Genomic DNA, 57671 nt, shown 5'->3' on the forward strand with positions numbered 1-57671 from the left:
GCCGCGAGCACCGCGGCGGCTGCCCGCCACAGCGCGCCGGCGGCGGCCCGTTGCGCCTTCGTCGGGGCCGCGCTCCGGCTGCCACCACCGGCCGCGCCAGCCGCCTTCCCGGTACGCCCGGTCCGGCCGGCAGCCGCGCCGGCACTGTCCGGGGTGGCCGGCCTGGCGGTGGCGGACGCCGGATCGGGGTGGGTGGCCGGGTCGGCGACCGGGCAGGCGAGCAGAACCGCCGTGCGGTGCAGGCAGCGGGGCGTCAGCAGGCAGCTGCACCGCGCCTGGTGCGGGTCGGTGACCGCGCCGGTCGGCCCGGGCGTCAGGGTGACCAGCGCCTCCGGCCCGCAGTCGACCGACACGCCCCCGTCGACCCGGCCGACCGGTACGGCGGCCAGCCGTTCGACGGTGGCGTCCAGCCGCCTGTGCAGCCGGGGCGGCAGGGCCGCCACCGCCGCGGCGGCGACTCCCGGCAGCACCGGCGGCAACCGGTCGGTGTCTGCGGCGGTGGCTGTGCGGTCCGTCAACGTGATCCTCCGCGAATGCGGTCGCCCACCCAGCGGGCGAGTTCGAGCGGGCTGAGAGCGGCGACCGGCATCCCGGCCGCGACGAGCTGCTCGGCGACCGGCACCGAGTAGCAGGGCACTCCCCTGTCGTTCAGCGCGGCGCAGCCGAGCAGGTGCACGCCGGAGCCGGCCAGCGTGCGGACCTCGCCGAGCAGCCCGGCCAGCGGGTAGCCCTCCTCGAAGTCGCTGACCACCGCGACGATGGTCCGGCTCGGCACGGTCACCAGCGAGCGGGCGGCGGCCAGCCCCGCGGCGATGTGCGTACCGCCGCCGACGCGCACCTCCAGCAGCAGCGACAGCGGGTCGTCGACCCGGTCGGTCAGGTCGACCACCTCGGTGGAGAACGCGAGGAAGTGGGTGGACAGGGTGGGCACCCCGCCCAGCACGGCGGCGGTCAACGCCGACCACACCACCGACGCCTCCATCGAGCCGGACACGTCAACCACCAGCACCAGCCGCCAGTCGGCCTCCCTGCGGGTGCGGGTGTTGAAGACGGGGCGCTCCGGCACCACCACCGTCCGGCCGTCGCCGAGCCGCTGGGTGTGCGCCAGGTTCGCCCGCAGCGTACGGGCGAGGTTGATCCGGCCGCCGGGACGGCTGGTCGGGCGCGGGTTGGTCAGCCCGGTCAGCGCCGGACGCACCTGGGTGGCCAGCTGCTTCGTCAGCTCCTCGACCAGCCGCCGGACCAGTGGCCGCAGCTTGGTCAGCTGCCCCTCCGGCAGGCCGCCGGCCAGCGACAGCACCGAGGTCAGCAGCTCCATCGAGGGGCGCACCGCCGCCGGGTCCAACTCGGTGAGCACGTCCGTACGGCCGCTCTCGGCCGCCCGGGCGATGACCTCCTCGCGTACCGCGGTGCCGAAGAGCGCCTCGAGTTCGTCGGCCCACTCGCGGGCGGTCGGGAAGGAGGCGTCCTGGCCGCCGCCGGCCCCCTGGCCGAGGTCGGTGGCGCCCTCGCCCTGGCCCGCCCCGTACAACTCGTCCAGGGCGCGGGCGTAGCGGCGGGCGTCGGCCGGCAACCGGTCGGGTTGGCGGCCGAGCAGCAGCCGCCACCGGTCGGTGGGGGTGAGCCGGGCGTCCGGCGTGTCTGGCCCCGGCGCCCCGTCAGCGTCGCTGGTGGCGTCGGTGGAGCCGGCCGGCGTGCCCGGGACGGGGATGTCGCGGGCGAGCAGGGCGGCCCGGCCGGCCGCGTCGGCGGCGGCCCAGCGGGCCAGCAGCTCGGGCGGGGCGGACAGGGTCAGGTCGAGGCGGTCGCCCAGCCGTTCGGTGACGGTGTGCAGCAGCCGGTCGCGCGCCGCCGGGGTGAGCACGTCGAACCCGCCACGCAGCGCCGGCAGCCGGTCCAGGAAGTCGGCGTCGGGGAGCCGCTCGATCCGCTCCAGCAGCGGGTCCAGCGCGGCCGGGGCGGACTGCAGCAGCGGGTGCGCGCCGGTGAGCAGGCCACCGAGCGTCCGGTGCAGCTGCCGCCGGGTGTCCGGTCCGGTCGCCGCGTCGATCCAGCCGGCCACCCGGGTGCCCAGGGTCTCCAGGTCGGTCAGGTCGAGCAGCACCCGGGCGGCCAGGGCGGCGCCCTGGATCAGGGGCGAACCCGTCCGGGCCAGGTGGCCGAGGGCCTCGTCCAGGCGCAGGCCGATCCGGTCCTCGCCGGCCCGGACCGCGAGGTCGACCAGCGCGGCGGCGTCGGGGGCGGCGTCGCTGCCGGCCAAGCCGGGTAGCCCGCGCACCGCCGCGTCCAGCAGCACGACGGCCAGCTCGGCCGCCCGGGCCCGGCCGTCGGCGGTGGTGCCGGGCAGGTGTTCGCGGCGCAGCGCCTCCAGCAGGTCCAGTGCGGCCAGCAGCTCGGGCAGCGTGCCGGTGCCGGGCAGCACCACGGCGGCCAGCTCGAGCCGGTCGGTGACCAGCTCCGGCAGGTCACACCGGGCGGCGTCGCGCAGCCCGGTGAGCAGCTGCGCGGCGGTGGGTCCGCCGTCGGCGGCCTCGCGGCGGAACCGCTCCCGCAGGGTGCCGGCCGCGGCCAGCGCCGCGGTCACCCCGCGTACGCCGACCAGGTCCAGCCGGGCCGCCACGGACGGCGTCCAGGCCAGCTGCCAACGCGTGGTCAGGGCGGCGCCGTCGCCGGTGCCGGACACCGCGATCGCCTCGCCGTAACCGACGCCGCAGACCTCGAGGCGTTGCAGCAGGATCTCCCGCCGCCCGTCCAGCTCGGTGCGCAGCGGGTCCAGCCGGACCTCGCGGGGCTTCGGGCTGTCCGGGTTGGGCAGCCGCAGTGCGGTGAGTTCCGCCTCGACCGCCGGGCCGAGCCCGGAGCGCGGCGTGCCGGGGGCGACGCGGCCCCGGTCGGCGCCGACGAGCACGGTCTCCAGGGCCTTGGCCAGCGCCCGGCCACGGCCGAGCAGTTCACCCTGGCCGAGCACCGTGGTCACCGCCTCCAGCACCTCGCCCCGGCCGGGGGCGGGCAGGTCCCGCAGCCGGGCCAGGTCGCCGGCGAGCCGTACCGTCTCGGCGGCCTCACCGGTACCGGCGGTGTGACCGGCCGCGCGGAGCTCCCGGCACAGGTCGGTGACCGCCCGCGCGGCGGCGGCGCGGATCCGTTCCGGGTCGCCGGCCGCGGTGTAGACGGACTGCTGCCAGCGCGGGTCGCGGATCCCGGCCGGGTAGCCGGACCGGGAGTCGAGCAGGTCGAACGCGTACGGCACCAGCGAGGTGACCGCCGTGCCGCCGCCGTCGGCGCCGGCCGGTGCGGGCGGGGCCGTCACGGACCGGACCGGGTCGGCCGGTGCGGTGCCGGGCCGGGTGGGCGCGGCGGTGGCATCGACGTCGGCGGTCGGCGCGGTGGCGAGCAGGGCCGGGGCGTGGAAGGCGCCGACGACGGCGGCGACCCGCCGGCCGTCGGCGCCGGCCTCAGCCAGCACCCGGCGCATGTGCCGCTCGCGGGCCAGGTCCCGCGCCGGCACGCCGTCGCGGTTGGCGCTGTCGGTACGCATCGCCCAGCCGACGCCGAGTGCGGCCCGGCGGACCGCCTCGGGCGGGCAGCCGGGGGCACGCACCTCGACCACCCGGTCCCACAGGTCGTCGCCGTCGCGGCCGGTGCCGCTGGCGCTGAGCGCGGCGGCGTAGGACCGGCGCAGGCCGGGCACCGGCTCACCGGCGGTCGGGTCGGGATCGCCACCGGCGGCAGGGGCGGAGTCGGTGGTGTCGGCGGTCCAGCCGGGGTCGGCCAGCGGCAGGTCGCAGCAGACCACCTCGACGCCGTGCTGCCGGGCCCAGCGGATCGCGGCCAGCTCCGGGGAGAAGTCGGCGAACGGGTAGAAGCCCATCGGCCCGTCCGCGCCGTGGCTGCCGACCAGGGCCAGCGGGGCCCGGGCGGCCGGATCGGACAGGTAGGGCAGCCAGCGCTGGAAGTCGGCCGGCAGTTCGATGCAGACCACCTCGGCCCCGGCGGCGTCCAGCAGCGCCGGGACCGCCGCGGCCAGGGCCGGGCTGTGATGCCGCACCCCGATCAGGTACGGCCGGACGGAGCCGGCGAGGGCGTCGACCACGGCGCGCGGATCGACCGCCGTCGCATCGACCGCCTTCGGGTCGACGGTCGGCGGGGCCGCACCGGGCGTACGGGAGAGGGTCGTCACCGCAAGTTCTCCCGCAGGTCCCAGAGCCGGCGCCACATCGCCGAGCCGTCCTCGGCACGGCGGCGCACCGGGCCGTCCCAGTAGCCGAGCAGCCGGGCGTGGTCGTTCTGGTCGTCCTTGCGGACCACGCCGAGCAGGTGCCCGGGCACCAGGTCGAGCGCGTCCCCACCGGGCAGGTACGCGGCGGCCAGGCCGAGCGACACCGCCACCTGCACCGCCTCGGCGGTGGACATCACCGTGCCGGGCCGCTCCACGTCCCACCCCTCACCCGACCGGCCGGAGCGCAGGTCGCGGAACACGGTGACCAGGGCGTCCAGCACCGCGTCGTCCACGGTGTACGCCGCGCCGGCGCGCTGCACGGCGGCGGTGGCCTGCTGGCGGACCAGGTCGGTCTCGACGTCCGCGTCGGAGATCGGGTGGATCGTCTCGAAGTTGAACCGGCGCTTGAGGGCCGAGGACATCTCCGACACGCCCCGGTCCCGCAGGTTGGCGGTGGCGATCACGGTGAACCCGGGCGTGGCGCGGATCAGGCCGTCCTCGGTGCCGGAGAGCTCCGGCACGTTCATCCGCCGGTCGGACAGGATCGACACCAGCGCGTCCTGCACCTCGGGCAGGCAGCGGGTGACCTCCTCGATCCGGACCACCCGCCCGGTGCGCATCGCGGTCAGCACCGGCGAGTCGACAAGCGCCTGCGGGGTCGGGCCCTGGGCGAGCAGCAGGGCGTAGTTCCAGCCGTACCGGAAGGCGTCCTCGGTGGTGCCGGCGGTGCCCTGCACGGTCAGCGCGCTGGTGCCGCAGACCGCGGCGGCCAGCAGCTCGGACAGCATCGACTTGGCGGTACCGGGCTCGCCGACCAGCAGCAGTCCCCGCTCGCCGGCAAGGGTGACCACGCACCGCTCGACCAGGCTCCGCTCACCGACGAACTTCGCCGGGATGGTCATGCTGGCCGACAGTTCGGTGCCGTCCGGGCCGGTACGCCGGTCGGCGGGCAGCTGCAACGCCTCGCCGTCGCTGCCCTGGATGAAGGTGACCACGGCGCGCGGGGTCAACGCCCAGCCCGGCGGCCGGGCCCCGTCGTCGTACGCGGCCAGGAAGGCCAGCTCGGCGGCGTACCGCTGCTCGGCGGAGAGGACCTGGGCGGCGGTCTCCGGCGCCACGGTGGGGCGGACGTGTTCCGTCACGGTCACGGGTGTTCCTCGATCTTTCTCTGGTGCGGATGGGGTGTTCGGGTCGGGGGGTCAGCGGTGGGTGCCGCGGGTGGGCAGGTTGTCGAACCGGGGCCGGTCGCCGTCGCGCAGGCGTTGCCAGGCCCGCCGGTAGAGCTCGGCGGCCGGCTCGAACGGCACGGTCACGCCGAGCCCGGCCGTACCGTCGGGTGCGAGGTCGAACAGGGCGACCTTCCAGCCCTCGATCGGCGCCTGCCCGCTGCCGCGTTCCAGCCACGGCCCGGGCAGGAACAGCGACCGGCCGGACCGGGACCGGCTGGCCTCGACGACCAGGTCGGTGCCGGCCAGTTCGGCGCGCGCCGCCTTCAGCCGGGCCGGCTTCCAGCCGGTCCACTTCGCCGTGTTGCGGTCGGTCGGGTCCGGCATGGCCAGCAGCATCAGGTACACCGCCGCCGCGTCGGCGCCCAGGCCGTGTTCCCCGGCCACCTCGGCGACCAGGTCGGGCACCGACCGGGTCGGGTCCTGCGGCCACCAGGTCCCGTCGGCCTCCCGCGCGCCGCCGTCGGGCCCACCCGGCTCGCCGAGCAGCGCCGCGAAGCGCGGGTCGCGGACCAGGCGCAGCGCCACCTCCGTCGGGTACGGCTTGGCCGCGTCCTGGCGCAGCGCCGGCAGGTACGGGTCGGTCCCGTCGGCGTCGAGCAGGTCCGGCCGCAGCGCGGGCGACGGTTGGCTGTCGTGGGTGGCCAGGACGATGGCGCCGTACCGTTCCCAGCCCGGGCCGGTCTCCGACGGGGTGCCCGCCACCTGCCGGAACGCGGGCAGCGAGACCCACTGGTCGAGGTCGAGCAGCAGGCCGGGGTTGGCCAGCCGGTCCCGGAGCACGGCCAGCGCGGCCGGCAGCGCGGCCCGGCACGGGTCGCCGGCCGGCGTGTGGTGGGCGACCCAGGCCGCCAGGGCGACCGTGGAGCGCAGCACCTCACCGGTGAAGCCCGCCATCCGGCTCTCGACCGGCCGGACCCGGTCGCCCCTGACCTCGAAGGCCAGGTCGGTGCTCAGCTCGGCCGAACGGGACGGGTCGAGCAGCGCCGGCAACGCCTTCGCCGGATCCCAGCCGGTGCGCACGGCGCGCACCGCTTCGGCGAGCAGTTGTTCGGGCACCACCACCCGGCGCCCCAGGGCGGCGTTCCACACCGCCGCGGCGGCGGCCACGTCCGGACCGTCGGTCCACAGCCGGGCCGGCTCGTCCGGCAGCAGCGCCGAGACCACGGCCCGCCGCAGCGTCGGCCTGGCCTCGCGCAGCAGCCCGAACGCCAGCTTGACCTCGCCGACCTGCCTGATCCCGAGCGCCTTGCGCAGCTCCGGGGGCACGGTGTTCGCCGAGTCCGTGTACGGCAGGCCGGCCAGCACCAGCTTCGCGGCCGTGGGGGTGACGCCGGTCAGCTCGGCAAACTGCTCGGCCGCCTCCGGCCGCCAGGGCAGCGGGCCGCGCGCGGCCCCCTCGGCGAGGAAACCCGCCAGCCAGCCGGCCGGTCGTTCGTCGCCGACGGGCTCCGAGGAATGCGCCGTGTACGGCTCGGGCACGGCGAACACGCCGGCCGGGTCGTGGTGCAGCGCGTCGAAGTAGTAGCCGGTGGCCGTGCCACGGGAGTTGAGGACGGCGAGAAACGCCCCGTCGGGCAGCGGCAGGACACCCGGCCTGGGGTAGCGGCGCGAACCGTCGGGGTTCTTCAGGACGTCGTCGAGCAGGTGCAGCCTGCACCGGCGCCACCGTCCCGGCTCGGCCGCCGCGCTCAGGTCGAGCCGGTCCAGCTCCGCGAGCAGGGCGCGCAGCGTCTCCCGGTGCTCCTGCGGGGTGACCGCCGCGACGGCCCGGTAGGCGACGGCGGCGGCACCGCCGAGCAGCGACCACCAGTCGAGGCTGGACGGCAGCGGCGGCCCGTCGAGGTGCAGCCGCACGGTGGGCTCGCTCCCGCCGCTGGCGGACCGCCGGGCGGCGAACGCCTGGAACTGGGTGAAGGCGTGGGTCCCGTCGTTCGCCCCGTGCACCGAGCCACGCAGACCGTCCAGCGCCGCGCTGAGCTGCCTGTCGGTGGGCCCGGTCACGGTGGCCGCCGGCGCCACGGCCGCCGGGGCGGACAACGACCTGGTGAGCCGTTCGGTCACCGCGTCCAGGTCGGTGCGCACCCGGGCGGCCAGCCGCAGCACCCCGACCACCGCGGCCAGCACCGCGTGGTGGCTGACCGCCGGCAACGTCGAGCGGACCAGCTCGGCCAGCGCGTCGGCGTCGTCCTCGTCGGTGGTGGCGGCGGGTCCGGAGCCGGCGGCGCCGACCATGGAAGCCGGGACGGCGACGGGCAGGCCGGTGATGGCCTGCGTGGCCGCGGTCAACCCGGACCGGGTCGCCGCGCGGGCCCGCGCGGCCTCTTCGGCCAGGGCGGCGCGGCGTTCGTCGATGGCGACCTTGAGCAGCGCGGCGACGGTCTCCCGGTCCATCCCGCGCAGGGCGGTGGAGCCGGCCGGATCCCGGGGCAGCAGGTTGCCGAGGAACTCCCAGGACGGCAGCGGGACGGCGTCCGGGTTGTAGTCCCGGCCGGACGGCGGGCCGGCGGCGGCCGACACCAGCCCGTCCGGGTCGACCAGGACGGGACCCTTGAGGACGGCCCGCGGCCGGTCGTCGCCGGGCAGCACCAGCGCCGCGATCGGCTCCTGTCCGGCGGCCACGGTGACGGTACGACCGGCCAGGTCCTCACCGCGTACCGAGCCGTCCGGCAGCGTGACGACGCGCCAGCCGAGCAGACCGTCCACCGGTACGGCGGCGGGGGTGGCCCGGTCGGACAGGGCCGGCCGCAGCCAGCTGGCCCCCTCCCGCAGGTCGCTTCCGTCGACCGGGAGGTCGGCCAGGAACCGGGGCAGGCTGCGCCGGCCGTGGGTGTTGGTGACCGGGTCGTACTCGCGCCAGCCGAGCGTGTCGTCCTCCTGTCCGTGCCGGTAGACCCAGTGGGAGGTGCCGTCGGTGATGACCGGCAGCTCGGACGGGACCGCGGTGTCACCGGCGTGCAGCACGCCACCGCCGGTGGTCCGCCCGCCGCCCGCCAGCGGCAGGGTGATGCCCTTCCCGCGTGGCTGCTTACTGCGGTATTCGCCCTGGATGGGCTGCGGTTCGCCGGGCGACGAGTGCCAGTAGCCGCGCAGGTCGTAGTCGAGCGCCTTGGAACGCCAGTAGACCAGCAGTTCGCCGTCGACGTAGTGGTAGCCGGGCTGACCCCACATGTCGCCGGCCGGGATGCGCAGGTCGTGGCGGAGCACGATGCCCTCGGCGCCGAGCACGCGCACCGTGGTCGGCCCGCCCAGGATCACGTACGGCCAGGCTTCCAGCCGGACCACCTCGACCCGGCGGTCGCCGCCGGTCACCTCCTGCCAGGCCAGCTCCCAGTCCGGCCAGCCCAGCTCGTCGATGAGCCCGCCGCGCAGGCTGCGGGCGACGCGCTCGGCCAGGTCGACGCCGAGCGCCTGCCCGAGGTCGCCGACCCGAGCGGGGTCACCGGCGCCGTCGAGCTCGTCGGAGACCAGGCGCAGCGCCTCCACCGGGATCCTGCCCAGCCAGTCCACCGACGCCGGCAGGTACGGCAGCCCGGCGGCGAACCGGCCGCGGATCCGGGCCCGCAGCCAGCCGGTCAGCAACGGTCGGACGCCCGGCGTCTCCACCATCCGGCGCAGGGCGGGCGGCTGGTCGTCGAGCTGGTCGAGACCCCGGCGCAGGGCCGCGGCGAACCGGTCGTCGCCGGCCACCGCGAGCAGGTCCCGCTCTCCCCCCGTTTTGACCCAGCCCGCCAGGTCCAGGGCTTCGCGCTCCTTCGGCGCGGGCACCGGCAGGTCGAGGGCGAGCAGCAGGTCGAGCAGTTCCAGGTCCCCGTCGGCGGCGAGGGTCTCGCCGCGATCGGCCAGTTCGACGCGCAGCCGGTCGGCCATCCGCTCCACGAGCGGGTACAGCTGCGGCAGCCGGCGGCGGTGGTGGTGGTGGCCGGAGTTGACCCGGTTCGCGAAGCGGCGCAGCCAGCCGACGGAGCCGTCCTGCGGGCGGGCCGGGTCCGGCGCCTCCGCGTCGGACAGCCCGGCGAGCGCACCGGTGTCGGTCAACAGCGCCAGCCAGGGGACCAGGTCGTCCCGGTCGGTGGGCATCAGGTCGAGCAGGCTGCCGCGGATCGCCGGGTCACGGCCGGCCAACGCCGTCACCGCCGGCAGGTGCGCCTTCCACCAGCCGGCCGGCGCCTCGGCGGCCACCGGCAACCGGAGCAGCTCGGTCAGGTAGGCCGCCTCCCGGTCGGCCACGGCGGCGGCGCCGGCCTTACCGGCGGCCTTGGTGGCGGCCCGGACCAGCCGGTTCACCGCGCTGGCCGACTGCGTGGACGGCACCACGCCGGCGGCCGCGGCCCGCAGCGCCAGCCGGCAGAACCGCTCCAGCGCCTCGTCGGCCGGCAACTGGGCGGACAGCTCCTTCGCGTAGCCGGCCAACGCGGTCGCGGACACCACCTTGGCCGACGCGAACTCCACGTAGACCTCGTCCAGCCGGTTCAGGTCGACCGGCAGACCGTGCTGTGCCTCCGCCTTGCGCGCCTTGTTGAACAGCTGCGTCGCGTACGCGTCCTGCCCGGCGGCCAGGAACACCCGGGCCGCCTGCTCGAAGAACGTCGGCAGGAAGTGCGGCAGCGTACGGGCGAGCCGGTCGGCGATGGCCTGGTGCCCGTCCAGGGCCGCCTTCGGCCGCGACCGGACCTGCTTGGTCAGCTTCTGCAACTCCGGCACCACCGCCAACGCGTGCCGGCCGTCCGCCGGGTGGTGCACCAGCACCCACTCGGGGAAGGCCAACGGGCGGCGGGGGCCCAGCCCGACGACGGTGGGCTCGGCACCCGGCGTCAGGCCGAGGAACCCGACGGCGATGTCCTCGCCCTCGCCCAGGGCCGCGTCGACCAGGCGGACCACCGGCCGGTCGTCGAGGGCCGGGTGCCGGTAGGTGCGGGCGGTGAGGGGCACCGCCAGGTCGCCGGCCACGGCGGTGTCGGCCGGCAGCACCGCGCCGGCGGTCAGCAGACTCTCGACCGAGTGCTCGCCAGCCGTCGTCGTCATCCCGGTCACGCCTTCTTCCCCGTTCCGGTCGCGGCGCCGGAGAGGGCCGTCGCCATTCGCATTCCTTCCGACCAGGCCACCGGCCCGACCTCGGTCAACCGCAGCGTCGCGCCGTCCACGATTGACCAGGAGAGGGTGCCCAGGGTCGCCTCGGAGTCCCAGTAGTCCTCGTCGAACCGCAGGGCGGCCTCGATCGTGCGGCCGGCTTCCCAGACCCGGCACTTGACCTGCGAGCCGGAGACCCGGAAGCCGAGCGTGGCGGCCCGGGCGGCCAGCCGGTTGGGGACCGTGGTGCCGCGGAAGTCGGTGATCGTCGTGTCACGCTGCTTCAGGTCGTCGGGTCTTCCCCAGGTGCCCCGGTGCAGTTGCTCGATCCGCTGGGTGACGTCCAGTTCGTCGGCGAACTCGCGCAGGTCGGCCAGGTCGGGCAGGCGCACCGGGTGGGGCAGCGTGGCGCTGACCGGCGAGAGCCGGACGGTCTCCCCGTCGAGGTTGACCACGCGCAGGTCGCCGGTGTCGGTGACGTCCCGCAGGAATCCCGACTCGGTCGGGTCGTCCCCGAGCACCACGAGGTCGCGCAGCGCGTCCCGCCAGGCCGGGTCCGGCCAGACCCGGGCCAGCAGCCCGGTCGGCACCGGCAGCGAGGACACCACCCAGGCGTCGACCCGGGCCAGGCACTCGGCGGAGTGCCGGTCCAACCACTGGGCGAGCTGACGCAACCGGTCCACCTCGGGGTCGTCCCGCAGCGCCTTCGGCAGCGTCTTCAGTGGACGGCCACCGGCCCGCGGGCCGCTGGACCGGGCCGCCACCTTTCCGTCCACGAGAGAGATCTCGTACGAGTCTCCCACCGGTAGCCAGCCCATCAGGAATACCCTCCGCAGTGGCAAAACAGGCAGATTTCGTCAGGAATCGGCCGTGATCGACAACGAGGGCACGCTAACAGTAGTGACCGACACGACCGCGACCCATCGGCCGAGTAGCCGAGCCCGGGGGCCGCGCGGCGCGACCGTGCGGGCCCACGGAAGGCGCAGGTCCAGCCGGCCGGAGCGCACGGCACGCGGCCGTCCGCCGCCTCGGCGTGAGACAACGGCAATGACCTAGGTCACACCAGGGCGGCAGACGTACGACGTGATCAGCAGCGGGACCGCTGGCGGTCCGGGGTCCTGGGTCGGGGACACGGCCGACGATCCACACGACGGAGTCGCGCTGCCGCCCCGTGACGACACCGGTTCCGTCGACCGCGCACTGGTCAGTTGCGGGGCCAGACCCGGACCGGCACCCGGGGGAACGCCGCCGTCAGGACGTGCTCGGTGAGGCGGTCCCGCAGGAAGCAGTCCGGCCAGGCGTCCAGCACCTCGGGCAGGGTGCGGTTGCCGAGGGCGAGCTGGAGCAGAGCGCCCGGCGGGATGGCGGCGTGGGTCGCCGGGTCGGTGGTCGGGCTGACCGTGCCGCGCGTTGCCGTCACTGCTGTCAGCTCGCCGTCGGTGAACATCAGCCGGGCGGCGCGGCCGTACATGTCGATGGTCAGTCCCGCTTCATGCCAGCGCAGGTCCGCCGCACGCCAACGAGCGCGCAGCAGCGGTGCCAACCGGGCGAGCAGGTCGATCGGATCGCCGGTTCGGACGTACCAGCCTCTGGGCCGCCTCGGTACACCAGGTGGGCCGAGGCGCGCCAGCGGGTGATCGTGGTCGAGGGCGCGGCGGACCGCGACGAACGGCCGACCCGCCGCCGACCCGTACCCTTGGCCAACGCGGGCCAGGTGTGCGTGCATGACCACGGCGGCCTGCGGCCAGTCGGCCGTACGCCTGCAGGCCGCCGCGAACACGGCCAGCTCGCCGGCGGCGTCGAGCCGGGCGCCGTGCACCAGATATCCACAAACCTCGGCGCCTCGCGTCAGGACGGCGACGATGCGCCGGGCGAGGTCCGCCTGACGGCGTCCGGCGATCTCGTACCGCCACACCACGGCGTCCCTCGGGCAGACCAGGGCGTCGCCGTCAGCGAGCCGCCGGTCGATGTCGGCGAGGACACCCGCGTCTGCGGCGGTCGCTGGGCGGAGCATCAGGCCGTCGGAGGGATCGTCCGGGCGGCCCTGACCAGTGGCCGGCAGTTCGGTGGCGGGCACCGTCGGCGCGCCACCGCTCGCGAGGGCGTAGTCGTAGCCGAGCCGACGGTAGAAGTAGGGGATTCCCTCGATGACCTGGACGGCCACGCCGCGGGACGCGTACCGCTCGTGCAGCGCGGCGAACAGCCGCTCGGTGAGCCGGTTCCCGCGGTGTTCCGGCGCCGTGCCGACCAGCTCGACCTGGGCCACCGGCAGGCGCACCCCGGCCACGCTCCAGTCCTGCCGGAGTCCTACGAGGCTCGCCACCGGGCGCCCGGTGGCCAGGTCCACGGCGACCAGGAAGTCGTCGGGCGCGACCGAGGGATGGCCGGTCAGCAGGCCCTCGACCCAGGCGGCGATTCCGGGGTGCGGTTTCCCGCCGGTCGCCCACTGCAGCTGAACCGACGCGTGCAGGGCGGCGAGCTCGGATGCGTCGGAGGGTCGGCCGGCCCGGATCACGTAACCATCGCGCTCCCTTGTCATGCCTTACCTTCGCACAGCAGCTCCCACAGCGTCCGTGGGTGGCGTGCCGGAGCGAGCTGCGCTGGAACCAGCCGCGGCGCCGCCCTCGATCGGGTCGGCGCCGCGGTGGCGTTCGGTGCCCTGCCTCAGCGGTTCCCGGCCGTCACCGTGCGCCGGGACGGCAGCGCTCGGCGGCCGTCCCGGTTGAGGTGCGGGTTCAGCAGGTGGTGTTGCGGGCCGGGACCCAACCGTCCACGGACGGGTACTCGGCGCCGTGGCCGTAGATCCAGACGTCGTCGTCGACAGCCGAGACCTGACCGTGCCAGCGGAACCCGCGCCCGGCAGTCAGGGTGAGCAGCACGTGGCCGTGCGGCTCGGCACGCAGCCAGGTGTTCTCCCGAAGGTTGCAGACGATGCCCCACGCGTCGCTCGCCGAGGCCGGCGCGGCTGCCACAGCCGAGCCGGCGAGAACGACGGTCGCGACCGTCAGGGCGTGCAGAAGTCGGCGTTTCACTCGTGTCCTTTCGACTGTGGACGGTGACGGCCCCCGATTGTGGTCGATGTGGTCCCCCACCGCCACGGCGGGCCCGCACCGGGTGCAGGGAGGTTGGCTGAGGGTGCCAACCAGGCGGCCCGCAACGCCGTCATGCGGCTCACCCCGCCGCGGCTGGCGCTGCGCTCGACGGCCCGCTGTGCCGACTGGCGTCCGCCACCGCTCGGCCAGGCCGCCTCTCGGAGTCGTACCGTGCCGAGTCTGTCTCAACGACGTCGTCGGCGTGTCTCGAGGTAGGCGTCCAGTGCGGCGGCGCCGGTGAGCATGGTGCGGCTCCTGGCCGAGAGGCGGGCGCGCCAGTCGTGCAGCGCCGACTCCAGCGGCGCGACGCCTCCGGCGGCGCGGACCTGGGCGATCAGCGCAGCGATCTGCTCCAGCAGGTAGCCGCCCCGCCTGAGCTGGTGGGCCAGCCGGGCGTCGCGCACGTCGGCCGCGCCGTAGACCCGGTAGCCGGTCTGCGGGTCGCGGTGCGGCTGGACCAGGCCGGCGCGTTCCCATTTGCGGAGGGTGGCCGGGCGGACGCCGAGCCTCCTCGCCAGGGGACCGACGAACGTGTCGCCGCGTTCCTGCGGCACCGGTTCGAGGTCACCGACAGCGGCTTCGACGGCCTGGAGGGTGCGGCGGTCGTCGAGAAGCTGGGCGTGGCTCTCGTCGATGAGCCGGAGCGCGTCCTCGGTCTCGTCCCGGTTGATCGCCCGCATGATCGCCGTGGCCGTCTGGTGCCCGTGCCCGGGCACGAGGGCCAGGAACGCGTGCAGTGCCTGCGCGTGCAGCGGCGTGTAGGTGCGGTAGCCGTGCGGGGTGCGTTCGGCGGGCGGAAGGATGCCGGCCGCCTCGTAGTTCCTGATCGCCTGGGTGGACAGCCCGTGCGCCCGTGCCAGGTCGATCGGCCTGAGCCGCCCGCCGTCTTGAAGGTTTCGCCCCACTGTCCTGCCAATGTCGCCGAGAAGTTTCCACCGAAGGTTCAACGATACCGTTGAGGCAATGACCACCGGCATCAGAGACATCACCCACCCCGTCGAGGCCCCGACCGTCATGCGGCTCCTCCCGACCCGGCCGCGACTGCTCGCCCTGGGCGAGCCCACCCACGGCGAGGACCTCCTGCTCGACGTACGCAACGAGCTCTTCCGGCAGCTAGTCGAGCAGGAGGGCTACCGGACGATCGCCATCGAGAGCGACTGCGTGATGGGGCTGGTCGTGGACGACTACGTCACGTCCGGCACGGGCGCCCTCGACGAGGTGATGGAGCGCGGCTTCAGCCACGAGTGGGGCGCCTTCCCGGCCAACCGCGAGCTGGTGCGCTGGATGCGCGCGTACAACGACGGCCGGCCCGCCTCCGAGCGGCTGCGCTTCGCCGGTTTCGACGGCCCGCTGGAGATCACCGGCGCTGCGAGCCCCCGGCAGGCCCTCACCGCACTCCACGCCTACCTCGCCGCCCGGGCCGACGCGGACCTGCTCCCCTGCGACGCCGACACGCTCGACCGGCTGCTCGGCGCCGACGACCGCTGGACCGACCCCGCCGCGATGACGGACCCCTCCCGGTCCGTGGGGCAGACACCCGAGGCCAGGCAGCTGCGGCTGCTCGCCGACGACCTGGTGACGCTGCTCGACGCGCAGACGCCGCAGCTGGTCGCGGCGTCCGCGCCGGACGACTGGGACCGGGCACGCCTGTACGGGCGCACCGCCACCGGCCTGCTGCGCTACCACCACTGGATGGCCGACACGTCACCCGGTCGCCTGGCGCGGCTGCTGGCCCTGCGGGACTCGATGATGGCCGCCAACCTGCTCGCCATCGCCGAGCGGGGCCCGGCGCTGGTGAACGCACACAACGGCCACCTCCAGCGGAACAAGAGCACGATGCGGATGGGCGGCCTGCCGCTGGAATGGTGGAGCGCCGGCGCGATCGTCAGCGCCCACCTGGGCGAGGGATACGCCTTCCTCGCCACGGCCCTCGGCACGATCCCCCACCGGGGTGTGGACGTCCCGCCTCCGGACACCGTCGAGGGGCTGCTGTACGCGCTCCCGCAGGAGCGTTGCGTCGTCGACGCCCGCCGACTGGCCACTGCCCTCGCCGACGTGACGCCCGCCGCCCGGGTGTCCCCCTGGTTCGGATACTCCCCGCTCGAACCGGCCGACCTGGCCAGCACCGACGGGATCGTCTTCGTCAGGGACGCCCGGCGGGCGTACGGCCCACGTCCGACCGCGCGGCTTTCGTCGGCTTGACGCGAACTTCCGCCATCTGACATCACCCGCCGAAGACGGCTGTATCTACTCGCATCGATCGCGCTCCGTAAGGACGTCCACCCGCCCACGCCACCACCTCGGGGCGAACGGCGATCCCCCATCATCGGGAGGAAATGTGTCCACCAGTCTCGCGGGAAGAGCGCGTCGTTCGACGCTCGCCCTGCTCACCGGCGCGGCGCTGGCGACGCTGTTGTCCGTCACCGCAGCCGGCGCCGCACCACTGGCCGGCCCGGCGGAGAGCCGCGGCGGCACCACCGCCGCCGCCGTCGACGTGTACATGCAGGACACGTCCGCCGATGTCGGGCTCCAGCCGCACGCGCTCAACCCGCTCTGGCAGAGCCCGGACATCAAGGTCTGCCACACCGCCGTCGAGTGCCCGACCAGCCAGAACCCGATCGTCGGGCAGCGGAACTACATCTTCATCAAGCTGCGCAACCCCGGCCCGTACGGCAACAGCGTCATGGAGGAGGGCACGATCTGGGTCTACCGGACCACGCCCGGCGGCGGCGCGGCCTGGCCGGGCGCGTGGACGCAGATCGGGGCGATGGCCGTGCCGGTCTACCCGGGCGTCACCTCGGTGACCATCCCGTGGGACAACGTGCCCGGCCCGGGTCACTTCTGCCTGCTGGCCCGTTGGATCTCCCCGAACGACCCGATGACCTTCGAGGGCCCGGACATCGGCGTCAACACCCGCAACAACAACAACATCGCCTGGCGCAACGTCGACTCGGTGGCGCTGACCGCCGGCGGCCAGGGGCAGACCCGGCCGTTCGCCATCGGCAACACCCTGACCCGGGCGGCCCGCAGCAGCGTGGTGTTCAGCCAGACCGGGACCCCGTTCCAGGCCGCCGGGGGCCGCCTCGTCGCCGACCTCGGACCGACCCTGTTCGAGCGCTGGGTCAAGGGCGGCAAGGCCGGCAAGGGTGTGCGTGAGGTGGGCCGAAACCAGGTCGAGATCGTCGACATCGGCCAGGCCAGCCTGGACAACCTGGAGCTCGGTCCCGGTGAGCGGATCGCCTTCTCGCTGACCTTCGCGGCAGCCGTGCCGACCCGGGAGAAGATGGCCGTCAACGTGACCCAGGTCGGCCCGGACACCACCGGCGCCGCCCGGGCAGACCTCGGCGGCGTGCGGTACGACATCACGGTGGCCCAGCAGACCAGGTAGCACTCCTGCAGGGGTGTGGACGGAGGTCGCGGAGGGAGCCCCGCGACCTCCGTTCCGCCTGTCCGGCCGGCGCCACCGGTGGGCCTCCGTCGCCAGGTGGGTGTCGCGTTCAGCGCAGGCTGACCCAGGCGGTCGCCACCGCGTACCCGTCGGTGTGGGCGCAGAGCTGGACCGGGCCGGCGGGCGGTGCCCCCATCGAGAAGTAGCCCACCGCGTCCACCGGCACCTCCTCGTACTGGCCGGCGCAGCTCCGGGCGCTGACCCGCCCGCCCCGGGCCGGTGAGAGCTGCCCGACGACGCCGGTGGGGGTCACCTCGATCTCGACCACGACCGCACCCGTGCGGAACGTCAGCGTGCGGGCCGAACCGGTGGACCGGGTGAGCCCGGCCGGCTGCGGGTCGCAGGCCGAGTCGAAGGTCAGCTCGGCGAGGGCCAGTTCGGCGTCGACGCTCCGCCAGCTGAACGCCGCCCGGGCCGCGGCCAGGAACTCCTCCGGCACCGGGTCGGAGTCCCGCAGGGCGGCCCTCAACTCGGCCAGCAGGGCGTGGTCAGCGGCTGGCGGCCACGGCTCCATCCCGGTCACCTCCGCTCCCGTCGTCACCCGCGCACGCCCTGACGAAGGGGGCGAGCGCCGGACAGTTCCGCAGCTTGTGCAGGCACCGGGCCTGGGTCGGACCGACGCTGCCCACCGGCATGCCCAGCCGCGTACCGATCTCGCGGTAGCTGACCGGCGGATCGGCCATCAGCAGGGTGAGCAGGTCCCGGCAGCGCGGCGGCAACTGCGCGAACGCCTCCCGCAGCGCCTGCTGCCGCTCGGCGCGCAGCAGGTCCTCGTCCGGGGTGGCCGGATCCACCAGCAGGGAGGCGCCGACGTGCCCGTCGACGGAGTCGTCGTACGGGTCGAACGGCTGGGTCCGCCGGCCGAGGCGCAGCAGCCGGAAACACTCGCGTCGGGTGGTGGTGATCAGCCAGGCGGGCAGCGCGTTCGACTCCCGCAGCCGTCCCAGGTGCTCCACCGCACGCAGCCAGACGGTCTGGTTCACGTCCGCCGTGTCGACCCGGTCGAGTCCGTAGGACCGGATCACCGTGAGCACCAGTGGGGTGTAGCGGCGGACCAGCTCGCCCCACGCGAGTTCGTCACCGGAACAGGCGGCGGCGACCAGCCCGGCCGTGCCGCGCTCGCTCACCGGGACACCACCCCGCGCGCCGGTCTCACGCGACGAGTACGCCGTAGTCGGGATGCCAGCGAGGGCCGGCGACCAGCGCGGCGCGGGCCGCCTCGGCGCCGAGCCCGGCGCTGGTCATCAGCGCGGCCAGCCGGCCGGCGACGTGGCCGGTGGCGAACGAGGTGCCCGCCCAGGCGGCGAAGCCGTCGAAGTACCGGGTCGGCTGGCCCGGCAACTCCAGCCGGCCCCTGACGTAGGTGCTGCTCCGCTCCCCCACGGCACAGGCGTCCACCCACGACCCGTGGTTGCTGTACGGCGCCGGGCTCGGGCCGGTGGGCCCGGCAGTCACCGCGCCCACCGCCAGGACGCGGTCCAGGGCGGCCGGCCAGGCCCGCCGGCTGGTGCCGGCGTTGCCCGCCGACGCCACCACGGCCCTGCCGGGCAGCCCGGCCAGCGCGTTGACCAGCGGCAGCGGAGGTTGGTCGTCCTGGGTGAAGTAGCCCAGGGAGAGGTTGACGACCGACACCTGCGGGCCGAGCCGGCCGAGCGCGGCGACCAGCATCTCCTCGTCGCCGACACCGGTGGCGTTCAGCGCGGCCTCGGGATCGAAACGTACGCCCGGCGCCGCCTGCCGGACCACGCCGGCGACGAAGGTGCCGTGGCCGCCCTGCAGCGCCAGCACGTCGGTGCCGACGTAGACCGTGTCCTCGTCGTCGACCTCGGGAAGATAGCTGCCGCCCAGCCACTGCGGATGCCGGGCACCGGCCTGCCGCCAGATGCCGGTGTCGCAGATCCCCACCGTCACTCCCGCGCCCTCACCCGCGCGCGCCGGATCCGGCGCCGGCAGAGCACCCGCGACCCGGGGCGGACCGCCCGGGTTGCCCATGATGTTGCCGAAGCCGAGCAGCGCGTGGTGCGGCTGGACCAGGGGAGCCTGCTGCTCGGGCCACTGCTGCGGATCGCGGAGCTTGGTCACCACCGACGGGATGTCGGTCTCGGCGGCGAAGCGGAGCCGGGCGACCCCGCCGAAGCCGAGGCCCTCGGTGACGGAGTGGCCGTAGCTGCGCAGCCGAGTCGTCACCCGCTGCACGTCGGGGCGGGCCACCAGGAGTTGCCGCGGCCGGTAGAGGAACTCCCGGCCGGCGACGGCGTACCGGCGCAGGTCGGGGTCGGCGGCCAGGGCCTCCAGGAAGACCCGCTGGTAGGTCGCGTCGGGCGACTCGCTGGCGACGGCAGGGCCCCCTCCCCCGACGAGACCGAGCGGCGCCGCCGCGGCGGCCAGGGCGGACCAGGCCACGACCTGCCGGCGGGACAACCCGGCCGGCGGGCGCGACGCGAAGGAGTCGTCAGACGGCACCGGTCCTCCAGGCGGTCGAAGATGCATGGGCGGCGACGGGCCGGAGCAGCCACGGAAGCGCTCTCCGAGGCACCGGACGATTATTTCAAAGGATAGTCGAGTGTCAATTGATCGTCGGTCAGGTGACTGATGTCCGATACACCTCGACGCGATTGACCGGGGAGCGTGACTGCGGGATTCTGCTTGGCATGGCCGACAGCGCCGTTTCCGGTGCCGTCACGGCCCAGAGCGCGCTCGACGCCGTGCAACGCTACCCCCGCGAGGCGATCGCGATCGGTCGGCAGGTCCTCACCGCGGGCCGCCCCGACGCGGACGAGCGGTCCACCGCCGAACGCGCCGTCGGGCTGGCCCTGCGGGAACTCAACGACCTGCCGGGTGCCCTGCGGCACCTGCGCCGGGCGGTGCGGGTCGCCGACTCACCCCGGGTGCGGGCGCTGGCCCGGATGAGCCTCGGGTACGTCCTGGCCAACGCCGGGCGCACCGGCCCGGCACTGCGCGCCGTGACCCTGGCCCTCCCCCGGCTGACCGGCGCCGACGCCGGCCGGGCCCGCATGCAGCGGGGCGTCGTGCTGCACTACCGGGGGCGCTTCGACGAGGCGGTCCGGGACTACGGCATCGCGGTGGAGATCGCCCAGCGCGAGGGCGACCTGCTGCTGGAGGCGCGGGCGCGCAACAACCGTGGGCTGCTCAACGCCCACCGGGGCACCAGTCGCAACGCCGACGACGACCTCGTCCGCTCCGCGGCGATCTTCAGTCAGCTCGGACTCGACCTGGCCGCCGCCGACGCCCGCTGGAACATGGGCATCGCCGCCGGCCAGCGCGGCGACGTCGCGGGCGCCCTGCGTAGCTTCGCCACCGTCGACGACGAGTACCGCCGGCTGTCGGTGCCCCGGCCGGCGCTGCTGCTGGACCGGTTCGAACTGCTGCTCTCGGTGCCGTTGATCGACGAGGCAGTCGAGGTGGCCACCTCCGCCGTGACGGAGCTGCGGCGGCGGGGCATGGCCTCGGATCTCGCCGAGGCGTTGCTGGCCCGAGCCCGGGCGGCGCTGCTCGCCGGCGACCTGGGGACCGCCGCGGAGGCCGCCGCCTCGGCCCGGGTCCGCTTCCGCCGCCAGGGCCGCCGCACCTGGGCAGCCTTCGCCCGGCACGTGGAGCTGCGCGCCGACGTCGCCCGGGGCACCCGGTCGGCGGCCCTGCTCACCGCCATGGTGCGAACCGCGGAGCAGCTCGACGCCACCGGCTGGCCCTCTCCGGCCCTGACCACCCGGATCGAGGCCGCCCGACTGGCCGAGGCGTTGGGCCGGCCCGCCCGAGCGGCCGGACTGCTGGCGGTGGCGGCACGCGCGCACCGTCGGGGCACCGCGCCCCACCGGGCCCAGGGCTGGTACGCGCTCGCCCTGCACCGCCGGCTCGACGGTGACCTGCGGGGCGCGGCCCAGGCCCTGCGCCGGGGACTGGCGGTGCTCGACGGCCACCGGGCCTCCCTGGGCGCCACCGAGCTACGCGCACACAGCGGGGCGTACGGGCACGAACTGGCCGCCGAGGGGCTGGACATCGCCGTCCGCACCGGCACGCCCGCCCAGGTGCTCAGCTGGGCGGAGCGCTGGCGGGCCAACGCCCTGCGGATGCGCGCGGTGCAGCCGCCGCCGGACCCCGAGCTCGCCACCGCCCTGGCCGAGCTGCGGATGGTCAGCACCGCCCTGGAGGACGCGTTGCTCGCCGGCCACCCGGTGCACGCGCTGCGGCGCAGCCAGGGTCGACTCGAACAGCGCATCCGGGAACTGACCCGGGGGGCGGACGGCGGAGCCCGGGGAGCCGACGGCGACGGCCTGGCGACACCGCCCACGGTACGCGCACTCGCCGCCGCGCTCGGCGACGCCGTGCTGCTGGAGCTGGTGGCGCACGGACCCCGGCTGCGAGCGGTCCTGGTCCGCGACGGTCGGACCAGCCTGCACGACCTCGGCCCGCTCGACGGGGCGCTGGCTCGGGCGCGCCTGCACCGGTTCGGGCTGCGCCGACTCGTCACCACCGGCGACTCGGCCAGCGCCCGGGCCGGCGTCGAGTTCGCCACCGCCGCGCTGGACCGGCAGCTCTTCGCCCCGGTACGCCGGCTGCTGGGCGACCGACCACTGGTGATCGTCCCGATCGGCGCCCTGCACGCCGTACCCTGGTCGGGCCTGCCGACCTGCGCCGGCCGCCCGGTGACGGTGGCCCCCTCGGCGACGGTCTGGCTGCGCGCCACCGGTCGGGCCGTCCCGGCCGGCCCACCGGTGCTGGTGGCCGGGCCCCGGCTGCCTGCCGCCGAGACCGAGGTACGCCAGCTCCGCGCGGCCCTGCCCGGCTCCCGCGCCCTGACCGGTGACGGCGCCACCGCCGACGCCGTCACCGACGCACTGAACGAAACCGGGCTGGCGCACATCGCCGCCCACGGCACCTTCCGCGCCGACAACCCGCTCTTCTCCACCTTGGAACTGGCCGACGGGCCGTTGACCGCGTACGAGCTGGAGCGCCTGACCCGCCCACCGGGCTGCGTGGTGCTCTCCGCCTGCGACTCCGGCCTCTCCGGCGTCCGGCCGGGCGACGAGGTCATGGGCTTCACCGCCGTGCTGCTGGCCCTCGGTGCCCGCAGCCTGATCGCCACCGTGTTGCCGGTCCCGGCCGACCTGACCACCGCGCTGATGCTCGACCTGCACCGCCGGATGCGCGCCGGCGCCGCACCGGCGGTGGCGCTCGCCGACGCCCAGCGCGCGTTCGCCACCGCCGACGGTGGCGGCGCCGCCCATGCCACCGCCGCCGCCTTCGTCTGCTTCGGCGCCGGCTGAAGGCGCACGACGGCATCCCCCGCAGCGGCAGGCGCTGACGGCCCGAGTCAGCGCGGTGCGGCGCGACCCACGGCGGCCGTCACGCCGGCACGCCCGACACGACGTCCGCGACGTTGCCCTGGTAGCAGGTGGTGGTGGAGATGCTGGGCGCGGTGACCACCGGGCCGTAGACGACGTATCGCTGGCCGGTCTGCGCGTTACGGCACTGAATCTGGACCCGGTAGGTGCCGGTGTCGCACTGGGCGGTGCCGCGGCCGTAGTAGTGGCTGCTCCCCTGGTGGACCCACTCCGCCCAGGAGACGCAACCGGTGACGCCGACCGTGGGCAGCGGGTCCTCGACGGGGTACACGCCCTCGGCGACGTTACCGCTGTAGCAGGTGGTGGTGGCCGTGCCCGGCGCGTTCACCGCATAGCCTCCGTAGACGACGTACCCGACGCCCGTCTGCTGGTTGCGGCACTGAAGCTTGACCTTGTAGCGGCCGGTGGCGCACTGCACGTTGCCGCGACCGTAGTAGTAGCTGTTGCTGCCTTCCTGCACCCACTCCACCCACGTCGTGCAGCCGGTCGGAGCGACCTGGACGCCGAGGTCGGACTGCGCCACCGCGTGGGCCGGCGCCGGGGCGGCCTGTGCGGGCACGGCCAAGGCGGAAAGGCCGAGGACGACCGCTGCGACCAGCGTGAACGAATGCCTGATCAAGTCTGTCTCCTGACGGGGGCTGGGAGTTTCTGCCGAACGGCAAGCCGGAGAGCCCCACCAACACATCGGGTACGCCAATCCGCTGCCCGGCTTGCCATGCCAGAAGCATTGGGCATAATCGATTCGCTTGCAAGGCATTCGATCGAGAGGAAATGCATGAAGCGCAACGTCGTACGCGTGCTGGCGGTCATGGCCGTCGTCGCCGCCGGATCGGCGGTGGTGTCCGCGCCGGCCGCCGCCAGCGATGGCCCTGGTGACATCTGCGTGACCAACCAGGCCACCTGGCTGCGCGACCAGCCCTGGGGCAACGTCCTCCGCACCCTGAGCCCCGGGCGAGGCTTCCGCGTTCACTCGATCTACGGCGGCAGTGACATTCAGACCTGGTACTACGGCCACGGGGCCGAGGCGCCGGGGCAGGACGGCTGGATCCCGGCCGCCAACTGCAACTGGTAGAGCTGAGTTTCCGACCTGCCCACCGTTTGTTCGGCTGCTCCCGAGCGGCCGGAGCGTCGTTCGGGAGCAGCGCGGCATGCATGAGGAGCGGCTCCGCGGGGCGGACGCCGCGTTCGGGCGCGGCGACCTGGCGGCGCACCCGCGCGACCGGCTCGCCGACGTCGCACGTGCCCCGCTCCGGTGCGACGGGGGCGCATGCGACGTCGGCGGCTCGGCGCGGGAGGCTTCCCGCGCCGAGCCGCGGACGGGTCAGCTCGCGGTGCAGGTGGGCGTGCCGGTCGGGCCGCTTCCGGTGCCCTGGAAGCCGAACTCGGTGACGGCGCCGGCGGAGAGCCGGCCGTTGTAGTCGACGTTGCGGAACGTCACGGCACCGCTGGCGCCGCTGCCGCGCGCGTTCCACGTGTTGGTGACCGTCGTGCCGCCCGGCAGGGTGACGGTGACCGCCCAGCCGTCGATCGCCGCGGCTCCGGCGGTGACGCGCACCGTCGCGACGAAGCCGCCGGTCCACGAGTTCAGCGACACCGCCGCGGCGCAGTCGCCGGACGGCGGCGGGGTGGTGGGCGGCGGGGTCGTCGGGGGCGCGGTGGTCGGAGGCGGCGTGGTGGTGCCGCTGTTCAGGGCGTCGAGGGTGGCGGTGTACGCCGGCTTCTTGTTGCCGCTGCCGTCGAAGAGCAGCGGGGTGCCGCTGGCCCGCCAGGAGTCGGTGTCCCGGATGCCCCACACGGTGATGCCGGTGCAGCGGGTCACGGCGAGGCAGGCGCGCACCACCCGGCCGTAGTTGTCGGCCTGCGTCTGGCCCGAGCCCTCGATGTCCAGCTCGGTGATCTGCACGTCCACCCCGAGGTTGGCGAAGCGTTGCAGGTTGGCCTGGTAGTCGGCGGGCACCGGCGAGGCGCTGTTGAAGTGCGACTGGAAGCCGACGCAGTCGATGGGCACGCCCCGGGCCTTGAAGTCCTGCACCATGGCGTACACCGCGTTGCTCTTGGCGTTCTGCCCGTCGGTGTTGTAGTCGTTGTAGCACAGCTTCGCGGTGGGGTCGGCGGCGCGCGCGGCGCGGAACGCCACCTCGATCCAGTCGTCGCCGGTGCGTTGCAGGTTCGAGTCGCGGCGGGTTCCGCTGCCGCCGTCGGCGAACGCCTCGTTCACCACGTCCCAGGAGTGGATCTTGCCACGGTAGTAGGTCGCCACCTGGGTGACGTGGTTGACCATCGCCTGGCGCAGCGCGCTGCCGCTGAGGTTCTGCGCCCACCCCGGCTGCTGGGAGTGCCAGGCCAGGGCGTGCCCGCGCACCTGCATCCCGTTGGCCTGGGCGTGGTTGACGATCCGGTCGGCGTTGGCGAACGTGAACTGGCCCTGGGACGGCTCGGTCGCGTCCCACTTCATCTCGTTCTCCGGGGTGACCGAGGTGAACTCCCGGTTGAGAATCCCGACGTACGTGGTGTCGGAGAGCTTGTTGGCGGCCACCGCGGCGCCGAAGTAGCGCCCCTTCTCGGCGGCGGCCGCCCCCAGGGTCGTCCCGGCGTTGGCACCGGACGCCACCGCCATCGTCGCGGCGGCGACGGAGAGACCGACCACGACCGACGCCAGCGCGACGCGCGGCCGCCGGCGGGCCACCGGGCGCCCGCTGGCACGGGCGAGCATGTTGTCCATGACAGAGCCTTTCGATGAGCCGAATGATGAGCAGGGCCGCCTCGACAACCGCCCGCCACGGCGTGGGGCCGGTGGAGTGGTCGCCCGGAGACCACGCCACCGTCAGCACTCGACACCGTGAGTTGATCGAAGCCCTTCCATCGGACCGTATCGGAACACGTCCGGAAGCTCAACGCCCGGTTATCGGATTGTTTCGATGTCCCGGCTTCGCGCCGTCCCCTCGGTCGGGGAACCGACCTGCCCGCCGCTGAGCCAGACAGCGACCACGGGACCGGAAGTTTCGGAGCTCACGCCCCGCCGAACAGGGCATCGACCAGAACGGCCGGTTCGATGGTGGACGGCCGGTCGCTGACCTGCCCGTCACCGAGCTCGACGATCCGCCAGACGCCGTCGGCGCGCAGAGCCAGGTCCACGGTCACGAACGGCAGCCCCAGCGCCGCCACCGACCCACACACCGGACGCGGGTCGAACTCCTCGGACGGCGCGTCGTGCGGGCTGTCGGGATGCGCGCCGACCAGGACGCAGACGCCGTCGACCCACCACGTGCGGACCTCGGCGCCGGTGAACCGCTCGAACCGGCGCAGGACCAGGCCGCCGACGAGGTCGTCCCCGCGCAGGTCGAGGAAGCGGCTCGCGACCCGCCACGCGGCCTCGCCGTCATCGAGGTCCGGAATGAACGCCGCCTCGTGCCAGTGGTGCTTCATCGACTTGGCGAAGTCGCGCAGCACCGCCGCCCCACCGCCGAGCGCACGCCTCGCCCGGTCGAAGTCGGCGCGCCACGTACCGGTCGTCCACGACGAGCCCGGTGTCAGCTCGGCCAGGGCCGGATACCAGCCCGGCAGCTCGTGGGCGCGCCGGTACTGCTCGCCGCTCGTACGCAGGGTGACGCCCCGGCGGGCCAGCGATTCCGCGAAGGCGGCGTACCGCTCGCTGCGCAGCATCCAGCCGCGGTAGACCGCCACGCCCTCGACCGCCACCCGCGCCACCGCCCGCGGCAGGTCGTCGCCACGGGCCAACTCGTCGTGGTCGACGACGGCGACGGCGACGCCGACGTCCTGGGCGGCGCGCGCCTCCGGCGCGAAGTGGGCATCCGGGCGGCGCGGTCGCAACGGGTCCGCGGGAACGATCAACAGCACGGGTGAATGCTCCCCCATGGGCGCTGACGCCGCGAGTGCCGCCGGGCCGGCGCGGGCCACCGCGAACCCGGTTGCGGTCTCCGGCCGCCCGGCCGGGTCGCCGGAGGCGCCGCGCGGCGCCTCACCCGTCCGGAAGAGTCGGTCCCCGTTCCTATGCTGGGCCGATGGACCTGGAGTTGAGCGGCGAGCTGTGGTTCTGGAGAGGTCCCGCGCCATGGCACTTCGTCACCGTCCCGGAAGAGGGCTGCCAGGAGCTGGCCGCGAGGTCCGCGGGGGTGAGCTACGGCTGGGGCATGATCCCCGTCGCGGCGCGGATCGGGAAGACCGGCTGGAGCACGTCACTGTTTCCCAAGGACGGGCGATACCTCGTGCCGGTGAAGGCGGCCGTGCGACGGGCCGAAGGGCTGGCGGTGGGCGACACCGTGACGGTCCGCCTCGTCGTCGACGGGTGAGCGGCCCGTTCTGCTCCCCGACCGGATCCCGGACGCGCCAGAACGTCGGAGGCGGCCGGTAGCGTGCCGGAGCGCGACGGGGAGGAATGACGGTGGCACTGTTACGGGCGTTCGAGGACCGCGAATACTGGCCGGAGTACGGCACGTTCCTGCTGCGCGAGGCGGACCCGTGGGGTCCCGCGCGGGTGCGGGTCGACGAGCTGCTGCGCGAGTACGCGGTGAAGACGCAGCCGTGCGGCTCGATCGCCCGCGCCGGGGACGGCTGGGTCGACGGCCGCGCGTCGGACCGCTACCACGAGGTGCGGCTCGAAAGCCACGACGCCCCTCCGCCCGAGGACGACGACTGGGCCGACGTCGTCGAGACGCCCTTCGCCACCAGCGGGACGGTCGGCCTGGCGATGGTGACCGGCGGGTCCCCCCGCGACTCGCTCCGCCTGGGGGAGCCGGGCCTGTACCGGTTGCGCTTCTGCCGGCGCCCGGCCGACGAGGGCGACAGCTACCTGCTGCGGTTCTGGCCCGTGTCCGCCAGCCCCGAACCACCACGGTGGATCGCGCGCAGCAGCCCGCTGCTCAGTGAGGACGACCTCGCCCAGCCGGCCCTGCGCACCCGCGGCGGCGGTCCCTCCGCACACTTCCGGTACGCCACCTCCGACCTGCTGTCGTTGCTGCTGTGGGCGCGCGAGGGCGCGGCGACCGTCACCGTCGACTGGCTCGCCGACCGGCTGCTCAGCACGCCGGACGCCGTCCGGGCGGTCCTGCGCCACGCCGTCGACGAGGGGCTGCTCGCCCCCTTCGACAGCACCGACGGGCCGTTGGCACTGGTCGTCCAGCCGACCCCGCGCGCGACCCGGCAACCACCGCCGCAGCCGGTGAGACGACCGGCCGGCCTCGGGCGACTGCTCGGCACCGTCGCCGTCGCCCCGAGCGACGCCGGCGCCGGCCCGCACGCCGGTCCCGGCGGCACTGTCCGGCCACCCCAGGCCGGCGGTCCGACGATGGCATGGATGGCGACGGAGACCCGGCAGCCACCGGAGCGGGAAACCCCGTCGTCGGCGCCGCCCTCCGGGCCGCCGCCCCGCGCCGGATTCGTCGGCTCCGGCGGCGAGCTGGTCGTGTGGCGCGACGACACGCCGGTGGTGCTGGCGCGCTGGCCGGGGGTCCAGGTCACGCAGGCCATGCAGAGCCGACACGGCACCGTGCTGCTCGCCAGCACCCAGACCGCGCTGGTCCGCCCCGACGGCGAGTTCGTCCTGCTCGGCACGAGCATGGGCTGGCGGGCCGTCCTGGACGCGGCCGGCGACCGGCTGGCCGTCGTGGAGTTCCACGTCGGCCGGCGCTCCCGGGACCGGCTGCACCTCGTCGACCTCGCCGACGGGTCCCGGCAGAGCATGCCGTGGAACGAGGCCGACAACCTCTCCGTGGTCGGGATCCACGACGGGGCCGTCTACGCCGGCGTCGCCGGCGGCGCGGCATCGGTGCGCTGGGTGCCGGGCGAGGAGCCGGAGCGGCTGCCGCACGCGCTGCGCCAGGTCGACCCGTACAGCGGTGTCGCGCTGGCCCGCGACCGGAGCCATCCGACGCTGCTCATCCGGCCCGACGGCGAGGTCGTCCCGCTGTCCGTGGATCCGGCCGCCGCGCTCGTGCCCGGCGGCCGGCAGCTGTACTCCTGGGTGTACGCGCCGCCGAGCCTGCGCCTGCACGACCCCGCGCACCCCGACCGGCCCCGGGTGCTGCCGCTGCCCGGTGGCAGCGCGACCAGCCCGGTCCCGGGCGGGCCGGTCTGGGAGAGCCCGGAGCACGTGCTCGTCCCGGCCGACCACGGACGCAACGAGCTCGGTCTGCCCCTGGCGCGGCTGCACCTTCGCAGCGGCCTGGTGGAGGGCGTGGCGTTGCCGCCCGAGGCCGGGTACCGACCGGTCCTCGTGCAGCCGCTCCACCGGCCGGCCGGGGACGGCTAGCCCGGCACCGCCCTGTCGGCTCCGCGCCGGCCCGGTCGCGGGATCCGTGACGGCGCAGCGGTAGCGCCGGGCCGGTTCACAAGGTAGAAACATGCCAACCCTTCTTTCACGGCGTGATACAAGTTCGCGGCGACGAGAGAGCGCTCTCACCGGTGCGCTGTCCCCCACCGCCGCCCCACGAGGCAGGTCGACGACGACCGCTGGCCGGCACCGGCGCGCCCACCCGCGCCCGCCCCGGACCGCCTCCCCACCGCGTCGCCGCGCCCTGTCCCGGCCGGCGGAGAGGACGAACGATGAGAGAGCAGTCCCCCGACACGCGACGGCGACTCCGCCGGGCGCTCGCGCTCGGCCTGGTGCTCACGGCGGTCGCCAGCACGACCGGCACCGCCGCCACCGCCGGGCCGGCCCGGCACGGCGCCCCGGACTTCGGGCCCAACGTGACGATCTTCGACCCCGACACGCCGGTCGCCGAGATCCAGGCCACCCTCGACGCGGCGCACGCCCGGCAGGTCGATGCCGAGATGGGCACCGCGCGGCACGCCTACCTCTTCAAGCCCGGCAGCTACGGCACGGCCGCGCAGCCCCTGCAGATGAAGGTCGGCTACTACACCGAGGTCTCCGGCCTGGGCGCCTCCCCCACCGACGTCACCGTCAACGGCAAGATCGAGACCTACAACCGCTGCCTCGAAGGCGGCGGGACCGGCAACTGCATCGCCCTGGTCAACTTCTGGCGCACCCTGTCCAACCTGTCACTGTCCATCAACGCCACCGGCCAGGACGGCTGCCGCGCCTCGGCGAACTTCTGGGCGGTGTCCCAGGCGGTGTCGATGCGCCGCCTCGACGTCAGCGGCGGCGGGCTGTCGCTGATGGACTACTGCACCGCCGGCCCGCAGTACGCCAGCGGCGGCTTCATCGCCGACTCCCGGCTGCCCGCCACCACCAACGGCTCCCAACAGCAGTGGCTGACCCGCAACAGCGAGGTCGTGAGCTGGTCCAACGCCGTGTGGAACCAGGTCTTCGCGGGCACCGTGGGCGCCCCCGACGACGCCGGTTTTCCCGACCCGCCGTACACCACGCTGGACACCACGCCGGTGAGCAGGGAGAAGCCGTACCTGTTCGTGGACGACCGCGGCCGCTACCAGGTCCGCGTGCCCGCCGCCCGGCGCGACAGCCGCGGCATCTCCTGGGGCGACGGCATGACGCCCGGCCGGACCATCGGCATCCGGGACTTCTTCATCGCCAAGCCGTCCGATCCCGTGCACGTCATCAACAGGCAGCTCGCCCGCGGCAAGCACCTGCTGCTCACCCCCGGCGTGTACGACATCGCCCGCAGCATCGAGGTCAAACGGCCCGACACGGTGGTCCTCGGCATCGGCCACGCCACGCTGACCGCCGTCGACGGCGCCGTCCCGCTCGACGTCGCCGGCGTGCCCGGCGTGGTCGTCGCCGGGGTCACCGTCGACGCCGGCCCCACCGAGTCGCCCGCGCTGCTGCGGGTGGGGCGCGCGCACGGCCGCAACGCCAGCACGCCGGGCAACCCGATCACGCTCTCCGACGTGTACTTCCGCGTCGGCGGGCCGCACATCGGCAGGACGCACACCGCGCTGGAGGTCAACGCCGACCACGTCCTGATCGACCACACCTGGGTGTGGCGCGGGGACCACGGCGTCGAGGGCTTCACCGAGGGCGTCAACGGCGACACCGACCGCTGGCGGACCAACACCGGCCGCTACGGCGCCGTCATCAACGGCGACCACGTGACGGCCACCGGCCTCTTCGTCGAGCATTTCCAGCGGTACAACACGGTCTGGAACGGCGAGCACGGCACGACGATCCTCTACCAGAACGAGCTGCCGTACGACCCGCCGACGCAGGCCGACTGGATGAACGGCGGGGTCGAGGGCTGGGCCGGCTACAAGGTCGGCGACCGGGTTCGGCACCACACGCTGCACGGCGGCGGGGTGTACGTGTTCAACCAGAACAACCCGTCGATCCGCACCGAGAACGGCTTCGAGGTGCCCATCACCCCGGGCGTGAGGCTGCACCACATCATGACCGTGAACTTGAGCGCCGGCACAATCGACCACGTGGTCAACGGGGTGGGCGCGGCGGCCGACACGACGCGGGTCGGCGCGCCCGTCTACGTCACGCGGTACCCGGCCCCGTAACTGCCGCGGGAAACCGAGCCGGACGGGGCGCGCACCTCGCCCCGCCCGGCTCGGTGGTCAGCCCGCGCAGTTGTTGTTGCGCGCCGGCTGGGTCAGCTTCTCCTGGGTGCCGAACTTCGCGTAGACCCGCAGGTAGCACGGCAGCTCGATGTCGCCGTAGTAGCTCTGCACCTCGTTGTCGTAGTGCGTGGTGCCGCTCTGCGCGACCTGCCAGCCACCGGCGTCGCCCGACTGGATCTCCCAGTAGACGTCGCCGGAGCAGCCCTGCAGGCCCTGCGACCAGGCGATGATGTTGGCCCCGTTGTAGATCTCGGACTGCACGAGCGTGCAGCTCGCCGCCTGCGCCGGGCTGGCGCCGACGAGCAGCCCCACGGTCAGCATCGCTCCGGCTCCGACCGCCGACATCAACCTGCGCATACTCGATCTCCTCCACGATGGACGGCAGGTGGTCCCCAGGAGGGTAGCCCGTCCCGGCGATTAGCTCCATGACCGTGATCGATGTCGGCGAAAAGTTTTACCGACTCCGTCCGCCCGTCGCCGCCGCGGGCGCACTCCGCCTGGGGCGACCCACCCCACGGCTTATGTTTAACAAAGTTAACTGATAGCCTCCCGCCATCGACGAGGAGGAATGCCATGCGACTTCGACGTACGATGCCCGCGCTGCTGGCCGGCGTGGCGCTGACCGCCGCCCTGGCCGTGCCCGCCGTGGCCGGCCGCGCCGCCACGAAGACCGGCGTCCCCGACGTCGCCGTCGCGGCCTGCGCCGCGCCGGCCTGGGCCGAGGGCACCACCTACCCCGCCGGCAGCCGGGTCAGCTACGCGGGGCGGTCCTACCAGGCGCTGGTGACCCACACGCCCCCGCCGGGCGCCGGCTGGAACCCCGCCGCGACGCCGTCGCTCTGGACCGACCTCGGCGCCTGCGACGGCGGCGGCACGCCGTCCCCCACCCCGACCGCCACGTCGGGCCCCTCCCCCACCCCGACGCCCACCGCGACGCCCACGCCACCCGGACCGGACACCTGCGCGGGCAAGCCGAAGCCGACCGGCAAGGTGCTCCAGGGCTACTGGGAGAACTGGGACGGCGCGGCCAACGGCGTCCACCCGCCGCTGGGGTGGATCCCGATCACCGACCCCCGGATCCCCGCGCACGGGTACAACGTGATCAACGCGGCGTTCCCGGTCATCCGCGCCGACGGCACCGTGCTCTGGGAGGACGGCATGGACGCCACCGTCAGGGTGCCCACCCCCGCCGAGATGTGCCGCGCCAAGGCGGCCGGCCTGACCATCCTCATGTCGATCGGTGGCGCGACCGCCGGAATCGACCTCAGCTCGGCCGCGGTCGCCGACCGGTTCGTCGCGACCGTCGTGCCGATCCTCAAGCGGTACAACTTCGACGGCATCGACATCGACATCGAGACCGGGCTCACCGGCAGCGGGAACATCTCCCAGCTCTCCCCGTCGCAGGCGAACCTCGTCCGCATCATCGACGGGGTGCTCGCGCAGATGCCGGCGGGCTTCGGCCTCACCATGGCACCGGAGACCGCGTACGTCACCGGCGGCAGCGTCACCTACGGCTCCATCTGGGGCGCGTACCTGCCGATCATCAAGCGGTACGCCGACAACGGCCGGCTCTGGTGGCTGAACATGCAGTACTACAACGGCAGCATGTACGGCTGCTCCGGTGACTCCTACCCGGCCGGAACCGTGCAGGGCTTCACCGCCCAGACCGACTGCCTCGACGCCGGGCTGGTCGTTCAGGGCACCACCATCCGGGTCCCGTACGACAAGCAGGTCCCCGGACTGCCGGCGCAGCCCGGCGCCGGGGGTGGCCATATGGCCCCGGCGACGGTCGCCCAGGCGTGGAACACCTACCGCGGCGGCCTGAAGGGCCTGATGACCTGGTCGCTGAACTGGGACGGGTCGAAGGGCTGGACCTTCGGCGACAACGTCAGGGCCCTCCAGGGCCGCTGAGCCCGCAGGACATCGGCCGCGCGGTCGCACCCCCCTCGCGAAGGGGACGGCCGCGCGGTCGGCGGTGGCCCGGTCGCGAGCGACACCGCGGGTGTCCCGCAGCGGTCGGGGCGTCGACGGGGAGCCGTGCGTCGTACCGGTGCCCGCCGTCGGGCACTCCACGACGCCCCCGGGTGCCCGAGCGCGGCTCGACCCGCGCCGCGGCGGCGGGCGTCAGTCCGCCAGCCAGTTCCGGATCTCGTCGCCGTGCTCGTCGAGCCCCGGCGGCGGCAGGTCGTAGCGCGGCGGGGTGGCGGTGAGGCCGATCGGATTGCGGATGCCGGGCACGCCGCCGGTGGCGACCACCGGGTCCAGCCCGAGTTCCCGCGCCAGCTCGACGCCTCCGGCGACCGTGTTGATCGGGGCGCACGGCACGCCCGCCGCGCGCAGGTCCCGGAACCACTCGTCCCGGGTCCGCTGGAGCAGTCGCGCGACCAGGAGGGGCCGCAGGGCCTCCCGGTTGACCGTGCGGTCCTGGTTGCGGGCGAACCGGGGGTCGTCGGGCAGCCCGGGCAGGCCGAGCACCTGGCACAGCTTGCGGAACTGGCCGTCGTTGCCGGCGATGACGACGAGGTCGCCGTCGGCGGTGGGCAGCGGTTCGTACGGGAACAGGCTCGGGTGCCCGTTGCCCATCCGCAACGGTGTCGCGCCGCCGGCGACGTGGCCGCTGGTCTGGTTGACCAGGCCGGACAGCGCGGAGGAGAGCAGGTCCACCTCGACGTGCTGGCCGGTGCCGGAGCGGTCGCGGTGGTGCAGGGCGGCGAGGATGCCGACGGCCGCGTGCAGGCCCGCGATCACGTCGAACACGGCGACCCCGGCCTTGTAGGGCGGGCCGTCCGGCTCGCCGGTGAGGCTCATCAGGCCGGAGGCGGCCTGGACGACCAGGTCGTAGCCGGGCAGGTTGGCGCCGGCGCCGGCGCCGAACCCGCTGATCGAGGCGTAGACGAGCCGCGGGTTGACGGCGGCGACGCTGTCGTAGTCGAGGCCGAAGCGCCGCAGCCCGCCCGGCCGGAAGTTCTGGATCATGACGTCGGCGCGGCGGACGAGTCGCCGGGCGACGTCCAGGTCGTCGGGGTCGGCGAGGTCGAGGGCGATGGAGCGCTTGTTGCGGTTGACGCCGAGGTAGTAGGTGGAGGTCCCCTCCCGCACGGGCGGCAGCCAGGTCCGGGTGTCGTCCCCGCCGGGCCCTTCCACCTTGACCACCTCGGCGCCGAGGTCGGCGAGGAGCATGGTCGCGTACGGTCCGGCGAGGATGCGCGAGAAGTCGGCGACGAGGACGCCGCCGAGCGGCCCGGACCGTTGCTCCCCCATCGCCCGCGTACCCCTTCTCCGTCGACGCCACGGCCGACGCGGCGGCGTGGCGCCTGCCGGGTGCCGGCGTCCGGCGCGTCCGGACGGCAGGACCACCATGGCACAGCGGGCGCGACGGACGCCGGTCGCCCCGACGGTGCGGGCCGGGGCGGATGGCGGCGGCCCGCCGCCATCCGCCGAAACGGGGTCAGCCCTTGCGCCACTTCTGGTTGGCGGTGCCCGCGCAGTCCCAGAGCTGGAGCTTCGCGCCGTCGGCGCTGTTCCAGTCCCGGATGTCGACGCACCTGCCGGCCTGGAGGTTGACCAGGTCGCCGGCGGCGTTCAGGGTGAACCGCTGCGCGCCCGTGCCGTTGCACGTGTAGAGCTGCACGACCGCGCCGTTGCCGGTGGCGCCGCCGTCGACGTCCATGCACTTGTCGTTCTGGCTGCGCAGGGTGTCGCCGGTGAACGTCCACTTCTGCGCGTCGGTGCCGTTGCAGTTCCACATCTGCAACTGCGCGCGGTCGACGAAGTTCGCGTTCGGCACGTCGATGCACTTGTTGTTCCAGTTGCTCAGCACGGGCACCGCGCCGCCGGGGTTCCCCGGTCCGCTGCCGCCCGCGCCGAAGGGGCTCAGGACGATCCCGGCCGCGCGGGGATCGCCGTCGTGGACCAGGGACTCGAAGGCGCCGACGTCGTCGAAGGCGAAGGCGTACGCCTTGCCGTCGACCATGTTGGCGTGGATGACGCGGGCGTAGTGGTTCGTCGGGTTGTTGCGGTAGAACTCGGCGGCGTTGGTGCTGGGCTGGGTGTCGATGGTGCCGAGCGTGCCCCGGTTCAGCGCGGCGCAGAGCGTCCGGGAGATCGGGCCGACGACCGGGTCGTTGGGTGCGGGCAGGTCGCCGTCGCAGCCCCAGACGCTCGCCGACGAGGGCCGGTTGAAGGAGGCGACCACCTGGCCGGCGCTGTTGGTGAAGGTCATGACGTTGCCCGAGGTCCGCCCGAAGTAGCGGGTGTTCGGCTGGTCGGCGAACGGCACCACGGTCAGCGTCCTGGTCGTGTACGCGTTCCACGCCGACGCGATGTAGGAGTCCAGGTAGGTGGCGCTGAACAGGCCGGCGCCGGCCGCCTTGCCGGGCGCGAGCACCCGCAGCACCGTCCCGTCGGAGCGGGTGTGGACCGTGTTGGCCCAGCCCGGCTGGGACCGGATGCCCTCGATGATCGCGTTGCGGCCGCCCGCGACGACGTCGCCCGTGCGCTTGGTGACGCCGGTGGCACCGGTCACCGTGACCGCGTGCGGCACCGCGAACATGTCGACCTGCGAGCTGTTGAGCCACAGTCCGGCGTCGTTGTAGGTGAACTCGCTCCAGTCGAACAGGATGTCGCGGTTGGCGTCGCCGGCCGCCCACGGCGCGGGTTGGACCAGGCCGTCCGGGGTGAGGAAGAACTTGAGCTTCTCGCCGAAGGAGAAGTAGACGCGGCCGGAGAACCCGCGCGGGAACCGGATGGTCGTGCTTCCGCCGTTGCCGGGGCCCGGGATCGAGGCGTCCGGCGCGGGCGACGGCGGGAGCTGCCCGCCCGACCACGGGACGAAGGTGCCGGCCTGGTTGACGTAGCCGAGGCGGCCGCTGGAGAGCTGCACGCCGATCACGTACAGGTGGACGGCCTCGCCCCGGCCGGTGCTGTTGGTGACCGTGACGGGCAACAGCGCCGGGCCGACGGCCTGGGCGGGGGACGCGGCGACGGTCACCGGGACGGCGGCGACCAGCGCGGACACGGCGGCGAGCAGCCTTCTTCGGAACTTCACGAACTCCTCCTCGGGGATGGTGGACAAGTGAAGAGAGCGCTCTCTCAGCGTCGGTCCGAAGCGGCTCCCCTGTCAATAGACGTACGCAAATGGCCGTCGCCTGCGCCGTGCGGAACCCGGCCCTCCGTCGCGCCGCCGTCAGGTCGCATGCCCCCCGGGGGGGCACGGGCAAGGTTCGGGTCAGCGACGGGAAGGTTCGCGCGGACGTGTAGCGAGCCCGCCGGGCGACGCCCGCTCCACGGCGATGTGCAAGCACTCACCGACCGGCGGTGGAGAGGTCCTCGCCGCTGATCACGCAGCACCCGAACATGTCGCCGAGGACGGCTCGTTGGTGCTCCGTGAGCGGGTTCACGAACACGGCAACACCGACCGCCGCGGCCCGGCACGCCTGCGCGATCTCGCGCGCCCTGCCCGGGCTGAGCAGTGTCCGCCGCGAGAACGGCAGAGCCATCTTGGCCACACCGCCACTCGAGACACCCCGCCGCTGGACGTGCCGGCTCACCACCCGCCCGCCACGGGCCTGCACGGAGGCCGCCAGGACATCGAGCTTCGCGCTGAACTCCTTGTCCTTCGCCGAGAACAGACCCACGAGCGCCACGTCGGCGCCCGCCAGCACGAAGGTTGGTGGCTCGGTCGGGTGTCGCCGCACCGGGCCATGGTGTCAGGTGCCGCCGGGCACCGCTTCCTCTGCACGCGGGGGGCGCCAGGAATCAGTTGACAGCGAGATTTCGGCGTACCCACTGGTTCACCTGGCGCCGGCCACGCAGTCGGACCACCGCAACCTCCTCGTCGCGCCGGTCGAGCAGTGCGGCGACGCGCCTGCCCGGGCCGCCGTGCGCACGCCACGCCCACCGGATGACGTGCTCCGGATCGGTGAACACCGTGCGGAGCGCTGGCTCGACGTTGCCGTTCCACAGCTGTTCGCGCCGAACCCTACGGGCGACCGTACGCACGATGACCTGCCGCATCACCAGGCGGCGCGGATGGTCGAGCCAGAGGACCAGGTCGGCCTTGCTCTGGAGGATGTCCCCGAGTTTGGCGGTGTACTGCCACTCGGTCACCCACCGCGGCTGTGCCGCGAACTGTTCGACCTCGTGCCTGAACGTCGGGCGCGGCACCCAGTTCTCTCCGTGGTGCAACGCGTCGAGCTCGACCCGGGGAAGCCGCCAGGACTGGGCGACCAGCGTGGCCAGGCTCGTCTTGCCCGCGCCGGACGTGCCCGCGACCAGGACGCGGCGCGGCCTCCAGGGCAGCGGGTCGTTCCAGCGCAGCAGCGGCACGCGCACACAGTAGATCAGCCGCCGTGGAAGCTGGTCCTGTCGGCTGCACCGCGCTCGCGGTCCGACCGACCCACCCGTCGGAGCAGGTCCGGGCCTGGTCCCACCGGGTGCCTGACGGCCCGCCGACTGTCGTCGCGGGCGATCGGCGGCAGGAGCGGACGTCCCCGCACTACTCGTTGACGAGCTGCTCTCGAAGGATGTCGGCGTGCCCGCAGTGCTGGGCGAGCTCGCGGAGCACGTGGAGATACACCCACCGCAGCGGAAGCGGGCCCCGCCGGTGTCCGAGCAGGATGTCGTCCAGACCCAGGCTTGCCGTCGCTCGGCGTGACGCCTCGCAGGCCTCGCGGTGTGCCTGCTGGACGGTGGCGATCGTGTCGTCGTCGTCGAGGATGAACGACTCCTCCGACGCCGCGGGGATGCCGATCTCGGCGCGCGAGCGGCACGTGACGGCCTCGTCGAACCAGACCTTCTCGACGAAGGTCGCGTGCTTCACGAGACCCAGCAGCGTGGTCCGGGAGGCCACCAACGACCGGCGCGCCTGTTCCTCCGTCAGCCCGTCCAGGCAGCCGTTGAGCGCGCCACGGTGCTCGTCGAGGAACGCCTCGAACTGGGCGCGGACCGGCTGCGCCACGACCTGGTCGGCAAAGGTGGGCGGGTAGGAAGGCATGGGCGAAGCATCCCAGACGACACTCGGGCACAGCCAGCGGACATCGGCACGAGCGGTCGGCTGGCGTGTCGGCATCGCAGGCGCGGCCCCTGACGTCGGCTCGGCGGGAGACCCGTCTGCGCAACGCAGCGTTGAGCTTCGTGCCAGACCCCGATCACGGCCGGAAGTACTCCGACATCAGGCGGCTGACCCAATCCGGCTGCTCGACGTTCACCGGCAGGAACTCCACCATCGTCGGTTTCAGATCGACGACCGGGGTGCCCGAGACCGCATCGAGGCCCACCACCGTCAATTCGCGGCCGTGGACGGATTCGATGGCGCAGCACGTCACCCCGATGCGGTTCGGTCTGCGGGGGCCGCGGCCGGCGAACACGCCCACCGGCGGGAGGTCGGAACGGCCGCGGTACGGGCGGGGTTCGCGGTAGTCGCCATGTTCCGGGAACTGGTCGAAGAGGAAGAGGACCTCCACGTGGGAGAAGCCCTCCAGACCCTGGAGGCACGCCTCGCCGAAGCGCTCGTGGACGGTGATCGTGCTGCGGACGGCCCCCCAGTTGTCCGTGTGCTGGACATCCGTCCGGTCGTTTCGGACCGTACCGATCGGGGTGATCTCGAAGCTGGGCATGGCTGGACACCTTTCGGGGGGTGGGAGGGCTAGGAGACGAGCAACAGCACGCTGATCGCCAGCATCACCAGGGCGGTGGCCCCGTGCACGCCGTAGACGGTCGCCTTGGGCCCGTTGCTGCGCCACACGATCAGTGCGTCGCCGGCGGGTATGCCAGCGGCGGCCAGCATGAACCAGCCCAGCAGGTGGGTCGTCGCTCCAGCCAGCAGGATGAGGATGAAGATCCCCGAGGCGATGTCGCGCACGGCCTTGACGGACAGCCAGGCCTGGAAGGTGCGGTCCTCGGTCCGTGTGCCGGGGATGCCGAAGCCGGTCGCGGCCCGCGGCGCCCACAAAGCGAGCGTGCCGATGACGATGATGCCTACGCCGATCAGTCCGGCGAGCACGTTGGCGACGTTGACGAGCATGGATTGTCCCCCTCGGCGACAGCGCGAATCTAGCAGCGCTAGAAGTAGTAGCGACGGTACGCTAACAGCGACAGCACGTCTAGCGTCGCTAGGATGGCGTCATGTCCGCCATCAGCGAGCGCCGTGAACGTGAACGCGCCCACCGTCATCAGCTGATCGTCACGGCCGCGCGCGAACTCGCCGAGGCCGAGGGTTGGGATGCGGTGACGACACGACGGTTGGCCGAGCGCGTCGAGTACAGCCAGCCGGTCCTGTACAGCCACTTCAACGGCAGGGACGCCATCGTGAGCGCCGTCGCCCTGGACGGATTCGGCGAACTCGCCGCCCACCTGCGCCGCGCACGCCAGGCCGCCCCCGAGCCCGGGCAGGCCCTACACGCCGTCTGCCGCGCCTACCTGGAGTTCGCGACCGAGCGACCTGCCCTGTACCAGGCCATGTTCATCCTGCCCACCGACCTGAAGTTCGCGAGCGCCGAGACGCCGCCCCCGCTGCGGGCCTCCTTCGACGAGTTCGTCAGCTGCTTCCGGCCGGACAACGAGCGACGCGAGCTGTTCGCCGAAGTCCTCTGGAGCGCGTTGCACGGCATCGCCGTCCTGTCGGACAGCGGTCGCATTCCCCCGGAGGGACAGGAGGAACGGCTCGACTTCCTGATCACCCACATCGCCGACACCCCGATGAAGCCGACCACGCCATAGAGGGCTTCGAGGCCGGGGATCCGCGCAGAACCACTGAACGCGCTCTCGTCGGCACGTCCGCATGCCGCGCCAGGACGAGGAGCACTACGCCGCACGACGGTTTGCCGCCTCCCCGTCACGCACGATCGGTGGCAGATAGGCGCACATGATCATGGGGATCGATCACGGCGAGTTCGGAGGCGTGGCCTTCTGCGGGTAGATCGTCTCGTGACGGGCCAGCATGGCGACGAACTCGGCGATCTTCCGCTCGCGGGTCTGCGCCCGTTTGACGGCATTGACGCGGTGGATGAGAGCGAAGCGGTTGGTCTTGGTGAGTACGTCGAACATGGCCTGGGCAGCGGGGTCGGCAGCGATGGCGGCAAGCAGGTCGGCCGGCACCTCGGCTTCCGACGGCGGAGCGTAGGCGGCCGCCCACCGCCCGTCCGCCTTCGCGGCTTCCACGGCGGCGCGGCCCGGGGGAAGCATCCGCCCCTGCGCCTCCAGCCGGGCCACGTGCGCGACGTTGCGTTGTGACCAGGAGCTGCGGGGCCTGCGCGGGGTGAACCGGATCCAGGAACTTTCCTGATCCCGTTTACGGGCCTGCCCGTCGATCCAGCCGAAACACAGGGCCTCGTCGACCGCCTGCTGCCAGGTCAACGTCGTGACTGTGCCGCCCTTTCTGGTCAGGGCGAGCCAGACGCCGGGCGACGTGGCGTGGTTGGCCGACAACCACGCACGCAGCGCGTCGGCGTCCGCGACGATCAACTCATCCAGTTCGGCACTCGCCATGACGGCAGGCTATCGCTACGCCGTGCTGGCTAGATTGGCGCGCATGCGCACCATCGCGAGCGACCGCCTCCTGCTGCGCCCCTGGCGCGACGAGGACGCCGACTTCCTTCTGGATCTCGAGTCACGCTGGGAGGTCGTGCGGTTCCTGGGCGCGCAGCCCACGATCATGAACAGCCGCGAGGATGCCCTCGCCTCGATCGCACGCCGACGCACCATCGACGACCTGATCCACGGGATCTGGGCCATCACCACGGCGGCGGACGGCCGGCTGGTGGGAAACCTCCTGCTCAAGCCGATTCCCCTGTCGGCCGGGGAACCGGCCGGCGGGCCGACCGACGTCGAGATCGGCTGGCACCTGCATCCGGACGCCTGGGGGCACGGCTACGCCACCGAAGCAGCGGCGGCGGTCCTGGAAGACGCGTTCAGCCGGGGTCTCACGAGGGTCGTCGCGGTCACGCATCCGGACAACCGTGCCTCCCAGGCCGTCTGCCGGCGGCTCGGCATGACCCACCTCGGCCGGACGACGAGGTACTACGACATGCCGAACGAACTCTTCGAGAAGCTGGCCAGCTAACCGGCAAGGACCGTGCGCGGAGCGAGCACCGGGCGGGACCCGGTCGGGTCGTCACTGAGGTCGTAGAACCTGTTCGAGGCGCTGTTCGAGCCGGCTGCGGGCGAGGTCGTCGCTGATGTCCAGCCCGGAGTCGCGCCATGGCTGGACGACCTTCGCCGGGTCCGGCAGGTAGCCGACGATGTCCATGACGTTCCAGTAGCGGAACTCGTCCTCGTCGTGACGGCCACCGGCCCGGCGCCGGTACACGTTCGTGAATCTGACCCCGGCCTCGACGCCGTGCAACATGGCCAGATAGGTGGCGGCGTGCGCGACGTCCAGGTTCGCCGGTCCCCACGACGTCTCGACCCAGTCCACCACGCCGCTGACCCGCCCCTGCGACCACAGCAGGTTCCCCAGGTGGAAGTCCCGGTGCAGGAACGTGCCGGCATAGGCCGGCGCGGGTTGCTCCAGCAGCGCGAACGCCTGACTCCACAGCTGTCCGCGCCGCGCCCACGGCGGCATGACCCGTTTGCCCGGCGTCGCCCACGACTGGTACTCCCGTGGCCTGTCCGGCCCGGGATCGAACTGGTGAATGTCCACGAGCACCTGTGCCAGTGCCGCCAGGACGTCGTCCGCGGCAGAGGTCAGGCACAGCCGCCCGGGCAGCCAGGACATGAGGTGTGCCGGTGCGCCGGCGGTGTCTCCGGACGGATCGAGGGCGATGCTGCGGGGCACCGGGATCGACGACCGTTGCAGTTGCCGCTGGACAGCCGCCTCTCGGGAGAGCAGCCCGGCGGCGTGGCGGCGCCACGGTTCCTTCGTCATCAGCCGGAGTACCGCCCGCTCGCCGTCGTGTCCGGTCAGGCCCAGCATGGTCGACGTCCAGCCACCGGTGAGAGGCCGCACCTTGGTCGTCCGACGCCGCCACGTCGACTCGGCCCAGCGAATGCCCACCTCGGTCGCACTGCCCACACGCACCACTCCGTCATCGACGGGCGAACTGCCACACCGGTCGACTCGCGAAGGTGCCACGTTCGCGGCCACTCAGTCGAGACAGAACTCGTTGCCCTCGACGTCCTGCATCACGAGGCACGACTCGTTGACGCCATCGGCGCGCAGCAGTCGCACGCGTACCGCGCCGAGCGCGACCAGTCGCGCGCATTCGGCCTCAAGTGCGGCCAGGCGCTCCTCGCCCACGAGCCCGGTGCCGACCCGCACGTCAAGATGCACCCGGTTCTTGCCGACCTTGCCTTCGGGAACGCGCTGGAAGAACAGTCGCGGCCCCACACCCGAGGGATCGACGCAGGCGAACGCCGAACCCTGGCGCTCGGGCGACAGCGCGCGATCGAAGTCGTCCCAGGTGGCGAACCCCTCCGGTGGCGGCGGTACGACGTATCCCAACACCTCGCACCAGAAACGAGCGACGCGCTCAGGTGCCGCGCAGTCGAAGGTGACCTGGAACTGCTTGATCGACGCCATCGCTCCACCATAGAGCCGGGGCCTCGCGTCGGCTCCCACGGGCCCGCCCCTGCCGGGTCGTGGCGCGTGCGGCCGGCTCCTGAGCACGAGTGGGACCCCGACCCGTGGGATGACGATCGCCTCCGTCGGGCACCGGCACCTGGACCGGGCGGACTCGCTGCCCTTGGCGCGAGCGCGGCTGCTCACCCCGTCCGAGCGCGCACCGCGAACGTGGGGCAGGACGACGACAGTAGGGTGGCGGCGTGACCTTGACTCCCGCCTCCGCCCCGTCCGCCCCCGGCGACACGCTGCTCGCCGAGATTGAGCGGGTGACGGCCGCCGAGCCGATCGACGCCGCGTACCTCGAAGGACTGTGCCGTGAGATCGACGGCCGGATCGTGCGCGGGGACGTGATGATCGGGATCCTGCCGATCCGGGCGTACGAGGTGCTGCTGCGCGGCTACCTGACCGCGGCGCGGGCCGGCCGCGCCGACGTGTGGGTGCCCCTGGGACGCCGGCTGCTCGACCTGCCGGTCACGCAGCCGCCGGCGTGGCCGTCGCCGCACCCGTTCCCCACCAGCGGGAAGGACGTCCTGGACGCCGCCCTGCGCTGCTTCGCCGAGGCCGCCCGGCACGGCAACCGCCAGGGCGCGTACCTGTTCGCGGCCGTCGGCCGGGAGGCCGTGGACCGGGTCGGACGGTACGCGCTGACGCTGCTGGAGCCGCTGCGCGCCGACGACCCGACCGGGGAGGCACGCTACTGGTCCGGCATCGTGCACTACCTGCTGGGCGAGGGCGAGGCGGCGGTCGCGTACCACCAGCAGGCCGCCGGGGCCGGCAGCGCCGACGCGATGTTCGAGCTGCACGTCCTGTACGACACCGGGGACATGGTGCCGCGCGACGAGGCGGTGGCGCGGCAGTGGCTGCTGCGCGCGGCCGACCGGGACCACCCCCGCGCCCTGTACAACGTCGCGGCCGGGCACGCCAGCGGGCGGGGGTTCCCCCGGGACGAGGCCGTCGCCGCAAGCTGGTACGAGCGGGCGGCGAACGCCGGGAACCCCCGCGCCGCGGCCACCCTCGGGGTGATGTACCTGCTCGGCTCCGGCCTGCCCACCGACCCGGCCCGCGCCGCCGAGTGGCTCGACCGGGCCGAGGAGCAGGGCTTCGACGTGGACGGCTGGCTGGACCAGCTCGGCATGCGCCGGCCCTCCTGACCCGGGGGCGCCCCGGCCGCCCGTTCCCGCGGCCGTGGCTCCCCGGCCGTCAGACCTGGTCGGCGTCGCCCCAGGCGGCCCGCACGAGCGCGGGCAGCACCTGGGCGGCCGGGCCGCGCAGGTTCACGTCGGACACCGCGTCCAGGGGCGTCCCCTGCGGGTTGACCTGTAGCACCGTGGCGCCGAGGCGGGCAGCCACCTGGGGAATCTCGGCGGCGGGGTACACCAGGCCCGAGGTGCCCACGGTCACCAGCAGGTCGCAGGCGGAGGCCGCCTCGACGGCGGCCTCCAACGCCGCGGCCGGCAACGCCTCACCGAACCACACCACCCCGGGGCGGACGGGACCCGCGCAGTTCACGCATCGGGGCGGGGCCACGCGCCGCCCGTCGCCCGGCTCCGCCGGCGCCTCGTCGGGCACCGGCGCCGGGCGGGCGCAGGCCGCGCAGCGCGGCGCGAAGAGGCTGCCGTGCAGGTGGATCGGCGCGACCGAGCCGGCGCGCTCGTGCAGGTCGTCGACGTTCTGCGTGACGACGACCGCGCTGGGGACGCGTGCCTCGATCGCGGCCACGGCCACGTGACCCGGGTTCGGGCGCGCCCGCCGCACGGCGTCGCGTCGCCACTCGTACCAGCCCCAGACCAGCGCGGGATCGTCGCGGAACGCCTCCGACGTGGCGAGCCGCTGCGCGTCGAAGCTCCGCCACAGGCCGGTGAGGGCGTCGCGGAAGGTCGGCACACCGCTCTCCGCGGAGACGCCCGCGCCGGTGAAGATCACGACGCGCCGGGCCTGCGCCAACAGCGCCGCGGCCTCCCGCACCGACCGCTCCCCCATCTGACCTGCTCCCTCCGCCCCGGACCGGCCGGGCAGGACCAGGCCCGATCCGGCCGTACTCGTGCCACACCGTCAGCCGCTCGACGACCCGGCGCCGTCGGCCACGCCGTCCATGTCCGTCGACGCTAGCCCAGTCCCCCGACCCCACCCGTACCCTGCCGGGCCCCGCTGCCCCGCGCGGGCGGCGAGGAACCCGTCGAGGGCGGCGCGGGCCTTATTCGATATTGCGCACTTCTTCGGCGTACGCCGGTTCCATCTTTCCGGCCGGCGGGTCTTGCGGCGGCGAGGGCGGGCCGGCCCACCTGCCCATTGTTCGCCACCGCCAGCGGAATCGCCGGGCCGGGAACCGGAAATGGGAATCCCACGACATCGAACAAAAGCTGGTGTGAACGCGCGTCGCCCGATAAGAATGGTCCAGGCGCTTCAGCGGAAAGGCGTGTCGTCCATGATTGCACCGAAGGTCGTGTCCCGGGACGAGTGGGTCGACGCCCGCAAGGAACTGCTCGACCGCGAGAAGGAGCTCACCCGCCTGCGGGACCGGGCCACCGCCCTGCGGCGCGAACTGCCGGCGGTCGCCATCGAGAAGGACTACTCCTTCACGGGACCCGCGGGCACCGTTCGGCTGGCGGACATGTTCGAGGGCCGACGACAGTTGATCGTCTACCATTTCATGTTCGACCCGGAATGGACCGAGGGGTGTACGAGCTGCTCCCTGCTCGTCGACAACTTCGGGCACCTCGCGCATCTGCACGCCAGCGACACGACCCTCGCCGTCGTCTCCCGCGCGCCGTTCGGGTCCATCGCGTCCTTCAAGGACCGGATGGGCTGGCGCTTTCCCTGGTACTCCTCCCACGGCGGCGACTTCAACTACGACTTCCACGTCACCATGGACCCGGCCGTCGCCCCCGTGGAATACAACTACAAGGACGCCGAGACCCTCGCGGCGGAGGGCCTCACCCACCACCTGCAGGGCGAAGCGCACGGCCTGAGCGTCTTCGTCCGCGACGGCGACCGGATCCTGCACACCTACTCCGTGTACGGTCGTGGCCTCGACCCGCTGCTGAACACGTACAACTACCTGGACCTCACCCCGCTGGGCCGGCAGCGCTACGTCAACGAGTTCCCCCTGCACGACACCTACGGCACGGACGCGACCGACAGCCACTGCGACTGCCACTGACCTCCGCCCGGCGGCCCGCGGCGGCGGTCACCCGGGGACGCAGTTGTTGCTCTTGCGTCTGACGGTGTACTCGGTGTCGTCGTGGGTGATGCCCGACGGCACGCCGTCGAAGTGGGCCTCGACCTTCTCCCAGCCCCGGCGCTGCTCGTAGTGCAGGTGCGGCGCCCCGGAGTTGCCGGTGCTGCCGAGACGCCCGATCTGCTCACCCTGGGCGACCCGCTGGCCGACCCGAACCAGCGGCGGTTCGAGCAGGTGGAGATACTGCGTCTCCCACTTGCCGCCGTGGTCGATCTTCACCCAGTAGCCGCCGCCGCGGCCACGCGGCCCGTCCGGGTTGTCGGGCGTACGGCCACCCAGCGACCCGTTGATCCCCGCCACGGTTACCTTCCCGGCGTAGGACGCGAGCACCGGGCGTCCCCACGCCTCGCCCTCGGTCGGGAACAGGTCGACGTCGTAGTCGTCGTGACCGGGGTAGGTGCCCAACTGCCACGTCTCGCCGCATGCGACGGGAAGCTGGAAGAGCGGGCGCGGGCCCGCCGGCCGCACCAGCGGCACGACCACCGCGACGACGAAGACGGCGGCGGCGAGGAGCACCGCGACGGCGCCGGAAGCCAGCACGACCCGGAGGCGGCGGCTGCGCCTGCGACGATGGGTGCGGGGGCTGGTGGGGTGGCCGGTCGTCACCGGCCCGAGCATGGCAGACGCCGGCAAGGCAGCCGCCCCCGGCACCGGTCGACGACGCCGGGCTCGACCCCGGCCACGGCTACCTCACCAACGCCGCGGTCGGTGCCCCCGGGGCCGTCGGCGGGACGCTGTTCGACCCGCGCCGCCCCACGCGCCGGCTTCGGCGATCCCGCGTGGCGCCCGCCCGCCTGTTGGGAGAGTGGTCGGGTGGCGATGAGCACGTCGGGGGCCGGGCGGATCCACGCCGCGGTGGCCGGACGGATCCAGTCCGGCCCGGGCGGGGTGACGCGCCTGGAGCTGTTCCTCGATCTGGTCTTCGTCTACGCGTTCCTCAACGTCACCGAGCTGATGTCGGCGAACTTCCACCCGGTCGGGCTGTTGCAGGGCTTCCTCGTGGTCGCGCTGCTGTGGCGGTGCTGGGCGTCGTACGCCTGGTTCGGAAACACGGTGCGCTTCGACCGGGGCGCCATGCCGTTGGTCGTCTTCGCGGCGGCGGCCGGCATCTTCGTGGTCGGCGTCGCCCTGCCGGTGGCGTTCGTGGACCGGCCGGGTGGCCTGTGGGGCCCCCTCGTCTTCGCCGTCGCGTTCGTCCTGGTGCGCCTCGGGCCGTTGGCGGTCACCACCCTCGCCGGACTGAACACCGGCGACCGGCCCCTGGTCGCGCTCCGCGCGTGGTTGCCGCTGTGCGTCACCACGCTGCTGCTGCTGGCCGCCGCGTCCCTGTCGGCGCTGCTGCCGACCTGGCCGCCGGTGCGCCTCGCGCAGGTGGTGCTGTTCACCGTGGCCACCGGCGTCGACTACGCCGGCCTGGTGGCGCTGCGCACGGGCGACTGGCGGCTCGGTTCCGTCAGCCACTGGGCGGAACGGCACAGCCTGATCGTGCTCGTCGCCTTGGGCGAGACGATCATCTCGATCGGCACCAGCAGGGGGCTGGTCGGCGACCGGCAGATCACCTGGCCGGTGCTCGCCGGGTCGGCCCTCGGCGTCGTCGTGGTGGTCGTGCTGTGGTGGACCTACTTCGACCTCGCCAGGTTCGCCGCCGAGCAGTCGCTGCGGCGGCTGCCTGGCGGCGTCACGTCGCTGATCGGCCGCGACGCCTACGCGCTGCTGCACCTGCCCATGGTCGCCGGCCTCATCCTGCTCGCCCTCGGCCTCAAACACGCCCTGAGCGCGACGGACGCGAGCGCCGCCGACCCGTGGAGCACGGGCGGCGCGCTCGCCCTGCACGGCGGGGCGCTGCTCTACCTGATCGGGCTGCTGGCCTTCGAGAAGCGCGGCTTCGGCCTGCTGGGTCGCAGCGTGGCACTTGGCATCGTGCTGCTCCTCGCCACCGCACCGGTGGTCCTGAACGTGCCGGCGCTCGCATCGCTGGCGATCCTCGTCGCCTGCCTGGGTACCGTCGTGGCCGCCGACCGTACCGTCTTCGGCCACCGGCACCGCCGGCTGCACGACGCGGTCGTCGGCACGGTGCAGCGGGTGACGGTGGTCCGCCCGCACCAGCTCTTCTTCGACCTGATCGTCGTGTACGCGTTCATCCAGATCACCGTCCTGGTGAACCGCCAGCCGTCCCCGGCGGGTGTGGCGCAGGGGCTCGGTGCCCTGGTCCTGCTGTGGTGGTCGTGGTGCCTGTACGCCTGGATGGAAAGCGTGACCCCCCGCGTCACCATCCCGGTCCGGGTGACGGTGCTGGCGGCGGCCGCGACGACCTTCGTGCTCGGCATCGCCATCCCGCAGGCGTTCAGCCGCGTGCCCGGCGGGCTACCCGGTCCGCTGATCGTGATGGCCTGCTACGTGGCGATCCGGGTGCTGCACCTCGGCGCGTTCTGGTGGATCGCACGGCCCGACCCGGCCCTGCGGGCCCAGGCGTCCCGGGCTGCCCTGCCCACCGCGGCGGCGCTGACGCTCCTGGTGGGCGCGACACTGACCTTTCCCTCGACCGGGGAGGCCATCTCGCCGGCCAGCGCGGCGTGCTGGACGGCCGCGCTGGTGCTGGACCTGGCGGGCGGCTACCTGACCGGCGCCCGCAACTGGCGGATCCGCTCGCTCGAGTACTGGACGCACCGGTACAACCTGATCGTGCTCGTCGCCTTCGGGGAGGGCTTCATCTCCACCGGCATCGCGCTGGCCGACACGTCGATCTCAGTGGCGGCCCTGTTCACCGTCGCGTTGATCGTCACCCTGCTCGCCGCCCTGTGGTGGACGTACGTCGGCACCGACCGCGTCCTCGACCGGCGGCTGTCGCAGGTGTCGACCGGCCCGCGCGGGGCGGCCCTGGCCCGCGACGCCTACACCTACCTGCACCTGCTGATCGTCGCCGGGCTGATCCTGGTCGCCCTCGGCCTGACGACGACGCTGGCGCAGGTGGCGCAGCGGCCGGCCACGCCGTTGCAGTCGCTGGGACACGCCGCCCTCCACGGCGGCGTGGTCCTCTTCCTCGTCGGCGACCAGCTGATCTGGCGACGCGCGGTGGGCCGGTTCTGCCGGCGACGGGTGCTCGGGTTGCTGGTGGTGGCGCTCGCCGCTGCGGCGACCGCCGCGCTGCCCAGCCTCGCGACGCTGGTGCTGCTCGCGACGGTCGGCGTCGCGGTCGCCACCACCACCTCGCTGCGCGCCGCCACGCCACCCGACGGTCGCTGAGCGCCGGGCCGCTCCCGGGCGCCCCTTGTCGCGCCCGCGACCACCGACCGACACAATGAGCGGCGTGCGGAGATCGACACGACGGCTGCTCGGCGAACTGGACGCGCTGGCCCACCCGGAGCGGATGTCGACGCTCGCGCGCCGCGCCCGCCAGCTCGCCGCCACGGGCGAGCTGCCGGAGATCCTGGCGGACCTGCGCGGCGGGGAGTCGTACCACCGGTTCCTGGCCGTCACCGCCGCCGAGATCGTCGGCGACCGCGCGGCGGCGCGGGCGGCGCTGAGCGACCCGTACGGCACGATCCGGGCGGTCGCGGTCAAGGTGGGTCTGCGCGCCGGCTGGCTCGCCGGCGACGACCTGCGCGCATTCGTCCGGGACGCGCCGGCCGACCTGCGCCACCTCGTCTACCGGTCGCTGCGGCACCTGCGCCGGCCGGCGGTCGCTGACGACCTGATCGACGGTGTGCTGGGGCGCTTCGGCGCCGGCGAGGCGGTGGCCCTGCTGCCCGCCTGCGGGGCGGACACCGTCCGCCGGCTGCTGCCGGTCGTCGAGCACGCGTTGCCGGACTCGGTCCGCCTGGCCCGGCGCCACGGCGACGTGGTGCTCGACCACGCGGAGTCGACCCTGCCCCACCTACACGCCGCCGAACGGGACCGCTGGTGGACGACGCACGGCAAGCGGGTCCTGGTCGCCGGTCGGCGCCGACCGGAGCGGGCGCTGACGCTGCTCGAACGGTACGCGCCCACCGGGTACCTCCCCGGCGACCTGACGGACTACGGCGCGCTCGCCGCGTACGCGCCCGGACGGGTGCTGGCCCTGCTGACCGAGGTGTCCCGAGTGGACCGGCTGCGCTACGTTGGGCTGCCCTCGGCGCTGCTGCGTCAGCTCGTACGACTGCCGCAGGCGGACCTGCTCGCCCTGGGCCGGCGGGTACGCGGCCACGACGGCCTGCTGAGGCGGCTGCTCGCGGCGCTCCCCCCGGCGCGGCGGGGCGGCCTGTACGACGCCGTGTTCGCCGACATCGAGACGGCCACCCGGATCCCCGACGCGGCACTGCTGGAGGTGCTGCCGCACGCCTGGCGGGAGCGGGAGGCGCGGCGGGTGCTCGCCCTGGACGAGGTCCGCCACGACGAGGCGCAGGTGCGGTCGTGGAGCGCCCTGCTGCCGTGGCCGGCGGCGTCGGCGGCGCTGACTCCCGCCCTGCGCGCCGCCGACGCGCACGACCGGGCCGTCGCGTACCAGCTGCTCCTGGCCGCCGCGCGACGCAGCCGTGACCCCGCCGCGGCGAGCGAGGCCCTGGCCAGGCTGGACCGGCTGCGCAACGAGCAGGATCCGGTCCGGGCCGTCGCGTTGGCGGAGCTGACGAACCTGGCCCCCCTGCTGCGCGCGGACGCCGTCGAGGTGCTGGCCCGGATCACCGCCGACGCCACGGCCACCCGCGACGCCTCGACGCGCACCCTCGCCGCGCTCGGCAGCCTCGCCGCCCGGGTGCTGGGCCGGCACGTCGACGAACCGGCCCTGCTGCGGTGGGCGCTGGACACCCTCGACCGACTCTTCGGCGGGCACCGGCTGCCGCCGCTCGGACGGTTCGACCGGACGCTGCGCCGCGGCCAGGAGGAGCTGGTCTTCGCGCGGCTGCGCGAATGGGTCGAGGCGGGCATGGCCCGGGGCCGGTTCGCCGCGTTGTTCGCGGTGACCCGGGCCCTGGGGCGGCGGGCCTGGCAGCTGCCCGAGCTCCAGGAGCTGCTGCGCCGGGCGACGGTCCCCGGCACCGTCGCCGCCGTCGTGGGGGAGGCCGTCGAGCTGTGGCTGGCCGACCCGAGGACCCGGGCGCAGCGGGTGGCGTACGTGCTGCGTGCCGACGCCTCGACCATCACCCTGCCCACGGTGTGGCGGGCCGTCAGCGCCCGCCGCACCGACCTGCTCGACGGGGTGCTGCGCCACCCGCCGAAGGGGGCGTTCCTCACCGCCGGCACCCGCTGGATCCCGGGCCGGCCCGTGCACGCCGAGCGGTGGCTGCCCCGCCAGCAGCAGGCGTTCGTGCGCCTGCAGGCGCGCCTCGCCGCCGACGCCGGCACCCCGCTGCACCACCGGGCCGCCGCCGTCCGGGCCGCCGCGCCCGTGCCCGACGCCGGGCGCGAGCTGGTGCTGCGCTACGTCGACTCGCCGAACGTCACCCTGGCCGAGGCGGCCCTGGAGGCGCTGCCGTGGACCGACCGGCCCGCCGAGGCGCTGCCGCTGCTGCTGTCCCACGCCGACGACGAGCGCGCCAGGGTCGCCCTGTACGCCGCCACCCGCGCCGTCCGCTGCACCCGCCCGGCCGACCTGGTGGGCCCGCTGGCCGGCGTCGCCCTGGGGCGGGGCAAGGTGACCAGCCGCAAGCAGGCGGTCCGGCTGCTCGGCCGCTTCGGTCCCCCGGAGGCGATGGCGGTGCTGGCGTCGGCGTGGCAGCAGCCCGACCAGCACCGCGACGTCCGGGCGGCCGTGGTCGCCGCCGCCCGGCAGCGGCTGCACGCGCCGGAGAGCTGGCCGATCCTGGAACAGGCGATCGTCGGGAGTCGGGAGGAGTCGCTGACCGTGCTGGCGACCCCGCCCGACGAGGTCGCCAGCACCGAGCGCCCCCGCTACGCCGCCCTCGTCGCCCGGGCCTGCGCGAGCCCCGACCGGGAGGTCGGCCGGCTCGCCTGGCCCCGGCTCGTGCACTGGCTGCCCTGGGCGCCCGACCTCACCGGCCTGATCACGGCGGCGCTCACCGACCTGGGTGGGCGCCACGACTGGCAGTCGGTGCGCCCGGTGGTGGACGCGGTGCTGCGCCACCCGGACCGCCCCGAACGGGAGGTGCCCGCCGCCGCGCTGCGCGCCCTCGTACGGGCCGACGACGCCGACCCGGACCCCGGCGGCCCCGCGGGGGACCGTCCGGCCCGGCGGCGGGTCGACGCCATCGTCGCCACGATGTGCGGGGCGCTCGAGCCGCGGTCCGACCCGGCGCCGGTCCGGCGGGCGGCCGACGAGCTGGGCCGGCACCCCGCGTACCTGGCCGGGGCGGGCACCCTGCTGACCAGGCTGCTGCCCCTCGACGGCACGACGTCGGAGCGGCTCACCGCCGACATCGTGGAGATCGCGGAACTGGTCGCGGGGCGGCCGGCACTCGCCGCCCGGCTCGCCCGCCTCCTCGGCCAGCGCGCCGCGCCCCCGGCGGCCCTCGACGTCGAGTCGGTACTCGGCACGGCCCGCGTTCTCGCCGCGCGGGGCGAGGCCGGCACCGGCCTCTTCGCGGTGGCGCTGGCCGAAGGCGGCAGGGCGTTCGGCTGGTCCGCGCCCTGGCGGAACCTGCTCCACCTGCTGCGCGAACACCCGGTCGCCGACGTCCGCGACGCCGCCTTCGACATCAGGATGGAGACGACGTGACGCCTCTGCGGCTCGCCGGGACGGCGGCCGTCGACCGGAGGCGCCCGCCCGGCATGCCGCCCGCCCGCCTGCGCCGCCCCTTCCCGGTACAGTCGCGGTCGTGGACACCAGCGGCGGGAACGACGTCACCGTCGCGCACCGTGGCATCGACTGGCCCGCGCACGGCGGCAACCCCTTCGACGGCGCGCTGCCCTGGCCCGGCCTGCTGTACTGGGCGCGCGAGCAGCCGTCGCGGGTGTTCCCGGCCGATCGCGTACCGTCCCGCGACGAGCTCTTCCGCGCGATCCCGATGGGTTACACCACCCTGAGCCTGCTGGCCCGGATCGCGCTCTACCACGGCGGGCGGCAGCGGGGGCGGTGGCCGGAGGAGAACCGGCCGACCCCGCGCGGGCCGCTACAGCCGTACCAGTTGCTCCTGCCGGCCACGGGGAAGGGACGCCACCTGCGGCTCGGCGCGAGCTGGCCGGTCCGGTTCGCGCTGCGCGACGCCGAGGAGCTGTCGGCCCGCGCCGGCGGGGCCGTCCTGGTCTGCCAGGTGCTGGAGTTCCACAACTGGCACTGACGACGCCTGGCGCCTCGACCGGCTCCCCCCTCGGCGAGCACGACCGGCGGCCGTCCACGGCGGGCGGATCGGGACCGGGTCGCCCCGGTCCCGATCCGCCCCTGGCGGTACGGCTAGACCCGGGTGACCCGGACGGCGTCGGCCACCACGTAGCCGGGGGTGCTGGTCCACCGGCTCACCGCGACCAGGTTGCGGTCACCGGCGGCCAGTCCGAAGGTGCCCAGCGAGCGCCAGACGCCGCCGTTGGCGCGCTGGTCCACGTTGACCGTGCGGTTGCCCGAGGCGGTGACGACGACGTGCGGCGCCGAACTGTTGTAACCGGGGTCGGCCGGGTGCCGGACCTCGATCCGGTAGTCGCCGGCCGCCGGAATGTTCACCTTGAACCAGGCGGCGTCGCTGGCCGGCGTGGGGTTGGCGAAGCGGTAGTCGGCCCCGTAGCGCTGGGCCGAGTACGAGGAGGTGCCCCAGTTGGTGCTGGCCGTGAACCGCCCCGCCGTGGCGTTGTCCACGATGGTGCCGCCCGTGGGCGGGTTGGGCGCCCCCAGGCCGAGGTAGGCCGCGATGCCCTCGGCGTGCCCCCGGGCGACGGCGGTGATGAAGTCCGCCCGCTTGAGCAGGTTCGAGTCGGCGACGCTGTCGATGAAGAGGTTCTCGGTCAGCACCGCGGGCATGGCCGCCTCGCGCAGCATGTGGAAGTTCGCGGTCTTCAGCCCTCGGTCGGTGACCCCACCGATCGTCCGCATGGCGCCGAGCACCCTCGGGTGCACCGCGTTGTGCAGGTTGACGGTGGCCGCGCTCGCCGTCGGGTACCGGTAGCTCTCGAAGCCGGTGCCGCCGCCGGAGTTGATGTGCACGCTCACGAGCAGGTTCGCGCCCCACGCGTTGGCGTCGTCGGTGCGGTACGCCAGGCTGCGGGTGATGTCGCTCGTCCGGGACATGCGGACGTCGACGCCCCAGTTGGCCAGCAGGATGTTGCGCAGTTGCAGGGAGATGTCGAGCGTCAGGGTCTTCTCCTGCAGCCCGTTGCCGACCGCACCGGGGTCGGTGCCGCCGTGCCCCGGGTCGATGTAGACCTTGGGCAACGCGGCGTGCGCGGGGCCCGCGACGATGGGGACGGCCGCGGCACCGGCGATGGCCGCCAACAGGGTACGCCGCCGGAGCGTCGGGTTATCGAGCATATGCACCTCGTCATGAAGAACCGAAGAGATCGACACTGCTCGGCAATATAGCGGGACATCGATACAGGATGAAAGATGTCTACGACCCTTGATCCGGGATCCGAAGGTTTCCTCCCGGACCGTCGACCGCCGCCGGCCACCGCCTGTCCGGCAGGTGCCAGCCAGCTCGGGCGCTGGGCTGCGTCAGCTCTGGTTGGCGGGTCTAAGATTCCTCGACGTCGTTGTCTGCGACACCGTACGAGATCTGTTGCCACATAGGTGGCGGTGTGTCGGGGTGGTGGCGCCGGGAGGTGGCGCGACTGACACGGGTCACACCTGCGCGTTGCGGGACGAGGAAGGAACCGATGGTCAGCGTTGGCATGCTTCAGTCAGACGACCGCCCCGGGTGGGAGGAGCTCTTTTGCGGCTACAACGCCTTCTATGGCCGCACCTGGCCCGCAGACCGGTACGACCGGGCCTGGCAGGAGTTCCGGCGCGGCGACAGGGTGCGTGCGCTTGGGGCGCGGTTGGACGGTCGGCTGGTCGGCATCGCCCACTTCCTGGTCCACGCCAGCACGACGTCGCCCGATGTCTGCTATCTGCAGGACCTGTTCACGGCTCCCGAGGCGCGCGGCAGGGGTGTCGCTCGTGCGTTGATCGGGGCCGTCGGGGCGTGGGCGAGCGACCAGGGCTGTGACCGGCTGTACTGGCTCACGAGGGAGGACAACCACACAGCCCGGCGGCTCTACGACCAGGTCGCCGAGAACCGAGGTTTCATCCAGTACGTGGTCGCCCTCTAGCCTCGGCTGGCGCGGCTGGCCTTGACGAGGCTCCGGTCGGCCGTCTCGTCCACGTGAACGGCCGGCAGGTTGGCCACGCCCTGACGTCGGAGGTTGCGCGTGGGGTGCGGTCGCGACGGCCGTCGTGCCGCGACCGCACCCCACGCCCGGGAGCCTCCGTCCCGGCTGGTCAGGGTTCGATCGGGCGGACCTGATCGCGGTACCGCTCGAAGAGGACGCGGTTGTGCGCGTCGCCCCGCGCGAGATTCGCCGATACGTGCACGGGAGGGTCGATGCCGCGGCCCAACAACCGGCGGCAGACCAGTTCGGTGAGTAGCTGCGCGATGAGGACGCCGGTGAACGACGAGACCGCCCCGATCCGAACCCCTGGGGTGATCTCCCGTGCCGCGTCCCCCGCCGGCGCCTGGTTGTCGATCACCACATCCGCCAGGTCGGCGAGATGCGCTCCCCGGGTCGCACGGGCACCGGCCGAGCGGGTGTGTGCCAGTGAGGTGACCGCCACGACCGGATGGGAGCGCTCGCGGGCCAGCACCGCCATCTCGGTGACGGCGGCGTTGATTCCGGAGTTCGAGACGATCAGGAAGGCATCGTGCGCGGAGGGTGCGGCGAGGTGGTAGATCCGCTCGGCGAGGCCGGGCTCGCGCTCGTACGTCGGATCGAGGATCGGCCCCGGCTCGGCGCCACCGAACATCACGAGGTCCTTGACCGCCAGCATGCTGACGGCGGCGAGCCCGCCGGCACGTCCCGCGAGTTCGAGGGTGACGATCCGCGAGTGGCCGGTCCCGAACGCCTGCAGGACACCACCGGCGGCGATGGCGTCGGCGACGAGCCCGGCCGCTGCCTCGATGGCGTCGAGCTGCGTCGACAGGACCTGCTCGAGTGCGGTCCGGGCGATGTTGGCGTAGGCAGGCTCAGGCATTGATCCTCCTGGAGTGGTCCCGGTTGCCGACGGCCTCCGCGGCGGCCGCCACGGCGGCCTCGACGACGATCTCGCCGCTGCCCGAGGTGACCGGACTGGCATAGGTTTCGTAGCAGGGTTGCGTGTCACGGGTGGGTAGGTAGCCGAGGTAGCCGTTCGCGTAGCCGAGGACCACGACGTCCCGTGCCTGGCCCGGCGCCGCGGCACGGATCGTCTCGCCCAGTTCCAGGAACAGTTCGCCGGGAACGGCCACGAGCGTGACCCCGTCGAGGTCCACCGCCTCCACGTCGATCACGTATGGTTCCGTGCGCTGCCGGGCGGCCTGTTCCGCCGCGATCCGCAGCCCCTGCTGCATGACCCGGTGGGTGCGTTCGTTTCCGCCCCCCGGCGGCGGGGTCTGCCGCTCGGCGACGTCGAGTTCCGCCGGCTGCTTCGGCGCGAGCGTCACCGTCCGCACAACCGGCGGTCGTACCGGCGGCGCGGCACCCCCGCCGACGCGCGGCGACACCGGTTCGACCCGGCCGGCCAGCCAGGCGCCGAGCCGGTCCGCCTCGTCGAGCCCCCGCCCCTGACGGGTGTGCCGGGTGCTGATGTCGCCGGCCGCACCGGTGGCGACGACCACCCACCGGTCCGGCGTGGCCAGCGCCCGGCGGATGCCGCCGTTGAGGTCCGCGCTCACATGGTTGTTGTCGGCGGGAAGGATGGTCGGGTGGACCGGTGAGACCACGACCAGCCCCACCACCTCGGTACCCGCGGTGACCACGATGGTGTCGACGGGAATGTCCAGGGGAGCCGGATCAGCCACGTTACGGTGACCCGCCAGGTGGGGAACCAGCGTGCGGGCGGAGCCGAGTCGGGCGGCACGCTCGGACGCCACGGCGGACCGCGCGGCCACGAGGGACGCGGCTTCGAGCCGGTCGGCGACGTGCCGTGGCGTGGCGTCCCCGCCGGGGCTGCAGCCCGCCTCGGGGCTCGCGTGGGTGTGGGTGGCGGCGACCCAGCAGGACTGCACACCGACGTCTCGCATGGCGGCTCGGATCCGGTCGACGACGTCGACGTTGACGCAGACCAGGTCCGCGACCACCAGGGCGAACCGGTGGCCCTCGTCGGCGAAGGTCACGACATGGACCTCCAGCGGGTCGAGCACGTTCCGCACGCCGTCCGAGCGGTCGGCGTACCCACCCATGGGTTCCCCGGGCACGACCTCGAGTCGCGCCACCCCGTGCCCGGCCCTCACGCGTCGCCACCCTGGCACGCCAGCAGGCGCGCGTAGGGGGCGGCACCGCTCAGCAGCGCCGGACCGCCGTCGAGCGGCTCCGCTCTGGGTGTCACCAGGGGCAGCCCTCTGGCCTCGAGTTCGGCCGACAGCGCCTGGTGCAGAGGGTTTCCCGGGGTCAGCAGCCGGCCGCTGAAGGACACCCGGCGGGCTGCCCCGCCGAGACCGAGCCGGTCGGTTGCCGCCTGTGCCGCGTCGGCGAGGTCGGCCGCGGCCCCCGCACAGATCCGGACCGCCACCGCGTCGGCCCCGGCGGCCGCGTCGAGCACCTCGCGGGCGAAGGCCGCCGTACGCGAGATCATGGCCGGGTCCCGGTAGTACCGCTGAAGCGCGGCCAGGTCGACGCCGCCGAGCGCCGCGACGAGGCGGTCGACCAGCACGGTCGCCGGCCCGACCCGGTCGTACGACGCGGTCGCGGCGCGCATCCCGGCCAGCCCGATGGCGTACGCGCTGCCCCGGTCACCGAGGTGGGGACCCCACCCGTCGAGCCGGGCGTGGTCGCCGTCGGCGTCCACGGCGAGCACGGTCGTCCCGGTCCCGACACACAGCAGTACGCCGGGACCGCCGAGAGCGCCGGCGTGCGCGAGGACGCTGTC

47 protein-coding genes (1 of these 47 running past the window's edge) are annotated in these 57671 nt (G+C 74.0%); 16 read left to right on the plus strand and 31 right to left on the minus strand.

Annotation, left to right across the window (positions count from 1 at the left end; genetic code table 11):
- The 8 genes from AB0G08_RS18690 to AB0G08_RS18725 all read right to left on the minus strand — a co-directional run.
- A partial coding sequence (locus AB0G08_RS18690) for a hypothetical protein (protein WP_358089242.1) occupies positions 1-518 on the minus strand: 518 nt, incomplete at its 3' end.
- Entirely contained in the window at positions 515-4180 is a 3666-nt protein-coding gene (locus tag AB0G08_RS18695) for a DUF5682 family protein (RefSeq protein WP_358089245.1), read from the minus strand. The genes AB0G08_RS18690 and AB0G08_RS18695, both read right to left, overlap by 4 nt.
- Positions 4177-5367: an AAA family ATPase gene (locus AB0G08_RS18700; RefSeq protein WP_358089248.1), complete on the minus strand. Its 1191-nt coding sequence runs from the start codon at positions 5365-5367 to the stop codon at positions 4177-4179. The genes AB0G08_RS18695 and AB0G08_RS18700 overlap by 4 nt, the downstream gene beginning before the upstream one ends.
- A gap of 51 nt (positions 5368-5418) precedes the next feature.
- Entirely contained in the window at positions 5419-10470 is a 5052-nt protein-coding gene (locus AB0G08_RS18705; RefSeq protein ID WP_358089251.1) for a hypothetical protein, read from the minus strand.
- A 5-nt stretch (positions 10471-10475) separates the two neighbouring features.
- Complete coding sequence (locus AB0G08_RS18710) at positions 10476-11333, minus strand: DUF4132 domain-containing protein (protein ID WP_358089254.1); 858 nt, start codon at positions 11331-11333, stop codon at positions 10476-10478.
- Positions 11334-11719: 386 nt separating this feature from the next.
- Complete coding sequence (locus AB0G08_RS18715) at positions 11720-13054, minus strand: GNAT family N-acetyltransferase (RefSeq protein ID WP_358089257.1); 1335 nt, start codon at positions 13052-13054, stop codon at positions 11720-11722.
- Between the two features lie 196 nt (positions 13055-13250).
- Positions 13251-13547 (minus strand): hypothetical protein, encoded by a 297-nt coding sequence (locus tag AB0G08_RS18720; protein ID WP_358089260.1) that lies wholly within the window; start codon positions 13545-13547, stop codon positions 13251-13253.
- A gap of 245 nt (positions 13548-13792) precedes the next feature.
- Positions 13793-14512 carry a TioE family transcriptional regulator gene (locus AB0G08_RS18725; protein WP_358089263.1) on the minus strand — a complete coding sequence of 240 codons (720 nt, stop codon included), beginning with the start codon at positions 14510-14512 and terminating at the stop codon, positions 13793-13795.
- A gap of 58 nt (positions 14513-14570) precedes the next feature.
- On the opposite strand from AB0G08_RS18725, the gene AB0G08_RS18730 reads away from it, so the two are divergent.
- On the plus strand, positions 14571-15809 hold the full coding sequence (locus AB0G08_RS18730) for an erythromycin esterase family protein (protein ID WP_358089266.1): 1239 nt from the start codon (positions 14571-14573) through the stop codon (positions 15807-15809).
- A 136-nt stretch (positions 15810-15945) separates the two neighbouring features.
- Positions 15946-16995, plus strand: coding sequence for a hypothetical protein (locus tag AB0G08_RS18735; protein WP_358089269.1), 1050 nt, complete (start codon positions 15946-15948; stop codon positions 16993-16995).
- Between the two features lie 109 nt (positions 16996-17104).
- Here the strand turns inward: AB0G08_RS18735 and AB0G08_RS18740 are convergent, their stop codons facing one another.
- Genes AB0G08_RS18740 through AB0G08_RS18750 form a run of 3 tightly spaced genes read right to left on the minus strand, consistent with a single transcriptional unit; the run spans position 17105 to position 19518 of the window.
- Complete coding sequence (locus AB0G08_RS18740) at positions 17105-17569, minus strand: hypothetical protein (protein ID WP_358089272.1); 465 nt, start codon at positions 17567-17569, stop codon at positions 17105-17107.
- Positions 17544-18182 (minus strand): sigma-70 family RNA polymerase sigma factor, encoded by a 639-nt coding sequence (locus AB0G08_RS18745; protein WP_358089275.1) that lies wholly within the window; start codon positions 18180-18182, stop codon positions 17544-17546. Before AB0G08_RS18745 ends, AB0G08_RS18740 begins: the two co-directional genes overlap by 26 nt.
- Positions 18183-18207: 25 nt before the next feature.
- Complete coding sequence (locus AB0G08_RS18750; protein WP_358089277.1) at positions 18208-19518, minus strand: S8/S53 family peptidase; 1311 nt, start codon at positions 19516-19518, stop codon at positions 18208-18210.
- Positions 19519-19706: 188 nt separating this feature from the next.
- On the opposite strand from AB0G08_RS18750, the gene AB0G08_RS18755 reads away from it, so the two are divergent.
- Complete coding sequence (locus AB0G08_RS18755) at positions 19707-22340, plus strand: CHAT domain-containing tetratricopeptide repeat protein (RefSeq protein WP_358089280.1); 2634 nt, start codon at positions 19707-19709, stop codon at positions 22338-22340.
- Positions 22341-22419: 79 nt separating this feature from the next.
- Here AB0G08_RS18755 and AB0G08_RS18760 read toward each other — a convergent pair whose 3' ends face one another.
- On the minus strand, positions 22420-23037 hold the full coding sequence (locus AB0G08_RS18760; RefSeq protein ID WP_358089282.1) for a hypothetical protein: 618 nt from the start codon (positions 23035-23037) through the stop codon (positions 22420-22422).
- A 156-nt stretch (positions 23038-23193) separates the two neighbouring features.
- On the opposite strand from AB0G08_RS18760, the gene AB0G08_RS18765 reads away from it, so the two are divergent.
- Positions 23194-23490: a hypothetical protein gene (locus AB0G08_RS18765; RefSeq protein ID WP_358089284.1), complete on the plus strand. Its 297-nt coding sequence runs from the start codon at positions 23194-23196 to the stop codon at positions 23488-23490.
- Positions 23491-23739: 249 nt separating this feature from the next.
- Here AB0G08_RS18765 and AB0G08_RS18770 read toward each other — a convergent pair whose 3' ends face one another.
- Together AB0G08_RS18770 and AB0G08_RS18775 are read right to left on the minus strand one after the other, a co-directional pair.
- A complete protein-coding gene (locus tag AB0G08_RS18770; RefSeq protein ID WP_358089287.1) occupies positions 23740-25140 on the minus strand; it encodes an endo-1,4-beta-xylanase in 1401 nt (466 codons plus the stop codon).
- 287 nt (positions 25141-25427) lie between these two features.
- A complete protein-coding gene (locus AB0G08_RS18775) occupies positions 25428-26276 on the minus strand; it encodes an ATP-grasp domain-containing protein (protein ID WP_358089290.1) in 849 nt (282 codons plus the stop codon).
- A gap of 164 nt (positions 26277-26440) precedes the next feature.
- Here AB0G08_RS18775 and AB0G08_RS18780 point away from each other — a divergent pair, with 164 nt between their 5' ends.
- From AB0G08_RS18780 to AB0G08_RS18790, 3 genes are all read left to right on the plus strand, one after another.
- Positions 26441-26728 (plus strand): DUF1905 domain-containing protein, encoded by a 288-nt coding sequence (locus AB0G08_RS18780; protein WP_358089293.1) that lies wholly within the window; start codon positions 26441-26443, stop codon positions 26726-26728.
- A gap of 92 nt (positions 26729-26820) precedes the next feature.
- Complete coding sequence (locus AB0G08_RS18785) at positions 26821-28686, plus strand: hypothetical protein (RefSeq protein WP_358089296.1); 1866 nt, start codon at positions 26821-26823, stop codon at positions 28684-28686.
- A 293-nt stretch (positions 28687-28979) separates the two neighbouring features.
- The gene (locus AB0G08_RS18790) at positions 28980-30854 is read left to right on the plus strand and encodes an adenylyl cyclase (RefSeq protein ID WP_358089299.1); all 1875 of its coding nucleotides are present in this window, start codon (positions 28980-28982) and stop codon (positions 30852-30854) included.
- A gap of 57 nt (positions 30855-30911) precedes the next feature.
- Here AB0G08_RS18790 and AB0G08_RS18795 read toward each other — a convergent pair whose 3' ends face one another.
- Positions 30912-31271 (minus strand): hypothetical protein, encoded by a 360-nt coding sequence (locus AB0G08_RS18795; RefSeq protein ID WP_358089302.1) that lies wholly within the window; start codon positions 31269-31271, stop codon positions 30912-30914.
- 216 nt (positions 31272-31487) lie between these two features.
- Between AB0G08_RS18795 and AB0G08_RS18800 the strand changes: the two genes are divergently transcribed.
- Positions 31488-32825: a glycosyl hydrolase family 18 protein gene (locus AB0G08_RS18800; RefSeq protein ID WP_358089305.1), complete on the plus strand. Its 1338-nt coding sequence runs from the start codon at positions 31488-31490 to the stop codon at positions 32823-32825.
- A 213-nt stretch (positions 32826-33038) separates the two neighbouring features.
- On the opposite strand, the gene AB0G08_RS18805 is transcribed toward AB0G08_RS18800, so the two are convergent.
- The 7 genes from AB0G08_RS18805 to AB0G08_RS18835 form a co-directional block, all read right to left on the minus strand.
- Positions 33039-34175: a CaiB/BaiF CoA-transferase family protein gene (locus tag AB0G08_RS18805; RefSeq protein ID WP_358089307.1), complete on the minus strand. Its 1137-nt coding sequence runs from the start codon at positions 34173-34175 to the stop codon at positions 33039-33041.
- Between the two features lie 187 nt (positions 34176-34362).
- A complete protein-coding gene (locus tag AB0G08_RS18810; RefSeq protein ID WP_358089309.1) occupies positions 34363-35961 on the minus strand; it encodes a beta-1,3-glucanase family protein in 1599 nt (532 codons plus the stop codon).
- 256 nt (positions 35962-36217) lie between these two features.
- Positions 36218-36610 carry a hypothetical protein gene (locus tag AB0G08_RS18815; protein ID WP_358089311.1) on the minus strand — a complete coding sequence of 131 codons (393 nt, stop codon included), beginning with the start codon at positions 36608-36610 and terminating at the stop codon, positions 36218-36220.
- Between the two features lie 61 nt (positions 36611-36671).
- Entirely contained in the window at positions 36672-37241 is a 570-nt protein-coding gene (locus AB0G08_RS18820; protein ID WP_358089314.1) for a hypothetical protein, read from the minus strand.
- A 169-nt stretch (positions 37242-37410) separates the two neighbouring features.
- Positions 37411-37908, minus strand: coding sequence for a DinB family protein (locus AB0G08_RS18825; RefSeq protein ID WP_358089317.1), 498 nt, complete (start codon positions 37906-37908; stop codon positions 37411-37413).
- 154 nt (positions 37909-38062) lie between these two features.
- Entirely contained in the window at positions 38063-38530 is a 468-nt protein-coding gene (locus tag AB0G08_RS18830) for an SAM-dependent methyltransferase (protein WP_358089320.1), read from the minus strand.
- A gap of 29 nt (positions 38531-38559) precedes the next feature.
- Positions 38560-38937, minus strand: coding sequence for a DUF4267 domain-containing protein (locus AB0G08_RS18835; protein ID WP_358089322.1), 378 nt, complete (start codon positions 38935-38937; stop codon positions 38560-38562).
- Positions 38938-39038: 101 nt separating this feature from the next.
- Between AB0G08_RS18835 and AB0G08_RS18840 the strand changes: the two genes are divergently transcribed.
- Entirely contained in the window at positions 39039-39632 is a 594-nt protein-coding gene (locus AB0G08_RS18840; protein WP_358089325.1) for a TetR/AcrR family transcriptional regulator, read from the plus strand.
- A 162-nt stretch (positions 39633-39794) separates the two neighbouring features.
- Here the strand turns inward: AB0G08_RS18840 and AB0G08_RS18845 are convergent, their stop codons facing one another.
- Positions 39795-40400, minus strand: coding sequence for a YdeI/OmpD-associated family protein (locus AB0G08_RS18845; RefSeq protein WP_358089327.1), 606 nt, complete (start codon positions 40398-40400; stop codon positions 39795-39797).
- Between the two features lie 43 nt (positions 40401-40443).
- On the opposite strand from AB0G08_RS18845, the gene AB0G08_RS18850 reads away from it, so the two are divergent.
- Positions 40444-40974, plus strand: a complete 531-nt coding sequence (locus tag AB0G08_RS18850) for a GNAT family N-acetyltransferase (RefSeq protein ID WP_358089330.1) — start codon at positions 40444-40446, stop codon at positions 40972-40974.
- Positions 40975-41025: 51 nt separating this feature from the next.
- On the opposite strand, the gene AB0G08_RS18855 is transcribed toward AB0G08_RS18850, so the two are convergent.
- Positions 41026-41997 carry an aminoglycoside phosphotransferase family protein gene (locus tag AB0G08_RS18855; RefSeq protein ID WP_358089333.1) on the minus strand — a complete coding sequence of 324 codons (972 nt, stop codon included), beginning with the start codon at positions 41995-41997 and terminating at the stop codon, positions 41026-41028.
- Entirely contained in the window at positions 41998-42432 is a 435-nt protein-coding gene (locus tag AB0G08_RS18860) for a VOC family protein (protein WP_358089335.1), read from the minus strand.
- Between the two features lie 242 nt (positions 42433-42674).
- Here AB0G08_RS18860 and AB0G08_RS18865 point away from each other — a divergent pair, with 242 nt between their 5' ends.
- Positions 42675-43625 (plus strand): tetratricopeptide repeat protein, encoded by a 951-nt coding sequence (locus AB0G08_RS18865; RefSeq protein WP_358089338.1) that lies wholly within the window; start codon positions 42675-42677, stop codon positions 43623-43625.
- Between the two features lie 49 nt (positions 43626-43674).
- Here AB0G08_RS18865 and AB0G08_RS18870 read toward each other — a convergent pair whose 3' ends face one another.
- The gene (locus AB0G08_RS18870) at positions 43675-44454 is read right to left on the minus strand and encodes an NAD-dependent protein deacylase (RefSeq protein ID WP_358089340.1); all 780 of its coding nucleotides are present in this window, start codon (positions 44452-44454) and stop codon (positions 43675-43677) included.
- A gap of 445 nt (positions 44455-44899) precedes the next feature.
- Here AB0G08_RS18870 and AB0G08_RS18875 point away from each other — a divergent pair, with 445 nt between their 5' ends.
- Positions 44900-45634, plus strand: coding sequence for a DUF899 domain-containing protein (locus AB0G08_RS18875; RefSeq protein ID WP_358089343.1), 735 nt, complete (start codon positions 44900-44902; stop codon positions 45632-45634).
- A 27-nt stretch (positions 45635-45661) separates the two neighbouring features.
- On the opposite strand, the gene AB0G08_RS18880 is transcribed toward AB0G08_RS18875, so the two are convergent.
- Complete coding sequence (locus AB0G08_RS18880) at positions 45662-46330, minus strand: M23 family metallopeptidase (protein WP_358089346.1); 669 nt, start codon at positions 46328-46330, stop codon at positions 45662-45664.
- A gap of 201 nt (positions 46331-46531) precedes the next feature.
- On the opposite strand from AB0G08_RS18880, the gene AB0G08_RS18885 reads away from it, so the two are divergent.
- The 3 genes from AB0G08_RS18885 (at position 46532) to AB0G08_RS18895 (ending at position 52923) form a co-directional block, all read left to right on the plus strand.
- Complete coding sequence (locus AB0G08_RS18885; protein WP_358089395.1) at positions 46532-48955, plus strand: low temperature requirement protein A; 2424 nt, start codon at positions 46532-46534, stop codon at positions 48953-48955.
- 55 nt (positions 48956-49010) lie between these two features.
- Positions 49011-52361, plus strand: a complete 3351-nt coding sequence (locus tag AB0G08_RS18890) for a hypothetical protein (protein ID WP_358089349.1) — start codon at positions 49011-49013, stop codon at positions 52359-52361.
- Positions 52362-52461: 100 nt separating this feature from the next.
- Positions 52462-52923 carry a hypothetical protein gene (locus tag AB0G08_RS18895; protein WP_358089352.1) on the plus strand — a complete coding sequence of 154 codons (462 nt, stop codon included), beginning with the start codon at positions 52462-52464 and terminating at the stop codon, positions 52921-52923.
- A 113-nt stretch (positions 52924-53036) separates the two neighbouring features.
- Here the strand turns inward: AB0G08_RS18895 and AB0G08_RS18900 are convergent, their stop codons facing one another.
- Positions 53037-54101: an N-acetylmuramoyl-L-alanine amidase gene (locus AB0G08_RS18900; protein ID WP_358089398.1), complete on the minus strand. Its 1065-nt coding sequence runs from the start codon at positions 54099-54101 to the stop codon at positions 53037-53039.
- A 359-nt stretch (positions 54102-54460) separates the two neighbouring features.
- Here AB0G08_RS18900 and AB0G08_RS18905 point away from each other — a divergent pair, with 359 nt between their 5' ends.
- On the plus strand, positions 54461-54880 hold the full coding sequence (locus AB0G08_RS18905) for a GNAT family N-acetyltransferase (RefSeq protein WP_358089355.1): 420 nt from the start codon (positions 54461-54463) through the stop codon (positions 54878-54880).
- Between the two features lie 169 nt (positions 54881-55049).
- Here the strand turns inward: AB0G08_RS18905 and AB0G08_RS18910 are convergent, their stop codons facing one another.
- The 3 genes in view from AB0G08_RS18910 to AB0G08_RS18920 are tightly spaced (each overlapping or abutting the next) and all read right to left on the minus strand, a layout consistent with a single transcriptional unit that may run on beyond the window.
- Positions 55050-55799, minus strand: coding sequence for an SIS domain-containing protein (locus AB0G08_RS18910; RefSeq protein ID WP_358089358.1), 750 nt, complete (start codon positions 55797-55799; stop codon positions 55050-55052).
- Positions 55792-57036, minus strand: a complete 1245-nt coding sequence (locus AB0G08_RS18915; protein WP_358089361.1) for a hypothetical protein — start codon at positions 57034-57036, stop codon at positions 55792-55794. Before AB0G08_RS18915 ends, AB0G08_RS18910 begins: the two co-directional genes overlap by 8 nt.
- Positions 57033-57671 carry the 3' portion of a BadF/BadG/BcrA/BcrD ATPase family protein gene (locus AB0G08_RS18920; protein WP_358089363.1) on the minus strand. 291 nt of this gene lie beyond the right edge of the window, so 639 of the gene's 930 nt are visible here — the last part of the coding sequence; its start codon lies off the right edge, out of view; its stop codon occupies positions 57033-57035. The genes AB0G08_RS18915 and AB0G08_RS18920 overlap by 4 nt, the downstream gene beginning before the upstream one ends.

Origin of the sequence: Micromonospora sp. NPDC023644 (assembly GCF_040640115.1) — a bacterium.
GTDB lineage: Bacteria > Actinomycetota > Actinomycetes > Mycobacteriales > Micromonosporaceae > Micromonospora.

Excerpts from the sequence above, each read along its gene's own strand:
- AB0G08_RS18755 (WP_358089280.1), top strand. The coding sequence starts at position 19,707 with ATGGCCGACAGCGCCGTTTCCGGTGCCGTCACGGCCCAGAGCGCGCTC.
- AB0G08_RS18880 (WP_358089346.1), bottom strand. The coding sequence starts at position 46,330 with ATGCTCGGGCCGGTGACGACCGGCCACCCCACCAGCCCCCGCACCCAT.
- AB0G08_RS18840 (WP_358089325.1), top strand. The coding sequence starts at position 39,039 with ATGTCCGCCATCAGCGAGCGCCGTGAACGTGAACGCGCCCACCGTCAT.
- AB0G08_RS18805 (WP_358089307.1), bottom strand. The coding sequence starts at position 34,175 with ATGGGGGAGCAACGGTCCGGGCCGCTCGGCGGCGTCCTCGTCGCCGAC.
- AB0G08_RS18885 (WP_358089395.1), top strand. The coding sequence starts at position 46,532 with ATGAGCACGTCGGGGGCCGGGCGGATCCACGCCGCGGTGGCCGGACGG.
- AB0G08_RS18730 (WP_358089266.1), top strand. The coding sequence starts at position 14,571 with ATGACCACCGGCATCAGAGACATCACCCACCCCGTCGAGGCCCCGACC.
- AB0G08_RS18790 (WP_358089299.1), top strand. The coding sequence starts at position 28,980 with ATGAGAGAGCAGTCCCCCGACACGCGACGGCGACTCCGCCGGGCGCTC.
- AB0G08_RS18780 (WP_358089293.1), top strand. The coding sequence starts at position 26,441 with ATGGACCTGGAGTTGAGCGGCGAGCTGTGGTTCTGGAGAGGTCCCGCG.
- AB0G08_RS18800 (WP_358089305.1), top strand. The coding sequence starts at position 31,488 with ATGCGACTTCGACGTACGATGCCCGCGCTGCTGGCCGGCGTGGCGCTG.
- AB0G08_RS18905 (WP_358089355.1), top strand. The coding sequence starts at position 54,461 with ATGCTTCAGTCAGACGACCGCCCCGGGTGGGAGGAGCTCTTTTGCGGC.
- AB0G08_RS18795 (WP_358089302.1), bottom strand. The coding sequence starts at position 31,271 with ATGCGCAGGTTGATGTCGGCGGTCGGAGCCGGAGCGATGCTGACCGTG.
- AB0G08_RS18715 (WP_358089257.1), bottom strand. The coding sequence starts at position 13,054 with ATGACAAGGGAGCGCGATGGTTACGTGATCCGGGCCGGCCGACCCTCC.
- AB0G08_RS18770 (WP_358089287.1), bottom strand. The coding sequence starts at position 25,140 with ATGGACAACATGCTCGCCCGTGCCAGCGGGCGCCCGGTGGCCCGCCGG.
- AB0G08_RS18765 (WP_358089284.1), top strand. The coding sequence starts at position 23,194 with ATGAAGCGCAACGTCGTACGCGTGCTGGCGGTCATGGCCGTCGTCGCC.
- AB0G08_RS18870 (WP_358089340.1), bottom strand. The coding sequence starts at position 44,454 with ATGGGGGAGCGGTCGGTGCGGGAGGCCGCGGCGCTGTTGGCGCAGGCC.
- AB0G08_RS18890 (WP_358089349.1), top strand. The coding sequence starts at position 49,011 with ATGAGCGGCGTGCGGAGATCGACACGACGGCTGCTCGGCGAACTGGAC.
- AB0G08_RS18900 (WP_358089398.1), bottom strand. The coding sequence starts at position 54,101 with ATGCTCGATAACCCGACGCTCCGGCGGCGTACCCTGTTGGCGGCCATC.
- AB0G08_RS18740 (WP_358089272.1), bottom strand. The coding sequence starts at position 17,569 with ATGGAGCCGTGGCCGCCAGCCGCTGACCACGCCCTGCTGGCCGAGTTG.
- AB0G08_RS18710 (WP_358089254.1), bottom strand. The coding sequence starts at position 11,333 with ATGGGCTGGCTACCGGTGGGAGACTCGTACGAGATCTCTCTCGTGGAC.
- AB0G08_RS18860 (WP_358089335.1), bottom strand. The coding sequence starts at position 42,432 with ATGGCGTCGATCAAGCAGTTCCAGGTCACCTTCGACTGCGCGGCACCT.
- AB0G08_RS18825 (WP_358089317.1), bottom strand. The coding sequence starts at position 37,908 with ATGCCTTCCTACCCGCCCACCTTTGCCGACCAGGTCGTGGCGCAGCCG.
- AB0G08_RS18705 (WP_358089251.1), bottom strand. The coding sequence starts at position 10,470 with ATGACGACGACGGCTGGCGAGCACTCGGTCGAGAGTCTGCTGACCGCC.
- AB0G08_RS18850 (WP_358089330.1), top strand. The coding sequence starts at position 40,444 with ATGCGCACCATCGCGAGCGACCGCCTCCTGCTGCGCCCCTGGCGCGAC.
- AB0G08_RS18835 (WP_358089322.1), bottom strand. The coding sequence starts at position 38,937 with ATGCTCGTCAACGTCGCCAACGTGCTCGCCGGACTGATCGGCGTAGGC.
- AB0G08_RS18845 (WP_358089327.1), bottom strand. The coding sequence starts at position 40,400 with ATGGCGAGTGCCGAACTGGATGAGTTGATCGTCGCGGACGCCGACGCG.
- AB0G08_RS18910 (WP_358089358.1), bottom strand. The coding sequence starts at position 55,799 with ATGCCTGAGCCTGCCTACGCCAACATCGCCCGGACCGCACTCGAGCAG.
- AB0G08_RS18830 (WP_358089320.1), bottom strand. The coding sequence starts at position 38,530 with ATGCCCAGCTTCGAGATCACCCCGATCGGTACGGTCCGAAACGACCGG.
- AB0G08_RS18875 (WP_358089343.1), top strand. The coding sequence starts at position 44,900 with ATGATTGCACCGAAGGTCGTGTCCCGGGACGAGTGGGTCGACGCCCGC.